Origin of the sequence: Enterobacter cloacae complex sp. S1 (assembly GCF_014930525.1) — a bacterium.
In the GTDB taxonomy this organism is placed as follows: Bacteria; Pseudomonadota; Gammaproteobacteria; order Enterobacterales; family Enterobacteriaceae; genus Enterobacter; species Enterobacter hormaechei_C.
In genome coordinates, this window is record NZ_JADBRE010000026.1 from 35,355 (window position 1) to 92,619 (window position 57,265).

The window sequence follows — 57,265 nt, forward strand, 5'->3', positions numbered from 1 at the left end:
GGTGAACACGCGCGGCCCGCCATGGATGAACACGTAGCGCGGCAGCAGCGTACCGTCGACTTCCAGCGGTTCAAGCGGGTCAGGTAAATCGTGCGCCAGACATTGAGCGCGAAGCGTCAGCAGGTCTGCCTTCGAGTTATAAGGCAAAACGTACATAATAGGGCGCGACGTATCGAGCCCTAATTCCAGCGCAGGTTCTGCTGGGATAGACTTACTTTTTACCAGGACGCTTAATGGTAAATTAAGTAATTTGTAGTAAATTCGTGGCCAGCCGGACATAAACGATGTAAAGCCTCTGGTTAATAATGCAATTGCGGCGCAAGGATAACAGAAAGCGCGCAAAATTTCTGTTGTTACCCGTCATACTTCAGGTTGCAGCAAAACGCGCTGCGGCTTTAGTTACAGACGCTATTTATCATAAAAGGTTCTTTTAATGGCCAATAATACCACTGGGTTAACTCGAATCATTAAAGCTGCCGGTTATTCATGGAAAGGTTTCCGCGCGGCATGGGTTAATGAAGCCGCTTTCCGCCAGGAAGCGGTTGCCGCAATCGTTGCCGTTGTCATCGCCTGCTTCCTTGATGTTGATGCTATCACCCGCGTACTGCTCATCGGATCTGTCCTTCTGGTGATGATAGTGGAAATTCTGAATAGCGCTATTGAGGCCGTTGTTGACCGAATCGGGTCGGAATTCCATGAACTGTCTGGCCGGGCGAAAGACATGGGTTCCGCTGCCGTACTGCTGGCGATTATCACTGCGGCGATCACCTGGGTCACGCTGCTTTGGTCGCATTTCCGATGAGCCTCGAGGAATAATTAAGTCCCTGGTTTTTTGTGCAGTTTTTGGTTCCAAAATCGCCTTTGACTGTATATACTCACAGCATAACTGTATATACACCCAGGGGGCGGTATGAAAGCGTTAACGACCAGGCAGCAAGAGGTGTTTGATCTCATTCGGGATCATATCGGCCAGACGGGTATGCCACCCACGCGTGCAGAAATTGCGCAGCGTCTGGGCTTCCGTTCTCCTAATGCTGCCGAAGAGCACCTTAAAGCGCTGGCGCGTAAGGGCGTGATTGAGATTGTTTCCGGCGCCTCACGCGGCATTCGTCTGCTTGTGGAAGAAGAGAGCGGTATTCCACTGGTGGGCCGCGTTGCCGCAGGTGAACCTCTGCTGGCGCAGCAGCACATCGAAGGGCACTATCAGGTTGACCCAGGCATGTTCAAGCCGAGCGCCGATTTCCTGCTGCGCGTTAGCGGAATGTCCATGAAAGATATCGGTATTCTGGATGGCGATCTGCTGGCGGTACACAAAACGCAGGATGTGCGTAACGGGCAAGTCGTGGTGGCGCGCATTGATGATGAAGTGACGGTTAAGCGCCTTAAGAAACAAGGCAATACCGTGCAGCTTCTGCCTGAAAACAATGAATTCTCCCCGATTGTGGTGGATCTCCGCGAGCAGAGCTTCTCTATTGAAGGACTGGCGGTCGGCGTTATCCGCAACGGTGAATGGCTGTAATCTCTTCCTGACAGGCTGTAGTTCCTCTACAGCCTTGCCTGTTTTCTGATTCCGGTAATTTCCATGGCATTGCTAACTTCTGCCGATAAGGCGTTGTGGCGTCTTGCGCTACCAATGATTTTTTCCAATATTACCGTTCCTCTGCTGGGGCTGGTGGATACGGCGGTTATCGGGCATCTCGATTCGCCGATTTATCTTGGCGGCGTCGCGATCGGCGCAACGGCGACCAGCTTCCTCTTTATGCTGCTGCTTTTTCTGCGCATGAGTACGACAGGCCTGACGGCCCAGGCGTATGGTGCAAAAGATCCTCTGCGTCTGGCGCGTGCGCTGGTTCAGCCGCTCATTCTGGCATTCGGTGCCGGCGCGTTAATCGTTCTGTTGCGTACGCCGCTGATTGATCTTGCGCTCCATATTGTAGGCGGCAGCGATGCCGTACTGGAACAGGCCCGGCGGTTCCTCGAAATTCGCTGGCTCAGCGCGCCCGCTTCACTGGCAAACCTGGTCCTGCTGGGCTGGCTGCTGGGCGTGCAGTACGCCCGCGCGCCGGTGATCCTACTGGTGGTGGGCAACCTGCTTAACATTGTGCTCGATCTCTGGCTGGTGATGGGGCTGCACATGAACGTCCGGGGCGCGGCGCTGGCCACGGCGATTGCCGAGTACGGTACGCTGCTGATCGGTTTGGGGATGGTCTGGCGCGTGCTGGCGATGCGCGGTATCACCCTGGTTCTGCTGAAATCGGCCTGGCGCGGCAACATTCGTAAGCTGCTGGCGCTTAATCGCGACATCATGCTCCGTTCGCTTCTGCTGCAACTCTGCTTTGGTGCATTAACCGTTTTTGGTGCGCGTCTTGGGCCTGAGATCGTTGCCGTCAACGCAGTGCTTATGACATTACTGACCTTTACCGCTTACGCGCTGGATGGTTTTGCTTACGCCGTGGAGGCGCATTCAGGGCAGGCCTATGGCGCGCGTGAAAGCGGCCAGTTACGTGAAGTCTGGCGTGCTGCCTGTCGTCAGGCGGGCCTGGTGGCGCTGGTCTTTGCTATGGTATACGCCTGTTTTGGTGGGCATATTGTCGCGTTACTCACCTCGTTGCCCGCGCTACGTGAGCTGGCCGATCGCTACATCCTCTGGCAGGTAGTATTACCGGTGGTGGGCGTGTGGTGCTATTTGCTGGACGGCATGTTTATTGGTGCGACGCGAGGGGCGGAGATGCGCAACAGCATGGCCGTCGCGGCGGCGGGGTTCGGCCTGACGCTGCTAACCCTGCCGTATCTCGGCAATCATGGTCTGTGGCTGGCGCTGGCGGTGTTTCTCTCACTGCGTGGCCTTTCGCTGGCCGTTATCTGGCATCGTCACTGGCGAAACAATACCTGGTTTCCAGCCCCGCACGATATATCGTAACGGTTAAAGATTCCGAATATAAAAACAACTGCCGAATCCTTAACTACAATAATAATCACGTCCAGCAGAAAAGAACGAAGCGGACGATACTCATAGACGCTTAACACGAGGACACGATTATGAATAAAGACGAAATCGGCGGCAACTGGAAGCAATTCAAAGGTAAAGCGAAAGAACAGTGGGGTAAGCTGACAGATGACGATATGACCGTCATTGAAGGTAAGCGCGATCAGCTGGTAGGTAAAATCCAGGAGCGCTACGGTTACGAAAAAGATCAGGCGGAAAATGAAGTCAAAGACTGGGAAACCCGTAACGACTACCGCTGGTAACCGGCACTATCCCCAAGGGCGGCCCTGAGCCGCCTTTTTCTTTGGCTTTAACGCGGCTTTTTCTTCACCAGGATAGAGTGATCGTGCTGACAGGCATCCTGATGGCGGCATGACTCCACCTCCACGCAGGCAGAACATAAGCCGTGGGCTTCAATCACGTTATGGCGCAGCGCAAAGCCCATTCTGGCTGCCAGCGTATGCATAATATCTTCCACACCTTCCGCACACTCTTCCTTCACCACACCACAGCGATCGCAGATAAACATGGCGGACGTGTGAGTTGGCTGGTCAAAAAGATGGCACAGCACATAGCTGTTTGTTGATTCCACTTTATGCACAAACCCTTGCTCCAGCAGAAAATCCAGCGCCCGATAAACGGTCGGCGGTTTTGCCTGCGGCTCGCTTTCACGCAGCAGATCGAGCAGATCGTAGGCGCTGATGGCGCCCTGTTGCAGGCTCATCAGACGCAGTACCTCAAGGCGCTGCGGGGTCAGGCGCACATTGCGTTGCGCGCACAGCTTTTCAGCTTGCGCTAACAGCTCTTTTGTGGACTTGTCCATCGGGCACCTCGGATATGGTAAGGGGTGAAAACATTCACTTTATCATGTTCTGCTAAAAACACCGAGATCCGCCAGGCTGTGCTATACCTGACGCATCGCAAATCAGGAGATCGCAAAATGAAAAGACCTGACTGTATTCGGCACTGGCGGGACGTGGAAGGCGCTGATGACGCAACGTATCCTGACAGTAACGAACGTTTTTCTGTTGGCGCGCCGCTGGCCCGCAGGCTGGGTCTCGGCCGCATTGGTATTCACCATGAACGGCTGCCACCCGGACGCCGTACGTCTTATCCGCATGCGGAAAGCGACGAAGAGGAGTTTGTTTACGTTCTGGAGGGTTACCCTGAGGCCTGGATCAATGGCTATTTATGGAAGCTCGAACCCGGAGACAGCGTGGGATTTCCAGCCGGGACGGGCGTGTGTCACACCTTTATCAACAATACCGATGAAGAGGTGCGCTTACTGGTGGTGGGTGAGGCCAATAAAAAACATAACTGCATCTACTATCCGCTCAATCCGGTGTATGCCGCGACGCGCGAAGACCGCTGGGTCGACCATCCGCCTCAGTTTTTTGGGCCGCACGATGGAAAACCTGGGCGAAAATAATTTCCTCTTCTATAAATATTGATGGTCGTCACATATTACAACAGGCCGGGATGGAATTTAACTTAAGGAAATAGCGGGTCTTTTTGCACTTATTCACAGCAATAGTTCGTTCCTGTTTGGGTGATAACAGACAGGGTTAACTAATAACAAACTATTTACGAGCACACTGTGAAAAAAAATTTTAAATTTTCGATGGTTAGCATCGCTGTCTCCTTTTTTATGGCAAATCAGGCGGGAGCAGCCAATACCTGGACGGAAGCGCGTAGCGACGCAATGGGCGGAACGGGTGTCGCGGCAGGGAGCTATGGCAGCGGGGCGTTAATCAACCCCGCGTTACTGGCAAAATCTAAGCCCGAGGATGATGTGACGGTTATTTTGCCGTCCGTTGGCGTACAGGTGACCGATGAAGACAATCTTCAGGACGAGATTGATACCATTAATGACAAAATCAATCATTACAAGGATGTGGTTGATAGTCTGACCCCCATTGAAGTTATCACCAATCCATTAGGTTCGATCAATCAGTTCCAGGGCGCAGCGAAAGATCTCGCTGATGAACTGGACTACCTGAAAGGCAAGACCGCACACGCCACCGCAGGGGCGGGGATTGCCGTCAGTATCCCTAACGATGTTCTTTCCGTGGCCTTTATGGCAAAAGGCTATGCCCATGGCCGGGTCAGCTCTTCAATCGATCAGCAGGACATTGATTATCTGCGCGGTATACAACGAAGCGATGCGGTGGCTGCCGGTGTGGCGCTGGATGCCGCGCTAAACGGTACCGATCAGATCACCAAAAACCTTAACTCTACGGCGTCTGGTCGGGCGGCGATTGTATCCGACTACGGTATTGCGGTGGCCCGTCAGTTCGATCTTGGCGGCGTTCCGGTTTCCGTTGGCGTCACGCCGAAGCTGCAAAAAACCTGGCTCTATAACTACACCACCTCAATCTACGATTACGACAGTAATAAGTGGAACGACAGCCGCTACCGTACCGACGACACTGGCTTCAACGTCGATGCCGGTATTGCTGCTGATTTTGGTGAAAACTGGACGGTCGGCGTGAGCGGGCAAAACCTGATGTCGCGCGATATCGATACCAAAGATATCCGCATTCGCAATGGGCGCACGGGAGAGGTGGTGAGTTATAAAGACACCTATCAGATCCGTCCGCTGGTCACTGCCGGGGCCGCCTGGCACAACGATCTGGTCACGTTGACCGCAGACGGCGATCTGACCGAAACCAAGGGCTTTAAAAGCGAAGACACCTCCCAGTACGTTGGCGTTGGTGCCGAAGTCACGCCACTGAGCTGGCTGGCAGTACGCGCCGGTTATCGTGCGGATATGAAAGGGAACGACAGCAACGTCTTTACCGGCGGTGTCGGTTTCGCGCCGTTCAACTCCGTCCACGTTGACCTGATGGGGCTTTATGGTGAAGACGAGACCTGGGGCGCAGGGGCACAGTTGAGCATGACGTTCTAAAGTACACCGGAGGCGCTGCGCCTCCGGCTTTTCTTTGTGCTATAGTAGCGCCCCTTTTCCACCAGATGCTTAAAACTTCGCCATGTCGTCAGAATTCCAGACCGCTTTCCCTGCACACCGTTTCTCCATTGCGCCAATGCTCGACTGGACGGACAGACACTGCCGCTATTTCCTGCGCCAGCTCTCCCGCCATACGCTGCTGTACACCGAAATGGTCACTACCGGCGCAATTATTCACGGCAAGGGCGATTATCTGGCGTACAGCGAAGAGGAGCATCCGGTTGCGCTGCAACTGGGTGGTAGCGATCCGGCTGCGCTGGCGCATTGCGCGAAGCTGGCTGAAGAACGCGGCTATGACGAGATTAACCTCAACGTCGGTTGCCCGTCCGACCGTGTGCAAAACGGTATGTTCGGCGCGTGTCTGATGGGTAATGCACATCTGGTGGCGGACTGTATCAAAGCGATGCGCGAGGTCGTCTCTATCCCGGTCACGGTCAAAACCCGTATCGGCATAGACGACCAGGACAGCTACGAGTTCCTGTGTGATTTCATCAACACCGTATCAGGGAAGGGTGAATGCGAGATGTTTATCATCCACGCCCGTAAAGCCTGGCTCTCTGGCCTCAGCCCGAAAGAAAACCGCGAGATCCCACCGCTGGACTACCCGCGCGTGTACCAGCTAAAACGCGACTTCCCGCACCTGACCATGTCGATCAACGGCGGTATTACGTCGCTGGACGAGGCCAAAGCGCATCTCGAACATATGGATGGCGTGATGGTCGGACGCGAGGCGTATCAGAATCCGGGCATTCTGGCGACGGTTGACCGGGAAATCTTTGGCGTTGACGGTGCTGACACCGATCCCGTGGCAGTAGTGCGCGCCATGTATCCGTACATTGAGCGCGAGCTGAGTCATGGTACGTATCTGGGCCACATTACCCGCCATATGCTTGGCCTGTTCCAGGGCATTCCTGGCGCGCGCCAGTGGCGTCGTTATCTCAGCGAGAACGCGCATAAGGCCGGTGCGGATATTGAGGTCCTGGAACACGCGCTGCGTCTGGTTGCGGATAAACGTTAAATTTCGCTAAAAGATGGTCAAATACGCCACGCCCTGCAAGACATTGCGGGGCGTTTTGCTTTCAGAACAATGACTTATTTTTGGCATGTTTCTTGTAACGATCGCAGTATCATTCGGGAACTCGTGGGAAAGCACCATGCTGGAACTACTTTTTGTGATTGGCTTCTTTATCATGCTGATGGTCACGGGCGTATCGCTGCTCGGTATCCTGGCCGCGCTCGTAGTGGCCACGGTGGTGATGTTTGTTGGCGGTTTATTTGCCCTGACGATTAAACTCTTGCCGTGGTTACTTCTGGCGATTGCGGTGGTATGGGCGATACGGGCGATTAAATCACCAAAACTGCCCACTTATCAGCGTAATAACCGCTTCCGTTACTAAGGTATTGAGGGGTACGTCACATACCTGCAACTTTTCCGGCAGCAATCCTTAGAACAGAATAGGATTTACTTATCGAATCTGTCACTATGGCTGCCGCTAAAGAATTCATCGAGCTGTACCCTACATACAGCCGAACTAAAAAAAGAAAGGGCTTCCCACGGGAAGCCCAATTTCTTTTTATGGCTCAGGGAATTAACAGACTTGATCCCTGCGTTGCCCGGCTCTCCAGCACCTCATGCGCGCGCTGCGCATCGGTCAGCGGATATTTCTGCGCCTCTGCCACATCCACTTTAATTACCCCACTGGCGATCAGCGAGAACAGCTCGTTGCTGGCTTCCTCAAGTTCTTCCCGGTTGGTGATGTAACCTTGCAGGGAAGGGCGAGTGACGTACAGTGACCCTTTCTGATTCAGAATGCCCAGGTTGACGCCGGTGACTGCCCCGGAGGCGTTACCGAAGCTCACCATCAGCCCGCGACGTTGCAGGCAGTCCAGCGAAGATTCCCAGGTGTCTTTCCCCACCGAGTCATACACCACGCGGACCTTTTTGCCGCCAGTGATCTCTTTCAGCCGCTCAACGATGCTCTCTTCCCGGTAGTTGATCACCTGCCATGCGCCCGCGTCCAGCGCGCGCTGCGCTTTTTGCGCGCTGCCTGTGGTGCCGATCAGCTTCGCGCCCAGGGCTTTCGCCCACTGGCAGGCAATCAGCCCCACGCCACCTGCGGCTGCGTGAAACAGGAATTGCTCGTCAGGCTTAATTTCGTAGGTTTTGCGCAGCAGATAATAGACCGTCAGCCCTTTCAGGAATGAGGCGGCAGCCTGCTCGAAGCCGATCGCATTTGGCAGAAGCGCCGCTTTCTCGGCCGGAACGTTATGGATGGAGCTGTAAGCGCCCAGCGCCGACTGCGCGTACACCACGCGATCGCCTTCCTTAATGTGCTTAACCGCGCTGCCCACTTTGCTGACGATACCGGCCGCCTCGGTGCCCAGTCCGCTCGGCATCGACGGAGGCGGATAGAGGCCGCCGCGAATATAGGTATCGATGTAGTTAATGCCGATCGCTTTGTTTTCCACCTGGATTTCGTTCTCGCCAGGCGCAGCGGGGGTAAATTCCACCGCTTTGAGTACGTCAGGGCCACCATGCTTGTGAAATTCAATACGTGTTGCCATGCTTCCTCCAGAATGTGGTAATCTTTCGACCCACTCTTTATCTCGGTAACTCCATTCACTATGGCAGGAAACAAACCCTTCAACAAACAGACTGAACCTCGTGAGCGTGATTATCAGGTCGCCGGGTTAAAAGTCCCGCCGCACTCGATTGAAGCGGAACAGTCGGTGTTGGGCGGTTTAATGCTGGATAACGAACGCTGGGACGACGTCGCCGAGCGCGTTGTCGCGGAAGACTTCTATACCCGCCCGCACCGCCACATCTTTACGGAAATGGCGCGTTTGCAGGAGTCGGGCAGCCCTATCGACCTGATTACGCTCGCAGAATCGCTGGAGCGTCTGGGACAGCTCGACAGCGTCGGCGGATTTGCCTATTTGGCAGAACTGTCAAAAAACACGCCAAGTGCCGCGAACATCAGCGCTTACGCTGATATCGTTCGTGAACGTGCCGTTGTCCGCGAGATGATCTCGGTGGCGAATGAGATCGCCGAGGCTGGTTTCGATCCCCAGGGGCGCACCAGCGAAGATCTGCTCGACCTGGCGGAATCCCGCGTCTTTAAAATCGCCGAAAGCCGTGCGAACAAAGACGAAGGCCCAAAAAATATCGCCGACGTGCTCGACGCCACGGTTGCGCGTATTGAGCAGCTTTTCCAGCAGCCGCACGATGGCGTGACGGGGGTGAACACCGGTTATGACGATCTCAACAAGAAAACGGCAGGTCTTCAGCCATCGGATTTGATTATCGTCGCGGCGCGTCCGTCGATGGGTAAAACGACATTTGCGATGAACCTCGTCGAAAACGCGGCGATGTTGCAGGATAAGCCGGTGCTTATCTTCAGTCTTGAGATGCCCTCTGAACAGATCATGATGCGTTCTCTGGCGTCCCTGTCGCGTGTGGATCAGACCCGCATCCGTACCGGTCAGCTGGACGATGAGGACTGGGCGCGGATCTCCGGTACCATGGGGATTTTGCTGGAAAAACGGAACATCTATATCGATGACTCCTCCGGCCTGACGCCGACGGAAGTGCGTTCCCGCGCGCGCCGTATCGCCCGTGAACACGGTGGCATCGGCCTTATCATGATCGACTACCTTCAGCTGATGCGCGTTCCGTCGCTTTCCGACAATCGTACGCTGGAGATTGCCGAGATTTCCCGCTCGCTCAAGGCGTTAGCCAAAGAGCTGCACGTGCCGGTGGTGGCGCTATCGCAGCTTAACCGCTCTCTGGAACAACGTGCAGACAAGCGCCCGGTCAACTCCGACCTGCGTGAATCCGGCTCCATCGAGCAGGATGCCGACTTAATCATGTTCATCTACCGTGATGAGGTTTATCACGAGAACAGCGATCTGAAAGGGATCGCCGAAATTATTATTGGTAAGCAACGTAACGGCCCCATCGGTACGGTACGTCTGACCTTTAACGGCCAGTGGTCGCGTTTCGACAACTATGCCGGTCCTCAATATGATGATGAGTAATTTCTAAGGAATTCAAATGCAAGCGGCAACTGTTGTTATTAACCGCCGCGCTCTGCGACACAACCTGCAACGTCTGCGAGAACTGGCGCCCGCCAGTCAGCTCGTTGCAGTCGTGAAAGCGAACGCTTACGGACACGGTCTTCTTGAGACCGCGCGAACGCTCCCCGATGCCGACGCTTTTGGCGTCGCCCGTCTCGAAGAAGCTCTCCGCCTGCGCGCAGGTGGAATTACGCAACCGATACTGCTCCTGGAAGGCTTTTTTGAAGCCTCGGACCTGCCGACCATTGCCGATCAGCACCTGCACACGGCGGTGCATAACGAAGAACAGCTGGCCGCGCTGGAAACGGCTGAACTGAGCGAGCCGGTCACCGTCTGGATGAAGCTCGACACGGGCATGCACCGTCTGGGCGTGCGGCCGGAAAGCGCGGAGGCGTTTTATCAGCGTCTGTGTCAGTGCAAAAATGTGCGTCAGCCGGTGAACATCGTCAGCCACTTTGCCCGCGCCGATGAGCCTGAATGCGGCGCAACGGAACAGCAGCTTGATATCTTCAACACCTTCTGCGAAGGCAAACCGGGGATGCGCTCCATTGCGGCGTCCGGCGGGATCCTGCTATGGCCGCAGTCGCACTTCGACTGGGCGCGTCCGGGCATCATTCTTTATGGCGTTTCGCCGCTGGAGAACAAACCCTGGGGGCCGGACTTTGGCTTTAAGCCGGTTATGTCGCTGGTTTCAAAGCTGATTGCCGTGCGTGAGCACAAAGCGGGAGAGCCGGTGGGTTACGGCGGCACCTGGACCAGCGAGCACGACACGCGTCTTGGCGTGGTGGCGATGGGCTACGGCGACGGCTATCCCCGCGCCGCGCCAACGGGGACGCCGGCGCTGGTCAATGGACGCGAAGTCAAGATTGTCGGTCGCGTGGCGATGGACATGATTTGTGTTGATCTTGGGCCCGACGCGCAGGATAAAGCGGGGGACGATGCGGTGATGTGGGGTGAAGGCCTGCCGGTAGAGCGTATTGCTGAAATAACAAAAGTGAGTGCTTACGAACTTATCACGCGCCTTACTTCAAGGGTCGCAATGAAATACGTCGACTAAGCATGAGCGGGATGCGATGCATCCCGCTTCTGTTAACATCCCCTCGATCTTCTTCCGCTTCCGGTTTATTGTTGAATGCCCTGCCTCATAATAATCCGGAGAACATCGCGTGTTTCAGAAAGTAGACGCCTACGCCGGCGACCCTATCCTCTCCTTGATGGAGCGTTTCAAAGAAGATCCTCGCAGCGACAAAGTGAACCTCAGCATTGGTCTTTACTACAACGAAGACGGCATCATTCCTCAGTTGAAAGCCGTTGCCGAAGCTGAAGCGCGTCTGAACGCAACCCCGCACGGTGCTTCGCTTTATCTGCCGATGGAAGGATTAAACACCTACCGCAACACTATCGCGCCGCTGCTGTTTGGTGCGGACCACGCGGTGCTCGCGCAAAAGCGCGTGGCGACTATCCAGACGCTGGGTGGCTCGGGTGCGCTAAAGGTAGGCGCAGATTTCCTGAAAAAGTACTTCCCGGATTCCGGCGTGTGGGTCAGCGACCCGACGTGGGAAAACCATGTTGCGATCTTCGAGGGCGCGGGCTTTAAGGTGGCGACCTATCCGTGGTTCGACAGCGAAACCAACGGCGTGCGCGTTGATGCGCTGCTGGAAAAACTGAACACCCTGCCGGAGCGCAGTATCGTATTGCTGCATCCGTGCTGCCATAACCCGACCGGTGCGGACCTCACCAATGCCCAGTGGGATGCGGTGATCGAGATACTGAAGGCGCGTAACCTGATCCCGTTCCTCGACATCGCCTATCAGGGCTTTGGCGCGGGCATGGAGGAAGACGCCTATGCCATTCGCGCGATTGCCAGCGCGGGGCTTCCCGCTCTGGTCAGCAACTCGTTCTCAAAAATCTTCTCCCTGTACGGCGAGCGCGTTGGCGGCCTGTCCGTGGTGTGTGAAGACGCCGAAGCCGCGGGACGCGTACTCGGTCAGCTGAAAGCGACGGTCCGCCGGATCTACTCCAGCCCGCCGAACTTTGGTGCGCAGGTGGTGGCGACAGTTCTCGGTGACGAAACGCTGAAAGCGTCCTGGCTTGCTGAAGTGGAAGCGATGCGTAAGCGCATCCTGTCGATGCGTCAGGAGCTGGTTAACGTCCTGAAAGAGGCCGTGCCTGGGCATAACTTTGATTATCTTCTCAAGCAACGCGGGATGTTCAGCTACACCGGACTGAGCGCAGCGCAGGTCGATCGCCTGCGCGAAGAGTTCGGTGTCTACCTGATCGCCAGCGGCCGTATGTGCGTGGCGGGTCTGAATGCCAGCAACGTCCAGCGCGTGGCGCAGGCGTTTGCATCCGTAATGTAAGCATTCACTTACTTGCATACTGTATGTAGGCCGGGCAAGGCGTAGCCGCCACCCGGCTTTTTTGTTCGCGCCGGTGCCAGTCATTGCCCGGTGGCGCTTCGCTTCCCGGACCTACACGTTTCTTCTGCGCTTTGTGATCGTCTTCTTTTTATTCAGCTCCATAAGTAAAAACTCCTTTCCTTCCCCTACCGCTGGGGTTATGGTCGGATAGTTTTTTGACCATCCGCTCAAAATAAAAAGATAACAAACTGAATATTCAGGGGAAAATATGCGCAAGATCACACTGGCGCTCAGCGCCGCCTGCTTATTGTTCTCGCTTAATAGCGCCGTTGTTGCACGGGCTTCTGCACCCACGCCGCTTTACACCGGCACTACCGCCGCCATTCTTGCCGAACAGGCCCCCATTCACTGGGTTTCAGTGGCACAAATCGAAAATAGCCTGACGGGTCGCCCGCCGATAGCCGTGGGCTTCGATATTGACGATACCGTTCTCTTCTCCAGCCCCGGTTTCTGGCGCGGCAAAAAAACGTACTCCCCGGACAGCGAAGCCTATCTGAAAAACCCGGAATTCTGGGAAAAGATGAACAACGGCTGGGATGAGTTCAGTATCCCGAAAGAGGTTGCCCGCGCGCTGATCGCCATGCACGTAAAGCGCGGCGACAGCATTTACTTCGTGACCGGACGTAGCCAGACCAAAACCGAAACCGTCTCGAAAACGCTACAGGATGATTTCCTGATCCCGGCGGCCAGCATGAACCCGGTCATTTTTGCCGGGGACCAGGAAGGGCAAAACACCAAAACCCAGTGGCTGGAAAAGAAAAATATCAAAGTGTTCTACGGGGATTCAGATAACGACATCACCGCGGCGCAAGACGTGGGAGCCAGAGGCATCAGGGTGTTACGCGCCTCGAACTCCACCTACCGACCGCTGCCGATGGCCGGAAAATTTGGTGAAGAGGTGATCGTTAACTCTGAATACTGACGCATTAACGGCGGGGTGAATGCTTTTTTAATCAAATCTCGCTGCGCGGGTTTTACCTTTCGCTTTCTTGCTGCACACTTAGAAAGATTCACCTTTCATAATGGAGCAGCACATGTGGTATCAACAGACCCTGACCTTAAGCGCAAAACCACGCGGATTTCACCTTGTGACGGACGAAGTCATCGGGCAAATCCGCGACCTGTCGCGCGTCAAAACGGGTTTGCTGCATCTGCTGCTTCAGCACACATCTGCTTCTCTCACGCTCAATGAAAATTGCGATCCCACCGTCCGGTCTGACATGGAGCGGCATTTTCTGAAAACCGTCCCGGATAACGCCCCGTATGAGCATGATTACGAGGGGGCGGACGATATGCCTTCGCACATCAAATCCTCTTTGCTGGGCGTCTCGCTGATGCTGCCGGTCCACAACGGACGGCTACTGCTGGGAACGTGGCAGGGGATCTGGCTGGGAGAACATCGCATTCACGGTGGTTCGCGTAAAATTATCGCAACGCTACAAGGGGAATAAAGATGACAATTTCGGAGATACTTCAGTACTGCATGAGCAAGCCGGGTGCGGAACAAAGCGTTCACAGCGACTGGAAAGCCACGCAGATCAAAGTGGGGGATGTGCTGTTCGCGATGGTGAAAGAGGTGGATGCGCGGCCTGCGGCATCACTGAAAACCAGTCCGGAACTGGCCGACTTACTGCGCCAGCAGCACGATGATGTCAGGCCAAGTAAGCATCTGAATAAAGCGCACTGGAGTACGGTGTTTCTCGACGGCTCGCTGCCAGATTCGCAAATTTACTACCTGGTGGATGCGTCGTATCTACAGGCGGTTGAACTGCTGCCGGAAACGATCCGACAGCAGCTCTCCGTGTGACGATTACAGCAACGGTTTGAGGAAGCGCGCGGTGTGCGAGGCTTCGCACTCTGCAACGGTCTCTGGCGTACCGGAGACGAGGATTTCACCACCGCCGCTGCCGCCTTCCGGGCCGAGATCGACAATCCAGTCAGCGGTTTTAATCACGTCCAGGTTGTGCTCAATCACCACGATGGTGTTGCCCTGATCGCGCAGCTGGTGCAGCACGTCCAGCAGCTGCTGGATATCCGCAAAGTGCAGGCCGGTGGTCGGCTCATCCAGAATATACAGCGTCTGACCGGTACCGCGTTTGGACAGCTCACGCGCCAGCTTCACGCGCTGCGCTTCACCGCCGGACAGCGTTGTCGCTGACTGCCCCAGACGAATATAGGTCAGACCCACATCCATGAGGGTTTGCAGCTTACGCGCCAGCGCAGGGACGGCGTCAAAGAACTCGCGCGCCTCTTCGATGGTCATATCCAGCACTTCGTGGATGGTCTTGCCTTTGTACTTAATCTCCAGCGTTTCGCGGTTATAACGCTTACCTTTACACTGGTCGCACGGCACGTAGATATCCGGCAGGAAGTGCATCTCAACCTTGATTACGCCGTCGCCCTGGCACGCTTCACAGCGGCCGCCGCGCACGTTAAAGCTGAAACGGCCTGGCGTATAGCCGCGTGAACGCGCTTCCGGCACGCCGGCAAAGAGTTCACGTACGGGCGTAAAGACGCCGGTATAGGTCGCCGGGTTGGAACGCGGCGTACGGCCAATCGGGCTCTGATCGATGTCGATAACCTTGTCGAAATGCTCCAGCCCCTGAATGTCGCGGTACGGCGCAGGCTCGGCCAGCGTCGCGCCGTTCAGCGCCGTCTGCGCAATCGGGAACAGCGTATCGTTGATCAGCGTCGATTTACCGGAACCGGACACGCCGGTGATGCAGGTAAACAGCCCGACAGGCAGTGTCAGGGTCACGTCCTTCAGGTTGTTGCCGCGCGCGCCGGTCAGCTTCAGCACTTTTTCCGGGTTCGCCGCCACGCGCTGTTTCGGCACTTCAATTTTGCGCTTGCCGCTCATGTACTGGCCGGTCAGCGATTCAGGCACCGCCATGATGTCTTTCAGCGTCCCTTCCGCGACCACCTGGCCGCCGTGTACGCCTGCGCCCGGGCCGATGTCGATCACGTGGTCCGCGGCGCGGATCGCATCTTCGTCGTGCTCGACCACGATTACCGTGTTGCCGAGGTTACGCAGGTGAACCAGCGTGCCGAGCAGGCGTTCGTTGTCGCGCTGGTGCAGGCCGATAGACGGCTCATCCAGCACGTACATCACGCCGACTAAGCCCGCGCCAATCTGGCTCGCCAGACGGATACGCTGGGCTTCACCGCCGGACAGCGTTTCAGCCGAGCGGGAAAGCGTCAGGTAGTTCAGACCGACGTTCACGAGGAACTTGAGGCGATCGCCGATCTCTTTCAGCACTTTTTCAGCGATTTTCGCGCGCTGACCGGAGAGCTTCAGGTTGTTGAAGAAGTCCATCGCGTGGCCGATGCTCATGTCTGAGATGGTCGGCAGTGCCGTGTTTTCGACAAACACGTGACGCGCTTCGCGACGCAGACGTGTACCCTCGCAGGTGGCGCAGGAGCGGTTGCTGATGAACTTCGCCAGCTCCTCACGCACCGCGCTGGATTCGGTCTCTTTGTAGCGGCGCTCCATGTTGTGCAACACCCCTTCGAACGGGTGGCGACGCACGGAAGTGTCACCGCGATCGTTCATGTACTTGAACTCAATATTCTCTTTGCCGGAACCGAACAGGATCACTTTATGTACGTTCGCGCTCAGGCTGGCCCACGGGGCTTCAACGTCGAACTTATAGTGCTCAGCCAGCGATTTCAGCATCTGGAAGTAGTAAAAATTACGCTTATCCCAGCCGCGAATAGCGCCACCCGCCAGCGACAGTTCCGGGTTTTGGATCACACGGTCCGGGTCGAAATACTGCTGAACGCCCAGGCCGTCACAGGTCGGGCACGCGCCCGCCGGGTTGTTGAACGAGAACAGGCGCGGCTCCAGCTCGCGCATGCTGTAGCCGCAAATCGGACAGGCGAAGTTGGCGGAGAAGAGCAGCTCTTCCGCTTTTGCATCGTCCATGTCTGACACCACCGCCGTGCCGCCCGACAGTTCCAGCGCCGTTTCAAAGGATTCCGCCAGACGCGTCGCCAGATCTTCACGTACCTTAAAGCGGTCAATCACCACTTCGATGGTGTGTTTCTTTTGCAGCTCCAGCTTTGGCGGATCCGACAGGTCACACACTTCACCGTCGATACGGGCGCGGATATAGCCCTGGCTTGCCAGGTTCTCCAGCGTTTTGGTGTGCTCGCCCTTACGCTCTTTAATGATCGGCGCCAGCAGCATCAGGCGTTTGCCTTCCGGCTGCGACAGCACGTTATCCACCATCTGGCTCACGGTCTGGGCCGCCAGCGGGACATCATGATCCGGGCAGCGCGGCTCGCCCACGCGCGCATACAGCAGACGCAGGTAGTCATGGATTTCGGTAATGGTACCGACCGTGGAGCGCGGGTTATGCGATGTGGATTTCTGCTCAATGGAGATGGCAGGGGACAACCCTTCAATGTGGTCGACATCCGGTTTTTCCATCAGCGACAGGAACTGACGCGCGTACGCCGAGAGCGATTCAACGTAACGACGCTGTCCTTCGGCATACAAAGTGTCGAAAGCCAGTGAGGATTTGCCAGACCCCGAAAGCCCGGTCACGACGATGAGTTTGTCGCGAGGGATTATGAGGTTGATATTCTTGAGATTATGGGTGCGGGCGCCCCGAACTTCGATCTTATCCATTCACCTTTCCCGGTTGGAACACGGATTGCCTGATTTGTTTGAAGGACAAACGGCTGTCAGAAACGGCTAATTATGACACAAAATGACCTGTTTGAATATACAGTATTGGAATGCATTTTCTGATTCACTGTGTAACAATGTCGAGTTCGCGGGAGAACTCTGGAACGTGCTACGCAACTATCAAAGTGCAGCATGGAAATGGTACACTCGCGCGTTTACACTATTAAGAAACGTATTCAGGAGACACGAACATGGCCAGCAGAGGCGTAAACAAGGTGATTCTCGTCGGTAATCTGGGCCAGGACCCGGAAGTACGCTACATGCCGAGTGGTGGCGCAGTTGCCAACATTACGCTGGCTACTTCCGAATCCTGGCGTGATAAAGCGACCGGAGAAATGAAAGAGCAGACCGAATGGCACCGCGTTGTGCTGTTTGGCAAACTGGCCGAAGTGGCCGGTGAGTATCTGCGTAAAGGTTCTCAGGTCTATATCGAAGGCCAGCTGCGTACCCGCAAATGGACCGACCAATCCGGCGCTGAGAAGTACACCACGGAAGTGGTGGTGAACGTGGGCGGCACCATGCAGATGCTGGGTGGCCGTCAGGGCGGCGGCGCACCAGCAGGTGGCGGCCAGCAGCAGGGCGGTTGGGGCCAGCCTCAGCAGCCGCAGGGCGGCAATCAGTTCAGCGGCGGCGCGCAGTCTCGTCCGCAGCAGCAGTCTGCTCCGGCACCGTCTAACGAACCGCCAATGGATTTCGACGACGATATCCCGTTCTGATATCCAGACGCGTGAAAAACAAAAAACCCAGACAATGTCTGGGTTTTTTTATAACAGGCTATCAGGTAATCACCATCGGCCAGTCTGGCGGAGTGTGGCTCATGGCTTCAACCATCACCACTTTAATGTTTTCCCAGACGGCGGCTATATCCACCAGCGTAATGCCAAGCAAACCTGTCGCGAACCAGCATGCGGCGCCCAACCCTAACAGGGTGCTAATCACAGCAAGACCTGCGTAGTCGGACTTTCGAAACTGAATGTTTAACGTGCTGGCCAGGAACATCAAAACCGCGCTCAACAACGGCCAGCGCAGGAGCACCATGCTGGTGGTAATGGTTGCCATAAAACCCATCCTCGACAAAACAGACGAACTGGAATGAAACAATGTTTCTCGTTACATAAGATGTGTGAACTATATCACATTTGCTGTTTTATTCGCCAGTATCCGTGTGGGGTAAAAGTGGGTTTATTACCAGGGAAAATATATCGTCGTCGCTCATATCCGCGTCTGGTCGGAATTTTTATTTTTAATTCATTCAGATAGCAAAACCTTTGCAAAACACCATCGGCTGTATAGCGTTTACAGCAGTATATCTATGGATTATGCTTGTGTGGAACAATAAATGTACCCGCAAAAATAATTCATCGCATTGAATTAATTGACTTTTTTAGATTTTGTATTCTTTGTTTTACACTCAGCATGCTCTTTGATTTCGTGGTCTTATTCTTTTATTCAGATATGAATTATTGCGGTTGCTCTCTCGATTAATGACCTGCGAAAAGATAATGAAAGAAAAAAGACGCGAGATTATTAACGACAGCATGCAGGCGCTGCATGCCCTGGCGAAGCTGATGCCGCAACTCAACGCGCAGTGTTCGCCGGTTGAAATGCTGGAAATTATCAACAGCGCACTGGGGGCAAATCTCTCATGGATCAGTGTCGAATCCGCAGACGGGCCGCGGGTGGTTTGTGCCGGCGACGTGACGTGTCACGCCTTCAACGTGGCTGATTTTCTTGCCAGCACCCTGTTGCAGCGGCATCACCGCGCCTGGCGGGTGATCTACTGGAAAGAGCATATTGGCCGGGCGGTATTTTCCCCTCAGCACCCAGGCTATGCGCGGCTGCAAAGCGGCGTGCTGTGTAAATTCTCAGCGCATGGCAGACAGTGCAGTGGTTATTTCTTTTTGGCTTTTAATGAAAAACTGACCTCGTTGCCGATACTGAAAAATATCGTGGTGGTATTGGTTGAGAAGCTAAAAGATTATTTTGATGACATCATCGTGCGGGAAAAAACGGCGCAGGAAATGCAGCGCGTCGTCACGCAATATAAAACCTTATTTGAACGTGCTCCGGTATTAATGAACGCCTTTGACAGGCATAACCGGTGTGTATTGTGGAATGCCGAATGCGAAAAAGTCTTTGGCTGGAGTATGACTGAAATCGGCGAGCATCCCGATCCGCTGGCCCTGTTTTACCCGGATCCTGAGGAGCGACAGCGCGTGCAGGAGTCGGTTCGTTTCGCACCGCTTAAGGATATGTACGAATGGCACCCGGTGCGTAAAGACGGGACGCAGTTAACCATTCTCTGGTCAAACATCCTTTTGCCGGATAACTCCATTCTCAACATTGGCCTGGATATCACCGAACGTAAAAAAGCAGAACAGCAGCTGACCGTCAAAGCCACCACTGACGATCTGACGGGCTGTCTGAATCGCTCGACAATCTTACAGCGGCTCAAAATGGCGCTGGCAGCCAGTTCGCCGCAGGATGTAAGTAGCCACTTCTGTCTCCTGATGTTCGATCTCGATTATTTCAAGCAGATCAACGATCGGTGGGGACATCAGGTTGGCGATGCGGCATTGATCCACTTTTGCGACCGTATTCGCGAGGTGAGCCCGGCCGGGTCGGCGCTGGGACGGGTGGGTGGCGAAGAGTTTGTTCTTCTGCTGGCGCACACGGATGGTATGGCCGCTACGTTGCTCTCTTCCCGGCTGCGTGCCGCGCTGATCTCAAAACCGCTGCGTGTGGGCGATAAAACGCTGGTACTCTCTTTCAGCGCCGGGGTGGTTGAAGTCTGTCAGGGGCAACGGGATACTTCTGCCATACTGATGCGTGCCGATAAGGCATTATATGACGCCAAGCGTACGGGAAGAGGAAAAACGGTCCTGGCGTCTGATTATTTATAAATCAGCATAAGAACAAAGAGCAGGCTATTTCAGCCAGCGAATTTTCCACACCTGTCGCGGGTAATTATTTTCCTTATCAGAAACGAAATGAATACTTTTAGTTTGGCTTACGGGAAAATATTATCGGCATCACGAATTTTAGGATTTTTAATACCAAAAGTCAGTTGCTAACTTCCCATGATTCATGCAACGTAATCACCTGTTTATCAAAGCAGCCGGTCTTCATTGCTACAGGCGTACAACATGCAGGGATACAGAGCGGGAAATGAATCGTAGCGCGCTGCGCAACATGCTCAAAGTGGTCGGGATTATCATGGTAGTTATGCTGCCGGTGATGCTTGCGCTATGGTTTGCCCAGCTTAGAGCCGTGTCGGAAATCAGCGCCCAGCTGCGCACGTTTGCTGAACTTGCTTTAAACAAAACTGAACGGGTTATTCAACAGGTTGATCTGGCCCGGGAAGACGCGGAAAAATATCAGGGAAAAGTGTGTACGCCGGAGCATCGTCAATATATGTTGAACGTTTCCCGCGGTCGTCTTTTTGTTGCCGATTTAATTTATGCTGAAGGCCAGTCGTTTCTCTGCTCGACCCTTTTTACGCCGGATCATCCTTACACCATTCCCGCTGCCAATTACACACGTAAACCCGACGTTGCTATCTATTATTTTCGCGATACGCCATTTTTTAATGGTTATAAAATGATATATATGCAGCGCGGAAATTATGTCGCAGTGGTCAACCCGCTTTCGTACAGTGAGGTGATGTCAGACGATCGTTCCCTGTCGTGGGGGGTGTATGACACCGTCAGCAATGCATTCTTTTCTGTAAGCCAGAAAGCCAATATTTCTTTATTGCATTCGATGCTTCGACATCAGGAAACGACTTTTCAGAAAGGTGACCGTTTTTATACGATCGTGAAATCCGGGCAGCGGCCGATTGCGGCCATCGTTTCAACCTCCAGCGCCCGTTTTTATAAAACGCTTTATCATCAGGCTACCCTGACGCTACCGCTGGGGATAATTTGCAGCATTATTATTCTGCTGGTGTGGTCGCGTACACACCGTGAATTCAATTCGCCTGGCCGACTTCTGCACCGGGCGCTGAATAAACGCCAGCTGTGCGTCCATTATCAGCCCATTATTGATATTAAAAATAACCAGTGCGTGGGGGCAGAGGCGTTGTTGCGCTGGCCTGGATTCAACGGTCAGGTTATGAGCCCGGCGGAATTTATTCCCCTGGCAGAAAAAGAGGGGATGATTGAGCGCATTACGGATTACGTTGTGGAGGAGGTGTTCAGCGATCTGGGCCATTTTCTTGCCGCTCATCCCGATCTGTATGTCTCGATTAACCTGTCGGCGTCGGATTTTCACTCTTCGCGTCTTATCGCCCTGATCTCCGACAAAGCCCGCTTTTACTCGGTTCGCGCGCAGCAAATCAAAATTGAGGTGACGGAGCGGGGGTTTATTGACGTGCCGAAAACCACGCCGGTCATTCAGGCGTTTCGCCAGGCGGGGTATGAAGTGGCGATTGATGATTTCGGAACCGGCTACTCTAACCTGCATAACCTCTATTCGCTGAACGTCGATATCCTGAAAATCGACAAATCCTTTATCGATACCTTAACCACCAACAGCACCAGCCACCTGATTGCCGAGCACATCATTGAGATGGCGCAAAGCCTGCGGCTGAAAACCATTGCGGAAGGGGTCGAGACGGGGGAGCAGGTGAGCTGGTTGCTGAAGCGTGGCGTGCAGTATTGTCAGGGATGGCACTTCGCGAAAGCGATGCCGCCCCAGGCATTTATGGCCTGGCAGCAGCAACCCTTGCGTTAACACGCATTAATTAAGCTGATGGCGGTAGTCGCTCGGCGTACGGTCAAACTCGCGGCGGAAGACGCGGGAAAAGGTCTGCTGCGACACATAGCCCAGATCCATTGCGATATCAAAAATGGGCCGCTGCGTGGAGCGTAACGCCTGCGCCGCCAGCAGGAGCCTGCGCTGGCGAATGTAATCACCCAGCGTTTGATGCATTACGGTGCGGAACATTCTCTGTAAATACCATTTCGAATAGCCCGACTTCTTAGCGACCACATCAATGTTCAACGGCTGGTCGATATGTTCATCAATCCATTCAATAAGTGTCTGAATAATTTGCTGATGCGACATAAGGTTACCCCTCTGTGGAGACATCTGTCCTGGTTGATTCGTCGTTTTCTCTGCGGGGGAGTATAATTCCTCAAGTTAACTTGAGGTAAAGAGGTTTTATGGAAAAGAGATTACCGCGCATCAAAGCGCTGTTAACCCCCGGTGAAGTGGCTAAGCGAAGCGGTGTGGCGGTGTCGGCACTCCACTTCTATGAAAGCAAAGGGTTAATAAAAAGTATCCGTAACGCCGGAAACCAGCGGCGCTACACCCGCGATGTGCTCCGCTACGTGGCGATCATCAAAATTGCGCAACGTATCGGCATTCCTCTGGCCACCATCGGTGACGCGTTCGGCGTATTGCCGGAAGGGCACTCGCTGAGCGCGAAGGAGTGGAAGCAGCTGTCGTCCCAGTGGCGAGAAGAGCTGGATCGTCGTATTCACACGCTGGTGGCCCTGCGCGATGAGCTGGACGGCTGCATTGGTTGCGGGTGTTTATCACGCAGCGATTGTCCGCTGCGTAACCCGGGTGACAGGCTGGGCGAGCAGGGAACGGGGGCGCGGTTGCTGGAGGAGGATTGAGAGGTGTTTGCCGGGTGGCGCTTCGCTTACCCGGCCTACGCTCTCGGTTTTGCAGGTCGGGTAAGGCGCAGCCGCCACCCGGCAACAAGCATAAAGAACTAAAGCGCCACTAAGGGCGCTTTAGTTTTTTCCGGTCTTTGTCTTTCTCTCTATCCCGCTGGCTCACGGGAGGGTTTCCCCCGACATCAGTACCCCTCGTGTCGAGCTTGTGGAGGAGGTTCCGGTTTGTACTGACACTTTAATTCTATGCCCGGCCGCCGTTTTTGCCACCGGAGACGGTGAGATTTTAGCCAAATTTTTTTCGTGAAGTTGTTCAGTTTTCTATAGTTAAAAAGTATGAATCACCGGAGAACATCATGCTAACGGTCCACCACCTTAATCAGTCTCGTTCACATCGCGTCCTCTGGGCGCTGGAAGAGCTGGGTCTGACGTATGAGATTGTGCGCTACCAGCGCGAGAAATCCATGCTTGCACCGGATTCGCTCAAAAAAGTGCATCCGCTGGGGAAATCCCCGGTACTGGAAGATAACGGACTGGTGCTGGCCGAATCAGGCGCGATTCTGGAATATCTTCAGGAAACGTACGATTCGACGTCACGATTCAAACCGTTAGATCCCGCCCATAAAGTGCAGTATCGCTTCTGGCTGCATTACGCCGAAGGGTCTTTGATGCCGCTACTGTTAATGAAGCTGGTGTTTAACAGCCTCGGCAAACCACCCGTCCCGTTTGGCCTGCGCACGCTGGGTAAGGCGCTGGGGCAGGGGGTGCAAAAAGCGTATCTTAACCGCCAGCTGGAAACGCATGCGCGCTTTATTAACGATCATCTTGCCGAAAACAGCTGGTTTGCCGGCGACACGCTGACCATGGCTGATATCCAGATGAGTTTTCCCCTCTTCGCCTTGCTGGCGAGAGGCGGCATCGACAATCTCGACCACATAGCGGCGTGGAAACAGAGAGTGGAAGCACGTCCGGGCTGGCAGACAACGCTTGCGAAAGGCGGCCCGCTGACGATCCCCGGCGAGGGATGAAATGTAACGAAATTGCGCATGGACGATAACGTTTGCGCATCCTCTGCTTAATTGTTCATCGTCATGAGGTAATTTTAGCGAAAAACGAGAAAGTTCAGTTGAAAAGGGCGGGTATTAGGCTAGATAATCGTTTGCCTACATTTGACCACCCGTTTTGTAAGCGCGGAGCTAAACGTTTGCTTTTTTTGTGACGCCCCTTTCGTCGCAAACGCAGCACAAGGATTTGACGTTTCGCTGGCAGTGGAGTCTCCACCACGCTTACGGACTTTCAATAAAAATTTTCAGGGGATGTTTTCTATGTCTACGCCATCTGCGCGTACCGGCGGTTCACTTGACGCCATGTTTAAAATTTCTGCTCGCGGCAGCACCGTGCGCCAGGAAGTTGTTGCCGGTCTGACCACGTTTCTGGCGATGGTGTACTCCGTCATCGTGGTGCCAGGCATGCTCGGCAAAGCGGGCTTCCCGCCAGCGGCGGTCTTCGTTGCCACCTGCCTGGTTGCGGGTGTGGGTTCGATTGTGATGGGCCTGTGGGCGAACCTGCCGCTGGCGATCGGGTGCGCCATCTCCCTGACCGCGTTTACCGCCTTCAGCCTGGTGCTGGGCCAGCATATCAGCGTCCCGGTAGCGCTCGGCGCCGTGTTCCTGATGGGCGTGCTGTTCACCGTAATTTCAGCAACCGGCATTCGTAGCTGGATTTTGCGCAACCTGCCGCAGGGCGTGGCGCACGGCACCGGCATTGGTATTGGCCTGTTCCTGCTGCTGATCGCTGCCAACGGCGTGGGTCTGGTCATCAAGAACCCGCTGGACGGCCTGCCGGTTGCGCTGGGTAACTTCGCGAGCTTCCCGGTGATCATGTCGCTGGTGGGTCTGGCGGTGATCATTGGCCTGGAAAAACTGAAAGTGCCGGGCGGCATTCTGCTGACCATTATCGGCGTGTCCATCGTCGGCCTGATCTTCGACCCGACCGTTCATTTCTCCGGGATTTTCGCCATGCCGTCGCTGAGCGATGACAAAGGCAACTCCCTGATTGGCAGCCTGGATATTGTGGGCGCGCTGAACCCGGTGATCCTGCCAAGCGTGCTGGCGCTGGTAATGACCGCGGTGTTTGACGCCACGGGCACCATCCGCGCGGTGGCCGGTCAGGCTAACCTGCTGGATAAAGACGGACAGATTATTGACGGCGGCAAAGCGCTGACCACCGACTCCCTGAGCAGCGTTTTCTCTGGCCTGGTGGGTGCGGCGCCTGCGGCGGTGTACATTGAGTCCGCAGCGGGTACGGCGGCAGGCGGTAAAACCGGCCTGACGGCCATCACCGTTGGCGTGCTGTTCCTGCTGATCCTGTTCCTCTCTCCGCTCTCTTATCTGGTACCGGCTTACGCGACCGCACCTGCGCTGATGTACGTCGGCCTGCTGATGCTGAGCAACGTGGCGAAAATCGATTTCGCGGATTTTGTTGATGCTATGTCCGGCCTGATCACTGCGGTATTCATCGTGCTGACCTGTAACATCGTGACCGGCATTATGATCGGTTTCGCCTCGCTGGTGATTGGGCGTCTGGTCTCCGGTGAGTGGCGTAAGCTGAACATCGGTACCGTGGTCATCGCCGTTGCGCTGGTGGCGTTTTACGCGGGCGGCTGGGCCATCTGAATTGACTTTTTATGCGAAAATGGGTGGCTCAGGCCGCCCGTTTTTATTTTCAGGACTCATCCTGTTGCCTTTTACGTTACTCTGGAGAGGATAGAATAAGAGGCACGACGCCTCAGGTTTGGCATATAAGAAACACAGCAAACAGGGAACGCATGGAAATTTTCTTCACAATACTCATCATGACCCTTGTGGTCTCATTATCCGGGGTGGTTACACGCGTACTGCCCTTCCAGGTCCCCCTGCCTTTAATGCAAATAGCTATCGGTGCGCTGCTGGCGTGGCCGACGTTCGGTCTGCACGTGGAGTTCGATCCGGAACTGTTCCTCGTGCTGTTTATCCCGCCGCTGCTGTTTGCCGATGGCTGGAAAACGCCGACGCGCGAATTTCTGGAGCACGGGCGAGAGATCTTCGGCCTGGCGCTGGCGCTGGTGGTGGTCACCGTGGTCGGGATTGGTTTTCTGATCTACTGGGCCGTACCGGGGATCCCGCTCATACCCGCCTTTGCGCTGGCCGCCGTGCTGTCGCCTACCGACGCCGTGGCGCTGTCCGGCATTGTGGGCGAAGGGCGCATTCCAAAGAAAATCATGGGCATTTTGCAGGGCGAGGCGCTGATGAACGACGCCTCTGGCCTGGTCGCCCTGAAGTTTGCCGTGGCGGTTGCCATGGGCACCATGGTCTTTACCGTCGGCGGCGCGACCCTGGAATTCTTCAAGGTGGCGATTGGCGGCATCCTCGCGGGCTTCGTAGTGAGCTGGCTGTACGGACGCTCGCTGCGCTTCCTTAGCCGCTGGGGTGGTGATGAACCGGCGACGCAGATCGTCCTGCTGTTCCTGCTGCCGTTCGCCTCTTACCTGATTGCCGAACACATCGGCGTGTCGGGCATTCTGGCGGCGGTAGCCGCGGGGATGACCATCACCCGCTCCGGCGTTATGCGTCGCGCGCCGCTGGCGATGCGGCTGCGCGCGAACAGTACCTGGGCTATGCTCGAGTTTGTGTTTAACGGCATGGTGTTCCTGCTGTTGGGCCTGCAACTGCCGGGCATTATGGAATCCTCGCTGATTGCGGCCGAAGCGGATCCAAACGTTGAAGTCTGGATGCTGTTTACCGATATCGTGCTCATCTACCTTGCGCTGATGCTGGTGCGTTTCGGCTGGCTGTGGACGATGAAGAAATTCAGTGTTCGCTTCCTGACCAAAAAGCCGATGGAGTTTGGCTCGTGGACCACGCGCGAGCTGCTGATTGCCTCTTTCGCGGGCGTGCGCGGGGCGATCACCCTTGCTGGTGTGCTCTCCATTCCTCTGCTGCTGCCGACGGGTGACGTCTTCCCGGCGCGCTACGAGCTGGTGTTCCTGGCGGCGGGCGTGATCCTCTTCTCCCTGTTTGTCGGCGTGATTATGCTGCCGATTCTGCTGCAACATATTGACGCGGGGGACTCCTCGCAACAGCACAAAGAAGAGCGGATTGCCCGTGCGGCGACGGCGGAAGTGGCGATTGTCGCCATCGAGAAGATGGAGGAGCGTCTGGCCGCCGATGCCGAAGAGAACATTGATAACCAGCTGCTGAAGGAAGTCAGTTCACGCGTGATCGGTAATTTGCGTCGCCGTGCTGACGGACGTAACGACGTGGAAAGTTCGTTGCAGGAAGAGAACCTCGAACGCCGTTTCCGCCTGGCGGCGCTGCGCTCCGAGCGTGCCGAGCTGTATCACCTGCGCGCGACGCGGCAGATCAGCAATGAGACGCTGCAAAAGCTGCTGCACGATCTGGATCTGCTGGAAGCGTTGTTGATAGAGAATCAGTAGCGCTGGTTTTGCCCGGTGGCGCTGCGCTTACCGGGCCTACGTGCTCGATCGGTTCCCTCTCCCTGTGGGAGAGGGTTAGGGTGAGGGTACCCAAAACCCCTCACAGCATTGCAACCACGCCTGCGCGCTGTGCGACAGATAGACCCCTTCACGCCAGATCATCCCCAGCTGCCAGTGCAGGTCGCTCTCCAGCGGGATCCAGCGCAGCGTATTTTTATCCAGCCGCTCGCAGATCGGCTGCGGCAGAATGGCAATCCCCACGCCCGCCTGTACCATCGCCGCCAGAAAATCCCACTGGCCGCTGCGCACCGCAATGCGCGGCTTCACGTTATGCTGGTTAAACAGCGCCATCAGCTGGCGGCTTAAGGCGAAATCTTCGTTGTAAATAAGCAGAGGGTGCTCGCCGAGCAGCTCGGGCTTTACCGAGTCTATCTTCAGCCATTCACCGGAGCGGGGAACCAGCACGCACAGCGGGTGGCTAAAGAGCGGCAGCGTCGCCAGGCCGCTCTCCTCCTCAACGGGAAGGGCGGTCATCGCCACGTCCAAATCGCCGTTGGTGACCGCCTGCTGGACGGTTAAGCCGCCAAATTCTGAAATTTTCAGCTCAACGCCGGGATAGCGCTGGCGAAACAGGCTTATCGGCCCGGCCATCATCATGCCGACCATCGGCGGAATACCGAGCCGCAGCAACCCTTTTGTCAGATGGTTGATGTCCCCAAGCTCGGCTTCCAGCTGGCGGAACTCCGCCAGAATTGCCAGCCCGCGCTCGAACACCACGCGACCGGTATCGGTCAGCAGCAGCTTGCGCCCGTCGCGGATCAGCAGGGTACAGTTCAGCTCATCTTCGAGGTTTTTCAGCATCTTGCTGATGGTTGGCTGGGTAACGAATAACTTCTCCGCTGCGCGGGTAAAACTTTGCTGACGAACCACCTCGACAAAATAGCGCAGCGTTCTTATGTCCATGATTATTCCTCGAAACTATACCTTCGATGATTTTAATTCATTTCAGTCGATACCGTACGCTCACTATACTGGCGCCTCGTCTCATTTCTGAGGAAAACCCCCATGGCCGTGGCGTTAAGCCGTGTTACGCCTGCCGTTGTGCAACGACTCCAGGTACCGGTTCAGGTACTGCTTTACGCGGGACTGTTTGTTTTCGCGGAATATCTTGTCGACTGGCTGCATCTGCCTTTACCCGCCAACCTGGTGGGGATGGTGCTGTTGCTGACGCTGATCCTCTGTCGCGCGTTGCCCCTTAGCTGGGTGCGGGCCGGCGCACGCTGGCTGCTGGCGGAGATGCTGCTGTTCTTTGTGCCGGCCGTGGTGGCGGTGGTGAACTATGCCCAGCTGCTGATGGTCGACGGCTGGCGCATCTTTGCGGTTATCGCCCTGAGCACGCTGATGGTGCTGGGTGCCACCGCCTGGGTGGTGGATAAAGTGTATCGCTTTGAAATCAGCAGGCAGACGCATGACTAACTTTCAGATAAGCGTGCTGTGCCTGATTGCGACAGTCGTCATCTACTTTGCCAACAAGCGCCTGTATCGCCGCTTTCGCGCGCTGCCGCTGATGCCGCTGGTCTTTACGCCGATCCTGCTGGTGCTGATGCTGGTCTTCGGCCATATCTCCTGGCAGAACTACATTGGCGAATCCCACTGGCTGCTGTGGCTGCTCGGCCCGGCGACCATCGCCTTCGCCGTACCCGTTTATGACAACCTCGCCATTATCAGACGCCACTGGATGTCGCTCGGCGCGGGCGTCGTCACCGCGACGGTGGTGGCGGTGTGCAGCTCGGTCTGGCTGGCGCGGCTGTTTACCCTGTCGGATGAAATCCAGCGCAGCCTGGCGGTGCGTTCGGTGACCACGCCGTTTGCGCTGGCAGCCGCCAAACCGCTCGGTGGCCAGCCGGATCTGGTGGCGCTGTTTGTGGTGGTGACGGGCGTCTTCGGCATGGCAGTGGGGGATGTGCTGTTTCTGCGGCTTTCCATTCGCGAAGGGATGGCGAAAGGCGCGGGGTTTGGCGCGGCGTCGCACGGGGCGGGGACGGCACGTTCGTATGAGCTGGGACAGCAGGAGGGCGTGGTCGCGAGCCTGGTGATGATGCTTTCGGGCGTCACGATGGTGCTGATTGCGCCGCTGGTGGCGTGGGTGATGTTTTAAGCTCCCCGGCCAGAGCGACCGGGGAGAAAAGGCTTAGTGCGCGCGGCCCTGCTCAACGCCCAGGCCGGTTTGCGAGCGGATAAACTGGGCGCGGAATTTTTCACGCTCCAGGTTACCCTCCGGTGAATTATCGGTGGCAGAGAAAATCCAGATCCCGATAAACGCCACGGCAATGGAGAACAGCGCCGGGTATTCATACGGGAAGATAGCGCTTTCGTGACCGAGGATCTGCACCCAGATGGTCGGGCCGAGGATCATCAGAATCACCGCCGTCAGCAGGCCCAGCCAGCCGCCAATCATCGCCCCACGGGTGGTCAGTTTTGACCAGTACATGGAGAGCAGAATGATCGGGAAGTTACAGCTTGCCGCAATCGAGAAGGCCAGCCCGACCATAAAGGCGATGTTCTGTTTCTCGAACAAAATCCCCAGCAGGATGGCGACAACGCCCAGCACCAGCACGGTGATTTTGGAGACCTTCAGCTCATCGCGCTCGCTTGCGCCTTTGCGGAAGACGTTGGCGTAGAGGTCATGCGAAACCGCCGACGCGCCGGCCAGCGTCAGCCCTGCAACCACCGCGAGGATGGTGGCAAAGGCCACGGCAGAGATAAAGCCGAGGAACAGGTTGCCGCCCACCGCGTCGGCCAGATGCACCGCCGCCATGTTGTTACCGCCGATAAGCGCGCCCGCCGCGTCTTTAAACGCCGGGTTTGCCCCCACCAGCATGATTGCGCCGAAGCCGATGATAAAGGTCAGAATGTAGAAGTAGCCCATAAACCCGGTAGCGTAGAACACGCTTTTACGCGCTTCACGCGCATCTGACACCGTGAAGAAACGCATCAGGATATGCGGCAGGCCAGCGGTACCGAACATCAGGCCGAGACCGAGCGAGAGCGCGGATATCGGATCTTTCACCAGCCCGCCCGGGCTCATGATCGCTTCCCCTTTCGGGTGGACCGCCATCGCTTCGGTAAACAGATTATTGAAGCTGAACCCGACGTGCTTCATCACCATAAAGGCCATAAAGCTGGCGCCGAACAGCAGCAGTACCGCTTTGATGATCTGTACCCAGGTGGTGGCCAGCATGCCGCCGAACAGGACATACATCACCATCAGCACGCCGACGAGCACCACCGCGACGTGGTAGTTCAGGCCGAACAGCAGCTCGATCAGTTTGCCTGCGCCGACCATCTGGGCGATCAGATAGAGCGCCACTACCACCAGCGAACCGCAGGCGGAGAGGGAGCGAATCGGCCCCTGCTTCAGGCGATAGGAGGCGACGTCAGCAAAGGTATAGCGCCCCAGGTTACGCAGGCGCTCGGCAATCAGGAACAGAATGATTGGCCAGCCGACGAGGAACCCGAGGGAGTAGATCAGGCCATCATACCCTGAGGTATACACCAGCGCGGAGATCCCAAGGAACGAGGCGGCGGACATAAAGTCCCCCGCGATCGCCAGCCCGTTCTGGAAGCCGGTAATATTGCCGCCCGCGGTGTAGTAATCGTTACGGGAGCGTACGCGTTTCGACGCCCAGTAAGTGATGTACAGCGTCAGCACCACGAAAATCAGGAACATGATAATCGCCTGCCAGTTGGTTGGCTGGCGCTGAACCTCGCCGGTAATGGCATCTGCTGCATGGGCAGCAAAGGGAAGTGTGGCGGCTAGCGCCGTCAGGACTCGCTTCATGATGCTTTTACCTCGCGCAGAACTTCTCTGTTAAGACGATCGAATTCACCGTTGGCGCGCCAGACGTACACACCCGTCAGCACAAACGAAATGATGATAACGCCAATCCCAATCGGAATACCGCGCGTGACGCTGGTACCCTCATGCAGCGGGGTGCCCAGCCAGTGCGGCGCAAAGGCGATCAGCAGAATAAAGCCGACGTAGATAATCAGCATGATGATGGAAAGGATGAAGGCAAACCGTTGCCGTTTTTCGACGAGCTCCCTGTAGTGCGCACTATTCTCTATCTGCTGACAAATATCGTTATTCATCACAGAGTCTCCAGAAGTAAGGTTGGTTTGTTTTTATCCCCTCTCCCCTGTGGGGAGAGGGTGAGGGGAGGAAGGTGCGGTCTGATGCCCTCACCCCGGCCCTCTCCCACGGGGAGAGGGAGAAAACACTAGGAAGGCATCGCGATGGCCTGCTTCTCTTCGAGCAGTTTGTCCACCACGCCAGGATCGGCCAGCGTTGAGGTATCACCGAGGTTACTGGTGTCGCCCGCCGCGATTTTGCGCAGGATACGGCGCATAATCTTGCCGGAACGGGTTTTCGGCAGCGAGTCGGTCCAGTGCAGCACGTCCGGCGTGGCAAGCGGGCCGATCTCTTTACGCACCCAGTTGCGCACCTCGGTATACAGCTCTGGCGACGGCTCTTCGCCGTGGTTCAGGGTGACGTAGGCGTAGATCGCCTGGCCTTTGATGTTGTGAGGAATGCCGACAACCGCCGCTTCGGCAATTTTCGGATGCGACACCAGCGCAGACTCAATCTCCGCCGTGCCCAGACGGTGGCCGGAGACGTTCAGCACGTCGTCCACGCGTCCGGTGATCCAGTAATAACCGTCTTCATCCCGGCGCGCGCCGTCGCCGCTGAAGTACATGTTTTTGAAGGTCGAGAAGTAGGTCTGCTCGAAGCGCTCATGGTCGCCGAACAGGGTACGCGCCTGGCCAGGCCAGGAATCGACGATCACCAGGTTGCCCTCGGTAGCGCCTTCCTGCGGATTGCCTTCGTTGTCCACCAGCGCAGGCTGCACGCCGAAGAACGGACGGGTGGCCGAACCGGCTTTCAGCTGCGTGGCACCCGGCATCGGGGTGATCATGAAGCCGCCGGTTTCGGTCTGCCACCAGGTATCCATCACCGGGCACTTTTCGTTGCCGATCTTCTTCCAGTACCACTCCCAGGCTTCGGGGTTGATCGGCTCGCCCACGGAGCCGAGGATACGCAGGGAAGAGCGGTCGGTCCCTTCGATGGCTTTATCGCCTTCCGCCATCAGCGCGCGGATCGCCGTTGGCGCGGTGTAGAGAATGTTGACCTGATGCTTATCAACCACCTGGCACATACGCGCCGGGGTCGGCCAGTTCGGTACGCCTTCAAACATCAGCGTCGTTGCGCCGCAGGCCAGCGGGCCGTACAGCAGGTAGCTGTGACCGGTCACCCAGCCCACGTCGGCGGTACACCAGTAGATGTCGCCCGGATGGTAGTCGAAAACGTATTTAAAGGTGGTGGCCGCGTAAACCAGATAGCCGCCGGTGGTATGCAGCACGCCTTTCGGCTTACCGGTGGAGCCGGAGGTATACAGGATAAACAGCGGATCTTCCGCGTTCATCTCTTCAGGCTGATGCTGGTCGCTCGCGTTTTCAATCAGATCGCTCCACCACAGGTCGCGCCCCTCGTGCCAGTCGATTTTGCCGCCCGTGCGTTTGAAGACAATGACGTTACTGATGGATTTCACGTTCGGGTTTTTCAGCGCTTCATCAACGTTTTTCTTCAGCGGAATACCGCGCCCGGCGCGCACGCCCTCGTCAGCGGTGATCACCAGCTTCGAATTCGAGTCGACAATACGCCCGGCAACCGCCTCCGGCGAGAAACCGCCGAAGATAACGGAGTGGATCGCACCGATGCGCGCGCAGGCCAGCATAGCCACGGCGGCTTCCGGCACCATTGGCATATAGATCGCCACCACATCGCCTTTTTTAATGCCCTGGGCCAGCAGCACGTTGGCAAAGCGGCACACGTCGCGATGCAGTTCTTTATACGAGATGTGTTTACTCTGAGAGGCATCGTCGCCTTCCCAGATGATGGCCGTTTCGTTGCCGCGTTCAGCAAGATGGCGGTCCAGGCAGTTCGCCGCCAGGTTCAGCGTGCCGTCTTCATACCATTTAATGGAGACGTTGCCCGGCGCGAAAGAGGTGTTCTTTACCTTCTGATAAGGTTTGATCCAGTCGAGGATGTGGCCCTGCTCACCCCAGAACGCGTCAGGGCTGGAAACGGACTGCTGGTATTTCTGCTGGTACTGCTCCGGGCTTATCAGGCAACGGTCCGCAATGTTTGCGGGAATGTCGTGTTTGTGTATTTGGCTCATGGCTTTTTTTCTCCTTGTAAGATGTTAATAATATGTCGCAAAAACGTTAATAGTAGGGGCTTTACAAGCTTTGTTTAGTATTTGGGCGACAGATCACGCAATGTCTGAAGAGTATGAAAATTGAGCGAATGAAACTTTGAAGGGAAATAATTCATCTGAAGAGTTATTCACTTTTTTGAAGTGAAAATATTTTGTATAACAAACGGTTATTTATGCGAATTGCTATAAATTACCGTCAATGACACTTTTTGCAGTGAAATGCCTTGTTCTTTAAGGCTTGCGCAGCATGCCGTGCAAATGATACTCATACGGCGCGTTAAAAAATCCCATAAACCAACGCAACACAATTCATACCCTTTCAGTATGTCTCCATATTCATGCAGTTTTGATGGTACGGAGATTTCATTGAGGAAGTCAGTTTCTATGAAAAATTTGAAAGTCAGCCTGGCCTGGCAGATCCTGCTGGCCCTTGTGCTGGGCATCTTGCTGGGCAGTTACCTCCATTATCATAGCGACAGCCGCGAGTGGCTGATTGCGAACCTTCTCTCACCTGCGGGCGATATCTTTATTCATCTGATCAAGATGATTGTTGTACCGATTGTGATCTCGACGCTGGTGGTCGGTATCGCGGGTGTCGGTGATGCGAAACAGTTAGGCCGCATTGGCGTTAAAACTATTCTCTATTTCGAAGTGATCACCACGGTTGCCATCGTTCTTGGCATCACCCTGGCGAATGTGTTCCAGCCTGGTGCCGGGATCGATATGTCGCAGCTGGCGACGGTGGATATTTCGAAATACCAAAGCACAACCGCCGATGTGCAGAGCCATTCGCATGGGCTGATGGGGACTATTCTCTCGCTGGTGCCGACCAACATTATCGCGTCCATGGCGAAGGGCGAGATGCTGCCGATCATCTTCTTCTCGGTACTCTTTGGTCTGGGGCTTTCTTCCCTGCCCGCGACGCACCGTGAACCGCTGGTGACCGTGTTCCGCTCTATCTCCGAAACCATGTTCAAAGTCACCCACATGGTGATGCGCTATGCACCGGTCGGGGTATTCGCGCTGATTGCGGTGACCGTAGCTAACTTCGGCTTTGCCTCACTGTGGCCGCTGGCGAAGCTGGTGATTCTGGTGCACTTCGCGATTCTGTTCTTCGCGCTGGTGGTGCTGGGCATTGTGGCGCGCCTGTGCGGCCTGAGCATCTGGATCCTGATCCGCATCCTGAAGGATGAGCTGATTCTGGCCTACTCCACGGCAAGCTCCGAGAGCGTGCTGCCGCGTATCATTGAGAAGATGGAGGCCTACGGTGCGCCGGCGTCCATTACCAGCTTCGTGGTGCCAACGGGCTACTCCTTTAACCTGGATGGTTCGACGCTGTATCAGAGTATTGCGGCGATCTTTATTGCGCAGCTGTACGGGATTGACCTGTCGCTGTGGCAGGAAATCGTGCTGGTGCTGACGCTGATGGTGACTTCAAAAGGCATCGCAGGCGTGCCGGGCGTCTCCTTCGTGGTGCTGCTGGCGACGCTGGGCAGCGTCGGTATTCCGCTGGAAGGCCTGGCGTTTATTGCCGGTGTGGACCGTATCCTCGACATGGCGCGTACTGCGCTGAACGTGGTAGGTAATGCGCTGGCGGTGCTGGTAATCTCCAAGTGGGAACACAAGTTCGACCGTAAAAAAGCGCTGGCGTATGAACGCGAGGTGCTGGGTCGTTTTGATAAAACGGCTGACCAGTAACATTCTAAGCCCGGTGGCGCTGCGCTTACCGGGCCTACGGGTTTTGTAGGCCGGGTAAGGCGAAGCCGCCACCCGGCACGTTACTCCCCGCTCAACGCATCAAACTCTTCACATCCGGTATCAAACCCTTCGGTACAGCTCAGGTTTAACCAGTAAAGCGCTTTCTGTTTATTCGGTGTGATAAAGCCTTTCTCACCCTGCCTGAACAGCATTCCTGCCCAGTACTCCGCATAGCCCGTCCGGGACAGAGCCGAACTCCGCTTGAACCACGACGCGGCCTGCACGTCATCCTGAGGGACTTCAACGCCGTTGGCATAGATCAGCCCCAGCAGCTGTTGCGCGTCTACCGCCGAGTCGCTATCGATGTCTTCGGTCGCCGATTGCAGCAGTGCGATGGCCTGCGGGTAGTCGGTTTTGCCCGCCTGCGTGTTCACCAGCACCCGCGCCAGCATGATCGCGCCGCGTTTGCTGCCCGCAATGTTTGCCTGCTGGGCCAGGGCTTTAGCCTGCGCATAGTCACCCTGCGAAAAGTGGATTTGCGACAGCAGCGCCATGGCGTCGACATCACCGCCTTTTGCCGCTTTTTCCGCCCACAGCGCCGCCTGCGCGCTGTCGCCGGAACTGAACCAGGTATCGGCAAGATAATACTGCGCGCGCGCATCGCCCGCTTCAGCCTGCTTTTTATACTGGCTGCCTATCTCATCGGCATGGGCAAACGCGGTTAAAAATAACAACATCAGAAAAAGGGTTTTCATGGATTCTTATCATCTGGGTACACGCCGCGCAGTATAATCGCGGCGACAGAAGAAAAAAACGGGTGCGTTAAGACCTCAGCATCCCACAAGCCGGGCGGAACACGCGTTCCGCCCGAAGAGGTTAGCCTGCGTTACAGGCTAATTTCGCCGCCACCTCCTGATGTTCACTCTTTATTGAAAACTCGCAGAGCCTGCCGCGAGTAATAAAGGTAAAGATCACTATCGTCAGGCAAATAATAAAGACGATGCCTAACGCAGTTTTTAATGGCGTCATGCCTTTTACTCCTTGTGTAAAAAAGAATAAGAGGCTACTCTCAACCTGTTGGTAGTTGAGGGAGTAGCCTCGGGTAAATGAAAATTTCCCGGGGCTTCCTACTTTCTGTCCCTCAACAATGCTCAAGACAGAAAGTCTTAAGCACCCGCCGCACATCTTATCCCTCTGAATTAAAATGCAAAGATGTAATTCTTTTTCGCACGAATTACATTATTTCTGCGAGCCGCTTTCCAGAATAACAATTGATATTTTTAATGTGTTAAGCGGAAATAAAAAGGGAGTGAATATCTCACTCCCTTTATTCATCGATTAATTAACGGCATCAACCCATTGCGCTTTCACGCAGTCGGGCTTTCAGCTTGTTATATTCGTCGATCACATACTGTTCCGCAGCGTGTTGATCCGCTATTGGCTCCACGTTTACGGCGCAGTATTTATACTCCGGCGTTTTGGTTATCGGGCTTAAGTTCTCCGTCACCAGCTCGTTACAGGCGCCAATCCACCACTGGTAGGTCATATAGACTGCCCCTTTGTTCGGACGGTCGCTGACCTGCGCGCGGGTAATGATGCGGCCTTTACGCGAGTTCACCCACACCAGCGCTTCATCTTCAATACCGAGCCGTTCGGCATCGGCGGTGTTGATCTGCGCGTAGCCCGGTTCATCCGCCAGCGCCGCCAGCGCGGCGCAGTTACCGGTCATGGAACGGCAGGAGTAGTGGCCCACTTCACGCACTGTGGAGAGCACCATCGGATACTCGTCGGTGAGCTTATCGATCGGCGCGACCCAGTCGCAGGTGAAGAACTGCGCCAGCCCGTTCGGGGTGTCGAACTTCTCTTTAAAGAGGTACGACGTCCCCTGATCGGATTCTGACTCATCCCGGCACGGCCACTGGATGTAGCCCAGCTCACCCATTTTTTCATAGGTTGCCCCATAAAAGTCCGGGCACAGATGCCGCAACTCGTCCCAGATCTCCTGGGTGTTGTTGTAGTGCATCGGGTAGCCCATGCGGGTGGCGATTTCGCTGATGATTTGCCAGTCCGTTTTCAGATCCCACTTCGGCTCGACGGCCTTGAAGAAGCGCTGGAAGCCGCGGTCTGCCGCCGTATAGACACCTTCATGCTCGCCCCAGGAGGTCGACGGCAGAATCACATCCGCCGCCGCCGCGGTTTTGGTCATAAAGATATCCTGGACAATCACCAGCTCCAGATCCTCAAAGCCTTTGCGCACTGCGGACAGTTCGGCGTCGGTCTGGAGCGGATCTTCACCCATGATGTAGGCCGCACGCACTTCACCGTGCGCCGCGCGGTGCGGCAGTTCGCTGATGCGATACCCGGTGTGTGCCGGCAGGCTCTCCACGCCCCAGGCCTTCGCGAATTTCTCGCGGTTTTCCGGGAATTTGACGTACTGGTAGCCCGGATAGGTGTCCGGCAGCGCGCCCATATCACACGCACCCTGCACGTTATTCTGACCACGCACCGGGTTCACGCCCACATGCGCTTTACCCAGATTGCCGGTCAGCATGGCGAGGCTGGTGAGCGAGCGCACGGTTTCCACGCCCTGGTAGAACTGGGTCACGCCCATGCCCCACAGAATGGCGGCGGTTTTCGCCCCGGCGTACATCCGCGCCGCCTGGCGGATCTCCTGCGCGCTGACGCCGGTTATCGCCTCTACTGACTCCGGCGTATAGCCTTCGACAATCTTGCGATACTCTTCAAACCCTTCCGTACGGCTCGCGACAAACGCCTGGTCGTAGAGGTTCTCCTCAATAATGACATGCCCCATCGCATTTAACAGCGCGATGTTCGAGCCGTTTTTCAGTGCGATGTGCATATCCGCAATGCGCGCGGTTTCAATTTTACGCGGATCGCAGACGATGATTTTCGCCCCATTCTGTTTGGCGCGAATAACGTGATTCGCGACGATAGGGTGAGAATCCGCCGGGTTATAGCCGAAGATGAACACCAGATCGGTGTTATCTATCTCATTGATGGCATTACTCATTGCGCCGTTACCGACCGACTGGTGCAGACCTGCAACCGATGGGCCGTGTCAGACGCGAGCGCAGCAGTCGACGTTATTGGTACCAATAACGGCGCGCGCGAATTTTTGCATCACATAGTTGGTTTCATTCCCGGTTCCGCGTGAGGAGCCGGTGGTCTGAATCGCATCCGGGCCATACTTGGCCTTGATGGCGCTGAGGCGCGTGGCGACGTAATCCAGCGCTTCATTCCAGGAGACGGCTTCCAGCTTGCCGCCGCGCTCGCGGCGGATCATAGGGGTTTTCAGGCGCGGCGTGAGGATTTGGGTATCGTTAATAAAATCCCAGCCGTAGTACCCTTTCAGGCACAGCGTGCCCTGATTGGTTTTACCCTGCGCCGCTTCCGCCCGGACGATTTTGCCGTTATCGACCACCAGGTGGATCTTGCAACCTGAGGCACAATAAGGGCAAACCGTGACGACTTTTTTCATCACTTTGCTCCAGTTAAACAGTTCTTACCTGCCCAATATGCAGCTTCTATGCCATGTTTTTACTATGGGTATTTCCTGACTTTACGACTCTTTGCGGGGCAAAACCCTGACGAAAAACAGCCAATCGTCAAAATTGACGTGTCGAAAGGGCAGGGGATGTGACATGGATTGAATTTCCGTCACGTAAAAAACAATTCGGCTGGAGCCGGCGGCAGAATGGTTCAGACTTAACATAATTCCCTGACGGAAGCATGCGATGAAACCGGCGATTCTGGTGGTTGATGATGATGTCGCAGTCTGCGAACTGCTACAGGATGTGCTCAGCGAGCACGTCTTTACCGTGCTGACGTGTCACACCGGTCAGGACGCGGTGAACCGTGTCCAGCAGTATCCCGGCATTGCGCTGGTTCTGCTGGACATGATGCTGCCGGATATCAACGGATTACAGGTTTTGCTGCAACTGCAAAAGCAGCGACCATCGCTACCGGTGGTGATGCTGACGGGGCTGGGAAGTGAATCAGATGTGGTCGTCGGGCTGGAAATGGGCGCTGATGATTACATCGGAAAACCGTTCAATCCGCGCGTGGTGGTCGCCCGCGTTAAGGCGGTACTGCGTCGAACCGGCGCGCTGGACGCGGAGCCTGCCGCGCCGCGCGTTGAAGGTATTACCTTTAACGGCTGGACGCTGGACACCACCCGCTGCGAGCTGAGCGATCCGCAGCGTAATACCGTGCCATTAACCCAGGGCGAATACGGCCTGCTGCTGGCATTAACGCAAAACGCCCGCCGGGTACTGAGCCGTGAACAGCTGCTGGAGCTGACCCACAGCGAAAGCGCCGAGGTCTTTGACCGCACTATCGACGTGTTGATCATGCGGCTACGGCGAAAAATTGAGGTCAATCCGCACCAGCCTTTGCTGATCAAAACCATTCGCGGTCTGGGCTATGTTTTTGCCACGGACGTTTCCCATCATGAGAAAGCCGCCTGACCGTTCTCCTGAATAAACGCCTGAAGCTCGGCCAGCGTTTTCGCGCCGTCAATCGCATTGGCCGCCAGCAGGCTGGCCCGCGCGCAGGCGTGCGCCAGATAAATACTCTCCGTCAACGGCAGGGATTCATGGCAGCCGTATAAAAAGCCCGCGCAAAACGCGTCGCCCGCACCGACGCTGCCGATAATCTCGTCCTGCGTCAGCTTCCACGACGGAACCCATTGCCCTTTTTCACCCGGCGCTTCACCCCATGCCCCTTCCGGACAGTGGATCACCACCCGCTGCCGCACGCCTGCCGCCAGCAGCTGTGCGGCAGCGTCGGCGATATGGGCCATGTTCAGCGCACCATGGCCGTCGCGGATCTCAAACCCGCTAAACTCACCGGCTTCCAGCTCGTTAATCACCAGATAATCAAGATGGCGCAGGGCAGGGAGCACCAGCGGCTGATAGCGCGGATCGCCCTTGCGGGACACCAGATCGAGCGAGGTTTCATACCCCTGATCGCGCATCTGTGCCAGTAACCGCGCGCTGCGGGTGCCAAACTCCTCGTCCGGCATGTCCAGGCTGTCGAGCAGCAGCAGATAGCCGAGATGGAAGATCTTCAGCGATCCGTCTAAACGATCGAAGGCGGGAAGATCCAGCAGGCGGTTGGCGCCCGGCGAGTGGAAAAAGGTGCGCTGTCCGCTGGGGTCGGTCATTACCTGCGACATCGACGTTGGGGCGAACGTCGTGCGCTGCACGCGCTGGCGATTGACGTGATACTGGTCGAGCATCGCCAGAATATAGTCTCCGTCGCTGTCTTCCCCAATCAGCCCCACCGCCTGTAACGGCAGGCCGACGTGCATTTTCGCCAGCGTCAGCAGAACGTTGAGCGGCGCACCGCCGGTTGAGCGCTCACTGTGGGTGATTTCCGCCAGCCAGCCGCGCTCCGGCCACTGTACGATCTGGTGGACGTGATCCACCAGCATGTTGCCTGCGGCGATAATCCCTTTGCGTTCCATTATGCCTGCCCCGCGCTGCCGAAGATGCGCATCTGCTCCGCGACCGTATCGGTAATGGCCTCTTCAATGCCCAGCAGCAGTTCGGCAAACTCATCGTACAGCGGCTGGCGGTTCGCCATGCGCTGCTCAACGGCGGCGAGCGCGGCCTGCGACATGCCGGTATAAAAATTGATTTTATGAATGCCCAGCTCGATAGCGCGGCGGAAGTCGGCATCGCTAATTCCCGAGCCGCCGTGTAAAACCAGCGGCAGCCCCGTTTGCTGGCGAATGGCGTCCAGACGCGTGAAATCAAGCTTCGGCTCGCCCTTGTATTTGCCGTGCGCGTTGCCAATGGCGACCGCCAGCGCGTCGATACCGGTTAAATCGACAAATTCGCGCGCCAGCTGCGGGTCGGTAAAGAACGCTTCATCCGCATGCCCATACAGCGCGCCGCCTTCATCTCCGCCGACTGCGCCCAGCTCCGCCTCCACCGAGACGCCCACCGCGTGGCACATCTTCACCACTTCCCGGGTCTGGCGGATATTTTCCTCATAGCTCAGCGTCGAGCCGTCGAACATCACCGAGCTGAACCCTAAGCGCAGGGCGCGCACGACGGCCTCAAAATGCAGCCCGTGGTCGAGGTTAAGCACCACGGGAATATCGTGACGGGCGGCTTCGAACTTCACCGCTTCAACAAGCGACTCCAGAGACACGTACTTAAAATGCACTTCGGCGATGTTGATGATAAACGGCGAGCGTTCCTGCTTCGCGGCGGCAAACAGCGCGCGCAGAAAATGGGAGTCGAGAACGTTGAACGCGCCCAGGGCGTAGCGGTGTTCTCTGGCGTGTGCCAGACCGTCGGCAAGAGAAATCAATGGCATCATTCACTCCTTATATCCGAAACAGGTTGTACTCGTTGCACAGCACCAGCACCGCCGGTTCGTCTTCTTCGATGGTGTTGTAGCGATCGATGGGCTGTAAAAAGTGGTTGTCGTGTTCATCGTCATTGACCGACGACACTTCGCCCACCAGCACGTCGCCAAAGCCGCGTTCACCCCAGAAACTGTGGTACAGGCCGGGCGTCAGGCAGATGCTCTCCCCTGGCGTGAGGCGCAGCTGGCTGCCGGGCGCGTGCGTCTGCCGACAGCCGTCTATCGTGACGATCACGTCGGTGTTTTCGGTCTCCTCATGCGCCCCCGCATTCCATAACTCAATAATCAGATTCCCGCCGCCGCGGTTGATGATGTCCTCCCGCTTGCGCCAGTGGAAATGCATCGGCGTCACCTGGCCGTCGCGGACGTGCATGATTTTTTCGGCATAGCACTTTTCATAAGGCACGCCGTTGGGCGAGCCGTTGCGCAGGGTGAACAGCGTTAACCCCTGTGCGGCAAAGTGGTTGCCGCCAAACGCCGTCACGTCCCAGCCGAGCCTGAGGTCGAACACCTCCTGCCAGGCGGCCTGGTCAAGCTGCTGCCATTTTGTTGGCGGAAAGCTGGCAAACGGCGGGAGATGCACGTCGTGCATGGAGAAGAACTGCCGCGTGTGGCCGAGGATTTCATTGATGTCGGAGCGTTTCATGGGGACTCCTTGAGTTTTTTGCCGCCCCCTCACCCCGGCCCTCTCCCTCAAGGGAGAGGGGGAGTAAGTTCCCTCTCCCCGTGGGAGAGGGTTAGGGTGAGGGCATCAGGCCGCACCGGGGTTACTTAACCGTCCACCCCTTATACGTGCCGACGTTCTTTTTATCGATCATCGTCACCGGGATCAGCACAGGCTCTTTCGGCGCAGGTTTGCCCTGAAGAATGTCATAGCCGATCTCCACCGCCTTCGCCGCCATCACCTGCGGATCCTGCGCCGGCGTCGCCACAAACAGGGAGTTTTCGCGCTTCAGAGCTTCTTCACCGTCCGGGCTGCCATCCACGCCAACGATAAAGAACTCATTACGTTGAGCCTGTTTCGCCGCCAGATCGGCGCCGATCGCCGTCGGATCGTTAATTGCGAATACGCCGTCGATCTTCGGATTGGCCGCCAGCAGGGAGGTCATGACCTCCAGTCCGCCTTCGCGGCTGCCTTTGGCGTTCTGATTATCCGAGAGCACTTTGATATCCGGGTGGCGCCTGAACTCGGTCTGGCAGCCCTCCACGCGGTTTTGTACCGCAGAAACCGGCGGCCCGTTGATGATCACCACGTTGCCTTTACCTTTCAGGCGGTCGGTTATGTACTTACAGGCCATCTCCCCCGCCTGGGTGTTATCGGAGGTGATGGTCGCATCGGCCCCTTCCGCCGCCACGTCAACCGCCACGACCACGATCCCCGCCTCTTTGGCGCGTTTTACCGCCGGGCCGATCCCTTTGGAATCCGCAGCGTTGAGGATGATCATGTCCACTTTCGCGGCAATGAAGTTGTCGATCTGCGACACCTGCTGGCCCAGATCGTACCCGCTGGAGACCAGCGTCACCTTGACGTTATCCCCCGCCAGCTTGCGCGCTTCCAGCTCGGCGCCTTTGGTGATCTGCACGAAGAACGGGTTAGCCAGGTCGCCCACCGTCACGCCGATGGACTTCAGATCTTTTGCCTGCGCAAACGGGGTTGCGGCCAGCAGCGCGCCAGCACAGAGCGCGGTCACTAAGGGCTTCAATCTCATGCTGTATTCCTCTCGTAGGGTATTGTTGTTATGCACTTTGATGGTGTCGGGTACGGTATTTGTCGATCAGCACCGCTATGATGATCACCGCCCCTTTGATCACCAGCTGCCAGAAGTAGGAGACGCCCATCAGCGTCATGCCGTTGTTGAGGGTGGCGATGATCAATGCACCGACCAGCGTGCCGGTGATCGTGCCGATCCCGCCGACAAAGCTGGTCCCGCCGAGGATCACCGCCGCAATCGCATCCAGCTCGTACCCCGTGCCGAGGTTGCCGTTGGCGCTGTAGAGGCGCGAGGCGCTCATCACGCCGCCTAACCCCGAAAGCAGGCCGCTCATGCCGTAGACAAACAGCAGCACCAGCCAGACCTTGATGCCGGTTAAGCGTGCCGCCTGCATATTGCCGCCGACCGCATAGATGTGAACGCCGAGGGTTGTGCGACGCAGGATGAACCAGCACACCACAATCACCGCCAGGGCGATCACCACCAGCCACGGAATCGGGCCGAGGTAGTTGTTGCCGATCCACTCGAAGTTAATGTTGGAGTTAATGACCGTCGTGCCGTCCGCCAGCAGATACGCCGCGCCGCGCAGTGCCGTATAGGTGCCGAGGGTGACGATAAACGGCGGCAGCCCGGCAAAGGCCACCAGCGCGCCGTTGAACAGCCCCAGCACCATACCGAGCATCAGCGCCGCCGGAATGGAGAGCATCGCAAATTCCGGGATAAGCGAGACCACCATCGCCGCTACCGCCGTAGTGCCCAGAATCGAGCCCACAGAGAGGTCAATCCCGCCGGTCAGGATGATGAAGGTCATCCCCGCCGCCAGCACGATGTTGATCGACGCCTGCCGGGTAATATTCAGCAGGTTGCTCTCGGTGAAAAAGTTCGGGGCGATAAAGCCAAATACCGCCACAATCAGGATTAAAATCGGCAAAATGCCGATCGTTTGCATCAGATCGCTCATCAGCATTTTTTTGGCGGAGGCGGATTTCGCCACCTGTTGCGGATGGGTTGGAGTTGTCATGATTGCACCGCCTGATGAAGAGTGTCGTTCACGCCGGTTGCCAGCGTCATAATGTTTTCCTGAGAGATGTCGCGTCCGTGGAGTTCACCCGCGATGCTGCCCTCGCGCATCACGTACACCCGGTCGCTCATGCCCACCACTTCCGGTAGCTCGCTGGAGATCATCAGAATCGCCACCCCTTTGCGCGCCATCTGGTTCATGATGCGGTAGATCTCGCTTTTCGCGCCGACGTCCACGCCGCGCGTAGGTTCGTCCAGAATCAGAATGCGCGGGCCAATCGCCACCCAGCGGGAGATCAGCAGCTTTTGCTGGTTGCCGCCGGAGAGCCCGCCCGCGCGCACCTGAGAATGCGGCACGCGGATATTGAGCAGGGCGATGGCGTCATCGGAAATAGACTGCGCTTTTTTGCGGTTCAGCCAGCCGAAGGTGGCGTCGCGCTCCAGCGTCGCCATGGTGATGTTCTCCTGCGCCGCCAGCTCCAGAAACAGCCCCTGCTCCTTGCGGTTCTCGGTAAGAAAACCGATGCCGTTTTCAATGGCCGCGCGCGGGGAGTGGATCACCACCGGTTCGCCGTCGACCTCGATCATGCCGCCGGTGGCTTTGCGCACGCCGAAGATCAGCTGCGCCAGCTCGGAGCGACCGGCCCCGACCAGCCCCGCCAGCCCGACGATTTCACCGGAGCGAACCTGCAAACTGCACGGCAGCACTTTTTTGCCATCTGTCAGGTGGTGCACGTTCAGACGCGGGCTGCCGAGCGGAATATCGCGCTCTTTGTTAAACAGATCGCTGAGCGGACGGCCGACCATCATGCGCACCAGCTCTGATGCATTCAGCTTGTCGCGCGTCAGGCTGCCCACGTACTGCCCGTCGCGCAGGACGCTGACGCGGTCAGAGAGTTCATACACTTCCGCCATGCGGTGGCTGATGTAGATAATCGCCATCCCTTCATCGCGCAGGCGCAAAATCAGTTCGAACAGACGGTGGGTTTCGCGCGAGGAGAGGGCGGCGGTGGGTTCATCCATCACCAGAATACGGCTGTTGCGGTGCAGCGCGCGGGCGATCTCAACCTGCTGTTGCTCGGCGATGGTCAGCTTCATGACCAGGTCGGTGGCGCTGAACTGCGCGCCGAGGCGGTCAATGACCGCCTGCGCCTGCGTGGCCATCTCTTTGCGCTGGACCAGCCCGCCGCGCGACAGCTCGCTGCCGAGAAAAATGTTTTCCGCCACGGTCAGGTTAGGAGCAAGCTGCATCTCCTGATAAATCAGGGTAATGCCTGCGGCCAGCGCATCCTTCGGACCTTTGATGTGAAACGGCGTACCGTCGATGAGGATGTCGCCGCTGCTGGCGGTATAAGCGCCTGCGAGGATCTTCATCAGCGTGCTTTTTCCGGCGCCGTTTTCCCCCATCAGCGCGTGGATCTCTCCGGGGAAAACCGTCAAATCCACACCCTTGAGCGCGTGGAAATTGCCAAACGTCTTGGCAATATTGCGCATCTCTAAAACCGGGGTTCTGCTCATGGCGGATCTCCTGTGAATGTCGATATCTGCACTTCATCACAGGTGCGTAAATGCAAAATGTCAGAAGCTGTTCATATTTGTCATAGTTATGAATAGCTAATCGCCATCACATTTTCCTTTTCCCTCTCCCTGTGGGAGAGGGCCAGGGTGAGGGCACCAAACCGCAGAGGAGCCCAAACCCATGTCTTCACGCCCCCCGTTCTTCACCAGCGCCCGCGGTCGCCTGCTGATATTTAACCTGCTGGTGGTGGCGGTAACGCTGATGGTAAGCGGCGTGGCGGTGCTCGGCTTTCGTCATGCCAGCCAGATCCAGGAGCAGGTGCAGCAGCAAACGCTGGATGATATGACTGGCAGCATGAACCTCGCGCGTGATACCGCGAATGTGGCGACGGCGGCGGTGCGGCTGTCGCAGGTAGTCGGTGCGCTGGAGTACAAAGGCGAAGCTGAACGGCTTAAACAGACGCAGATGGCGCTGCGCCACTCGCTGGAGCAGCTTGCCGATGCGCCGCTGGCGCAGCAGGAGCCGGCGCTGGTGGCGCGTATTATTCGCAGGAGCAATGAGTTACAGCAGAGCGTGACGGGAATGCTGGAGCGCGGGCAAAAACGGCATCTGGAGCGTAACGCGCTGCTCAGCGCGCTGTATCAAAGCCAAAGCTATCTGCGTCATTTGCAGGATATCAACCGCCGTTACGCGAGCAATGTGCCAGACGCCCGGCAGCTTGCAGAGATGGACAGGCTGATCGTTGCCGCCATTGATACCCCTTCACCGCGCGCCACGGTGCAGCAGCTGGATGCAGTAACCGCGATGTTACCCGCGAGCGCCCTGCAACCGGTGGTCAACCTGGTGCTCCCGGATTTTAATGATGAGCTGCGCAAGCTCGCGCCACTGTCGAAGCAGCTGGAAGAGAGCGATCTGTCCATCAGCTGGTACATGTTCCACATCAAGGCGCTGGTGGCGATATTAAACCGCGACATCAATCAGTACGTTGAACAGGTGGCGCAGGCCTCCCGGCTGCGTACCGCCCAAAGCCACCAGGAGCTGCGCTCCATCAGCGTGTTTATCAGCGTCTTCGCGGTGCTGGCGCTGATCATCACCGGCTGCGCCTGCTGGTATATTTACCGCAATCTGGGCTCCAACCTGACGGCTATCTCAAGGGCAATGTCGCGCCTCGCTCACGGCGAGCAGGATGTGTCGGTGCCCGCGCTACAGCGGCGTGATGAGCTGGGGGAACTGGCGCGCGCGTTTAACGTTTTTGCCCGCAATACCGCTTCGCTGGAGCACACCACGCGGCTGCTGAAGGAGAAGACCTCGCAGATGGAGGTTGATCGCATCGAACGTCAGGGGCTGGAGGAGGCGCTGCTGCACAGCCAGAAAATGAAGGCGGTCGGGCAACTGACGGGCGGGCTGGCGCATGATTTTAATAACCTGCTGGCGGTGATTATCGGCAGTCTGGAGCTGACCGATTCAGCGTCACCGGACGCGCCGCGCATCACTCGTGCGCTCAAAGCCGCGGAACGCGGGGCCATGCTCACCCAGCGTCTGCTGGCCTTCTCGCGCAAGCAATCCCTGCAACCCCATGCGGTAGAGATGAAGCCGCTGCTGGAGAACCTGAGCGAGCTGATGCGGCACTCGCTTCCCGCCACGCTGACGCTGGATATTGAAGCGCAAACCCCGGCCTGGCCCGCATGGATTGACGTCAGCCAGCTGGAAAACGCCATTATCAACCTGGTGATGAACGCCCGTGATGCAATGGAGGGGCAAAATGGTGTGATCAAAATCCGCACCTGGAACCAGCGTGTGACCCGCAGCGACGGGCGCAGGCAGGATATGGTCGCGCTGGAGGTGATTGACCACGGCTGCGGGATGTCGCAGGAGGTGAAATCGCAGGTCTTTGAACCGTTCTTCACCACCAAACAGACCGGCAGCGGCAGCGGGTTAGGGCTGTCGATGGTGTACGGCTTTGTGCGTCAGTCCGGGGGGCGCGTTGAGATCGAAAGCGCGCCGGGGCAGGGAACCACCGTGCGGCTCCAGCTGCCGCGTTCGACGCTGCCCGCGTTCTCCGATGATGCCGCGCTGGCGACCACGGCCCCGGCAGAGAGTGAGCTGCTTGTGCTGGTCCTGGAAGATGAGGCGGGCGTGCGGCAGACCCTGTGCGAGCAACTGCACCAGCTTGGCTACCTGACGCTTGAAGCCGAAAACGGCGAGCAGGCGCTGAACATGCTGGACGCATCACCGGATATCGGCATGTTTATCAGCGACCTGATGTTGCCGGGCGGCCTGAGTGGTGCGGAGGTGATCGGCCATGTACGCAGCCACTATCCGCAGTTGCCGGTTCTGCTGATCAGCGGGCAGGATTTGCGCCCGGCGCATAACCCGCAGCTGCCGGACGTTCAGTTACTGCGAAAACCGTTCACCCGCGCACAGCTGGCGCAGGCGCTGCGCAAGGTGATGGTAATTTGAGATTGCCCATTCTTTTCAGAATTTAACACCTGTTTCAGCTATTTACAGTGCTGTTTCGCCATGTAACCATCCTCGCTTAACCTCATTTTAAAAAAGGTCTTTGTTATGGATAACTGGCTGGCGCTCTTCGACGGACAGACCCGTTACACCCTGGACATTACGGACTCCCGCGTCACGCCCGACGTGCTGCGTTTTAAGGGCCGCGAGGCGCTCAGCGAGCCCTTCCGCTGGACCATCGACTTCACCACCCCGCAGAATAATCTCGCCCCCGAAGAGGTACTGATGAAGTACGCCACCCTGCGCATGCGCAGCGGGGAGGCAGTGCACGGCATCATCACCCGTCTGGAGTGGCTTTCCACCACCGCCGACCAGTCGCATTACCAGGTGGAGCTGAGCTCCCGTCTGGCGCTGCTCAGCCGCACCCGCCAGTGCCGCATTTTCCAGAACCAGTCCGTGCCGGAGGTGGTGGAACAGGTGCTGCGCAGACACGGGCTGGAGGGGCCGGACTTTGAGTTTCGTCTGGAGCGCAGCTATCCGGCGCGTGAACTTATCACCCAGTGGCAGGAGACGGATTTGCAGTTTATCCAGCGCATTCTGTCAGAGGTGGGGATTTACTGGCGTACGGAGATGGATGATGTGCGCGGTCTGGATACGTACATTTTTCCCGACAGCCAGCTTAACTACCGGTTTGATGTGCGCCTGCCGTACCGCGAGCCGTCGGGTCTCTTATGACGGGGCGGCAGAATCGGTCTGGGATGTGCGGACCTGGCACAGGATTGTCACCGGCACCGTCGCCACACGGGATTACAACTACCGGACAGCCACCACGCCGATGGATGCGACGGTCAGCGTACGCAGTAATGCGGTGACGACGGGTGAGCACTACCGCTACGCCGCGCCGTACCGCACGGCAGGGGACGACAGCGACCCGGAGCCGGAAACCGAATCCGGCGCATTTTATGCCCGGCTTCATCACGAGCGGGAACTCAATAAATCAGCCCGCATTCACCTGTTCAGCAATGCCTCACTCCTCGCGCCCGGTCAGGTGCTGGAGCCGCAGGGCGATGTCATTGATGCCCTGAAAGAGGGGGCCATCCTCACGCTGGTGACTTTCCGGGGCGCCCGTGATTCCCGCCTGCACGTGTCGGTGTGGGGCATGCCCTACACAGAGCGTTACTGTTTCCGCCCGAGGGAAGTTTCGCGCCCGGAAATCCACGGTACCCTGCCCGCCCGCATTGAGAGCCGGGAAAAGAACGATATCTACGCCCACCTGGACGACCAGGGACGCTACCGCGTCAGGATGGACTTTGACCGGGACGATGCTGAACAGGGCTTCGCATACCTGTGGCTGCGGATGGCGAAACCGTATGCCGGAGAGACGTACGGCTGGCATACGCCACTGACCGACGGGACCGAAGTGGCGATTGCGTACAGCAACGGCGACATCGACCTGCCGTACATCGCGTATGCGCTGCACGACCCGGAACACCCGGACCCCGTGACCCGCGACAACCACACCCGCAACGTGCTGCGCACTCCGGCGAACAACAAGCTGCGGATGGAGGATAAGCGCGGGGAGGAGCATGTCAAACTCGCCACGGAATACGGCAAAACGCAGCTGAACAGCGGGCATCTGGTGGACGCGCAGGAGCAGCCCCGGGGCAAAGGATTTGAACTCCGGACCGATGAACACGGCGTCATTCGCGTCGCAAAGGGGCTGTTTGTCACCGCGGACGGACAGCAGAAGGCCGCAGGCGGGGTGCTGGACATGAACACGGCACTCAGGGAAATCGACGTCTGCCAGAAACAGCTTCAGCAGCTGGAGGTGGCGGCAGAGCAGGCGCAGGCGCTGAAGGCGGATGTGGACAGCCAGATACAGATGTTTGAGCAGCGCCTGAAGCCCCTTAACGAAACCCTGCTGTTCTCTGCCCCGGAAGGCGTTGCCGTGAGCAGCGGGGAGCACATGCAGATGACGGCCATAAAAAACGTCGCCGTTAACGCCGGAGGGGATATCAGTGCCGGTGTCATGGGCAACATGACGGCGCTGGCGGGGGAAAAGCTCGGGCTGTTTGCCAGAACGGACCAGCTGAGCCTTAAGGCCAGTGAAGGCCCGGTGGAGATGCAGGCGCAGAACGGGAAAATGCAGCTGTTCGCGGAGAAAAAGCTCACCCTGTCGTCCGCGAGTGACATCACGTTTGCGGGCAAGAAGCGCATCACGCTCATCGGGGGCGGGAGCTACCTGCGGCTGGAGGCGGGGAGAATTGAGTACGGCACGACGGCGATGTATATACGGAAGGTTAAACGGACAATGGCGGCAACCCCAGCCACAATGCCGCTATCCATACCGCTTCTCCCGGGTCAGTATCCACCACTTAATGGCAAGATATGTATTGAGTGTCTCCTCAATGCCATTAAAGCCAACGACACTATCGTGCAGGGAGCGTAGTCAATGGATGTCACAAAAATGATGCATATGCTACCTGAATCAACTCACACCCATCTCTTTCTGTTGCTGGAAGGCGGTGCGCAAACATCGGACGCTTTTCAGGCTTTTTATAACGAACATGCGTCCTCTCTGTATTCACTTAATCTCCATCCGCAACTTGCAGAATTCAGAAACTATGGCCCCTGGTTATTTGCTTTAGAAAATAAGGAGGCGCTACAGCGTTATATTTATTCTATGCCAGGTTTAGTGGCTGTTATCGCCTCTTCACGTTCAGGATGCGCTTTAGCCGTTCAGCTTTCCGCGGCATGCACAATTATTTCGCCTGATGGATCAGCGGCTTTAGTGCGTTTTTATACCCGTGATGCCATGAATCTGCTGACGAGCTGTAACGATCGGGAATGGCACAGTATGTTATTCAGAGGGGTTTCACATTGGTGGACATCTGGAGAAAATGGATGGCATCCAGTAGATATTCCCCCTTCACGGGTAATAAATGCGAGAGACAGCACCATACGACTGAATAAAGAAGAATGGCAGTACATCGCGGATGAACCGGTTGTGACTAGTGTGTTAACCGCATGGCAAAAGTTGCCCTCCAGCAAGCATTTTTCTCCTTGCGCACAACGCGATATGGTCAAAAAAGCACTGAGCAAAGCCTGCGAAGCGAAAATGAAAGCGGGCACAGAACAAAAACTGTATGCCCTTTTTTATCTTACTGGTGGTAAAAAGCTCGTGGAGTCTGGAGTTATACAATCTGCATTAGAAGATGTGGCTCAGGGAAAAGTCTCGCTGGAGCAAGTCTTAAAAAATAACATTCAACATCAGGGATGAAAATAAACCATGGGATTTTTCAGTGCGTATAAAAGAATAGACGGTGCGGTTAACCGGGGTTATGCCCGCTGGGGAAAATGGATCTGGGGTGCACTGTTACTGCCGGTGGTGATTTATCTTGGCTGGTCGGTGTGGGCTGCGGTCTGGGGACCACCATCGGGGCCGGTAACGCTGATTATTCACAGTGAAATTGACAGGCCTGTTCTTGGTTTTAGTGTAAATGGCGTGGCGGGGGCGAATGCATCAGCTTTTGGCGGAGGTGGGGCAACCTGCTGCGGCAGTATTAGCGGTGATACTGCCGAAATAATATGGACTCTAAGTACGACGCGAGATCAATACAACGCCGGACTTCGTAAAGAAACTCGTCGCACAGAAATGCCTATGCCAGTACGGAAGCAGGGCGAAAATGATTTACACGTTCATTTCCTCCCGGGCGATAAAGTCCTTTTGGGATGGAGTGATAACGCATGGTCGCCTTATGAAAAACGGCCAGAAGCGGCACACTTAAATACAAAGGACAATAACTAATGGATATAGAAAGCCTCATTTCTGCGGCAAACCGGGCACAGCAGGCTGAAGATTACGGCATATACAATTGTTCACGTATCTGGCATGTGGGTTTCTTTTTCGATGGTATTCACAGGAATATTGAACAGGATGCGCCAGAGCAACGACTCAGTAATATTGCTCGTCTGTTCAGAGCTTTTCCTGATGAGCTACAAAATTCGAGTAAAGACTGTTTTTCAAAATTCTACATATCAGGCCTTGGCACACCCTTTAGCGAGGATCTTTCTACCAAACTCACTGCATTAATAGATGGTGCCAGAAGTAATGTGCAGGATGATCTCAAATCTCAGCCCGCTGAAATGGCGAAGGAAGCAGGCGGAGAATTACTGAAAGGCGGAAACTGGTATGAAATCCTGAAAAACGAAGGTGCAAAGCTGCTTAAACCCGCAGAGTGGAGAAAACTGGGGAAAAATATAGCCACGAATACACTTAAAAAAGCCAGCATTGAAGCTACACCCTGGATTCGTGATAACCCTGCTGTTGCAGATATGCTGGTAACAGGCGTTGATACACGTATCGCCTCGGCGAAAATGCGCTTTAAGCGATTTTATGAGAGGACAAATTCAGCCAGCCCGGTCCCTGTTAAACTCATTTCTATCTCCCTTTTCGGTTTTGACCTCGGCGCTACCTTGGCTCGTAAATTCCTCGACAGCCTGCTGAAAGATATCTGTAAGAAAGAGGGGGATAAATACACCTACCGGGGCATACCCGTCGATATCGTCTTTACCGGCCTGTTTGACTGCTCGCGACGCACATCGGCCAGCAACAATAACGGTGTGGATTACTTTATCTCTGCGTTTGGCGGGCCGATAAAAGGGATTAGCGTGTTGCTGGGGGACAAGTCCATCGACCAGGATACCCCCTTGCCAAAGGTGGTGAAGAAAAGCCTGCACCTTGTTGCCGCCCATGAAACCCGCGTCTGGCGCTGCCTGTACCGCACCGGCAATAACCCGGCGCATAAGGAAGAACTCTATCCCGGGTGCGCGGAGGATATCGGCGGGGGTCTGAAACCGGACGAACAGAAGCCCAGCGCGGAACTCTGCCGCGTGGCGCTCCACAGGATGTACCGTGAGGCAACCATGGCGGGCGTGCCTTTCCCTGATTTTCAGTCGCTCGATAAAACAGATACGGATGTGGCTGCTTATTTCATCGTCCAGGACAACGTTAAAAACCAGTCCGTCCTTCAGTGGGCAGAAGCGTACCGGAGTACACTGCCCTTTTCCTCATTAAGCACCGCATGCCAGAACCGGCATCTGGACAGCTATATCGACTGGCTGGGGCGTCAGTATTATCAGTACCGCACGGAATGTATGAAATATGAAAAACAGCGCGGCGAGACGCTGGCCTCTGCTGGCGCATCGGCAGGGTTTGCAGGCATCACGCAGGAGGCGAAAGAAACCGCCGCACAGTACGCAAATGAACTGTCAGTATTACAACAAAACTGGGGCTGGCTTGATGACGTGAAGGATGCGGCCATAAGAATGCGAAACAGTATGGAACAGGACCCCATGGACAGACGCAGGGAAATCGTACCGAACGTGTACGGGCCTGCGCTGTGGCGTGCGAAGCGATTTCTTGACTATTCCCATGCAGCACACCTCGGTAAGCCGCAGCCATTTCCCATAGATACGGTTCCGCCAGAAATGTATGCGTGGTTTGTACACGACCTGCAAACGGTTGAAAAAGGAACGGGTATCTCGCAGGACTTTTTTGTGATTCGCTCAATGGAAATGCCTGAAGCCTGATGAGGCGTTTGGGACAGTATTTGAGATTCCTCCGCTACTCCAGCGAACAGCCATTCATTACTTTAAGGCCAGTCCACCTGCGAGTCTGGCCTTATGAAACGTTACTCTACCGCTCTGTTATTGGGTCTGCTGACTTTAACCAGCCAACTGGCGCATGCCGATGTGATTGATGATGCCATTGGCAATATTCAGCAGGCGATCAACGATGCCTATAACCCCGGCAGCAGCCGTAATGATGATGACTACGATCGTTACGATCGCAGCCGTCAAACCGACAGTCGACAGTACGACGATCGTCGTCGGCAGTTAGAAGATCGACGCCAGCGTTTAGACGAGCGTCAGCGCCAGCTGGATGACGATCGTCGTCGCTTAGAAGAGGATGAGCGCCGGTTAGAGGACGATTACGATCGGTAGTAAACCCCGGTATTGCAACGCACAGGCCGGGTAAGGCGCAGCCGCCACCCGGCAAAACCTAATCCAGTACCAGCATCATCCCGTCATACCCCGCTTCAATGCCGGACGGCAGCGGGTTATCCATCATCCACACGTCAAACTGATGGCTGATATGCGTCAGGATCACCTGCGGACAGCCAATCACCTCGTTCAGCGCAATCACCGTATTCAAGTCACAATGGTTGCGCGGCGTCTCCGGGCGCGGTTCATGGCTACAGTCGATAATCATCGCCTGCGGCTGATTGTTTAGCAGAAACGTCACCGTTTTATCCGGTAGCCCGGCGGTATCAGAAAGCCACGCCACGCGGCTGTGGGCGGACTCCAGCAGATAGCCAAACGTGAGTTTTGAATGGTTGAGCGGCAGCGGCGTGACCCGCAAGCCCTGAAGTTCAAACATCACAAACGGCTCCACCGTGTGGCTGAAATCGAGAAGGCCCGGATGCCTGAACAGGTCGTCACAGCCTGCGTCGTCCGGCGGACCGTAAACCGGAATGGTCGCTCCCACGCCCCAGCGCAGAGGAAAAAGCCCCTGAACGTGATCCATATGATAATGGGTAAGCAAAATCTGCCTGAAACTCCCCGCGGGCCAGTCGTCCATCAGGTGTGGAATACCCGCGTCCAGCAAGGTGACCGATTCGTTGAATTTCACCGCCGCGCTACAGGGGCGACGGCGATAATTTTCCTGTAAACGCGCCCGTCGGCACGCCGCGCAGTCGCAGCCAAACACCGGCACCAGCTGCGCCCCTCCGGTTCCTGTCAGCGTGATCGTCAGACTCATAACGCACCTCTACAGCGGTTTGGTGAAGCGGAAATGGCTTTGCGTATATCCTTCACGAACATAAAAACGGTGCGCGTCCACGCGCTTCACGCTGGTGGAAAGCTCGGTCAGCTCGGCGCCTGCCTGTCGCGCGACGTCCTCTGCCCAGGCCAGCAGCTGGCTGCCCACTTTTAATCCGCGCGCCTGCGGCATCACCACCAGCTCCTGGATCTCGCCGATCCAGCGGGCGTGATGCAGGTGAAACTGCATATGCAGGCCGATCATACCGATGATCTGCCCGTCCAGCTCGGCCAGCTGGTAGCGCATATTGTGATCCTGCAAGTTGGCCAGATACCCGGCGTGAAACGCCTGATGATCGAACTCGGCCTGCTTAAGTTCACAGATCAGCGCGTAAACGATCGGCGCATCGTCGGCGGTGGCGGGGCGAAGCTGGCAGTCAGGCATGCTGTTTCTCCTTCTGGCGAATAAGCGATAGCAAGGTCTCGACTGACTGTAGCAAACTTCCGTCGTTATTGAGGAGATGGCAACCCGACGGGGTGTAGCGTGCCGCCCGTTCCAGCCGCTGGTCGATCTCGCGCGCGTTTTCGCGCCCCCGCTTTTGCAGCCGGCTACGGAGAACGTCCGGGGAAACCTGCAAACAGACCGGGAGCAGCGCCGCTTCGTACCGGGCGCGAGCCTGCGGGAGATGCGCCCGCGAGCCGTTAACCAGTACGTCGAACCCCGCATGCAGCCAGAGGTCAATCTCAATACCGACGCCATAGTAGTAACCGTTGGCATGCCAGCTCAGCGCCAGCAGGTTTTGTCCGGCGCGGGTAAAAAACTCCTGCTCGCTCAGGGCGATATGGTTCTCGCTTCCGGCGTTGGCATCGCGCGTGATATAGCGGTGCGCCACCAGCAGCTGTGAATGTTCCCGCTGCCGTAACGCCGACAGCAGGCTGTCCTTCCCGGAGCCGGACGGGCCCATTAACCAGATGAGTCTTCCCATCAGAATACCCTTTTTCCCTGACGCCAGACGTGGTCGATATGAATGTGCTCGCCCTTACGGTGGGCGAGCACCAGATCGGCCCGTTTCCCCTCGGCAATTTCACCGCGATCGTGAAGATTAAGCGCGCTGGCCGGGTTTTTCGTCACCAGGCGAATCGCCTGTGGCAGCGTGAAGCTGTTGTTCTCGTCGTCCGCGACGCGGAAGGCCGCGTCCAGCAGGCTGGCGGGGTAATAGTCAGAGGAGAGGATATCCAGCAGGCCGAGCGAGGCGAGCCTGCTTGCCGCCACGTTGCCGGAGTGCGATCCGCCGCGCACGATATTTGGCGCGCCCATCAGGACGTTCATGCCGTGCTTACGCGATGCCTCTGCCGCTTCAAACGTGGTGGGAAATTCAGCTATCACGCTGCCAAGCTGGTGGGATTCGCGCACGTGATCGTGCGTGGCGTCGTCATGGCTGGCCAGGGCAATATTCCGGTCCCGGCACATCGCGGCAATGGAGAGGCGATTCGGCTGCGACCACTGGGCCGCAAGCTGGAGCTGCTCTTCTTCGTAGCGCGCCATCTCCGCGTCGTTGAGCGAATATTTGCCCTGATAGTATTCGCGATACTTTTCAATGTTGGCGAACTGGCGCTGCCCCGGCGAGTGATCCATCAGGGAAACCAGCGAGACCGGCTCGCGGCCCACCAGCTTCTCAAACAGCGGCAGGGTGGTGTGGTGCGGCAGCTCGCAGCGCAGGTGCAGGCGGTGCTCGGCGCGGTTGAGGCCGCGCTTTTGCGTCTCCTCCACGGCGTTGATCATCTTCTCCAGGTTCTCCAGGCGATCGCCGCCGTCGCGCACGTCGCCAATCGCCACCGCGTCCAGCACCGTGGTGATGCCGCTGGCGACCATCAGCGCGTCGTGGCTGCTCATCGCTGAATGAGCAGGCCAGTCCACCTTTGGGCGCGGGGTGAAGAATTTATCGAGATTATCGGTATGCAGCTCAATCAGCCCCGGCAGCAGCCAGCCGCCTTCGCCGTCCATCGCTTCAGGAGTGCGGCTCCGGGTTTCGGCAAAGGCGCGGATGACACCGTCCCGCACCTCAACCGAGCCGTTCACGACCTCATTTTCCAGCACCAGCCTGACATTATTGATAA

General features: G+C 56.6%; 52 protein-coding genes and 2 pseudogenes (1 of these 54 running past the window's edge). 31 read left to right on the plus strand and 23 right to left on the minus strand.

The window, feature by feature from the left end; all coding sequences use genetic code 11:
• Positions 1-279: pseudogene (locus tag IM290_RS21665) on the minus strand (glycerol-3-phosphate 1-O-acyltransferase); the annotation flags it as partial.
• Positions 280-433: 154 nt separating this feature from the next.
• Between IM290_RS21665 and IM290_RS17130 the strand changes: the two are divergent.
• The 4 genes from IM290_RS17130 to IM290_RS17145 all read left to right on the plus strand — a co-directional run bounded on the left by IM290_RS17130 (position 434) and on the right by IM290_RS17145 (position 3,249).
• Positions 434-802 carry a diacylglycerol kinase gene (locus IM290_RS17130; RefSeq protein WP_017382619.1) on the plus strand — a complete coding sequence of 123 codons (369 nt, stop codon included), beginning with the start codon at positions 434-436 and terminating at the stop codon, positions 800-802.
• Positions 803-910: 108 nt separating this feature from the next.
• Positions 911-1,519, plus strand: a complete 609-nt coding sequence (gene lexA, locus IM290_RS17135; protein ID WP_003860318.1) for a transcriptional repressor LexA — start codon at positions 911-913, stop codon at positions 1,517-1,519.
• A gap of 63 nt (positions 1,520-1,582) precedes the next feature.
• Positions 1,583-2,920, plus strand: coding sequence for an MATE family efflux transporter DinF (gene dinF, locus IM290_RS17140; protein ID WP_193042110.1), 1,338 nt, complete (start codon positions 1,583-1,585; stop codon positions 2,918-2,920).
• A gap of 119 nt (positions 2,921-3,039) precedes the next feature.
• Positions 3,040-3,249 (plus strand): CsbD family protein, encoded by a 210-nt coding sequence (locus tag IM290_RS17145; protein WP_003860314.1) that lies wholly within the window; start codon positions 3,040-3,042, stop codon positions 3,247-3,249.
• A gap of 47 nt (positions 3,250-3,296) precedes the next feature.
• On the opposite strand, the gene zur is transcribed toward IM290_RS17145, so the two are convergent.
• Positions 3,297-3,809, minus strand: coding sequence for a zinc uptake transcriptional repressor Zur (gene zur / locus IM290_RS17150; RefSeq protein WP_006810484.1), 513 nt, complete (start codon positions 3,807-3,809; stop codon positions 3,297-3,299).
• Positions 3,810-3,926: 117 nt separating this feature from the next.
• Here zur and IM290_RS17155 point away from each other — a divergent pair, with 117 nt between their 5' ends.
• From IM290_RS17155 to pspG, 4 genes are all read left to right on the plus strand, one after another.
• Positions 3,927-4,415 (plus strand): cupin domain-containing protein, encoded by a 489-nt coding sequence (locus IM290_RS17155; RefSeq protein ID WP_047726101.1) that lies wholly within the window; start codon positions 3,927-3,929, stop codon positions 4,413-4,415.
• Positions 4,416-4,583: 168 nt separating this feature from the next.
• On the plus strand, positions 4,584-5,894 hold the full coding sequence (gene traF / locus IM290_RS17160; protein ID WP_047726099.1) for a conjugal transfer protein TraF: 1,311 nt from the start codon (positions 4,584-4,586) through the stop codon (positions 5,892-5,894).
• 82 nt (positions 5,895-5,976) lie between these two features.
• Positions 5,977-6,972 (plus strand): tRNA dihydrouridine(20/20a) synthase DusA, encoded by a 996-nt coding sequence (gene dusA / locus IM290_RS17165; RefSeq protein ID WP_193042109.1) that lies wholly within the window; start codon positions 5,977-5,979, stop codon positions 6,970-6,972.
• 136 nt (positions 6,973-7,108) lie between these two features.
• Positions 7,109-7,351, plus strand: a complete 243-nt coding sequence (gene pspG, locus IM290_RS17170) for an envelope stress response protein PspG (protein WP_017382623.1) — start codon at positions 7,109-7,111, stop codon at positions 7,349-7,351.
• A 184-nt stretch (positions 7,352-7,535) separates the two neighbouring features.
• On the opposite strand, the gene IM290_RS17175 is transcribed toward pspG, so the two are convergent.
• Entirely contained in the window at positions 7,536-8,519 is a 984-nt protein-coding gene (locus tag IM290_RS17175; protein ID WP_003860300.1) for a quinone oxidoreductase, read from the minus strand.
• 60 nt (positions 8,520-8,579) lie between these two features.
• On the opposite strand from IM290_RS17175, the gene dnaB reads away from it, so the two are divergent.
• The 6 genes from dnaB to IM290_RS17205 all read left to right on the plus strand — a co-directional run bounded on the left by dnaB (position 8,580) and on the right by IM290_RS17205 (position 14,258).
• On the plus strand, positions 8,580-9,992 hold the full coding sequence (gene dnaB, locus IM290_RS17180) for a replicative DNA helicase (RefSeq protein WP_003860298.1): 1,413 nt from the start codon (positions 8,580-8,582) through the stop codon (positions 9,990-9,992).
• A 16-nt stretch (positions 9,993-10,008) separates the two neighbouring features.
• Positions 10,009-11,088 (plus strand): alanine racemase, encoded by a 1,080-nt coding sequence (gene alr, locus IM290_RS17185; RefSeq protein ID WP_193042108.1) that lies wholly within the window; start codon positions 10,009-10,011, stop codon positions 11,086-11,088.
• A 109-nt stretch (positions 11,089-11,197) separates the two neighbouring features.
• Positions 11,198-12,391, plus strand: coding sequence for an aromatic amino acid transaminase (tyrB, locus tag IM290_RS17190; RefSeq protein ID WP_017382625.1), 1,194 nt, complete (start codon positions 11,198-11,200; stop codon positions 12,389-12,391).
• A gap of 268 nt (positions 12,392-12,659) precedes the next feature.
• Positions 12,660-13,373 (plus strand): acid phosphatase AphA, encoded by a 714-nt coding sequence (gene aphA / locus IM290_RS17195; RefSeq protein ID WP_017382626.1) that lies wholly within the window; start codon positions 12,660-12,662, stop codon positions 13,371-13,373.
• Between the two features lie 112 nt (positions 13,374-13,485).
• The gene (locus IM290_RS17200; protein ID WP_022650227.1) at positions 13,486-13,902 is read left to right on the plus strand and encodes a secondary thiamine-phosphate synthase enzyme YjbQ; all 417 of its coding nucleotides are present in this window, start codon (positions 13,486-13,488) and stop codon (positions 13,900-13,902) included.
• Positions 13,903-13,904: 2 nt separating this feature from the next.
• A complete protein-coding gene (locus tag IM290_RS17205; RefSeq protein ID WP_017382628.1) occupies positions 13,905-14,258 on the plus strand; it encodes an MmcQ/YjbR family DNA-binding protein in 354 nt (117 codons plus the stop codon).
• A 3-nt stretch (positions 14,259-14,261) separates the two neighbouring features.
• Here IM290_RS17205 and uvrA read toward each other — a convergent pair whose 3' ends face one another.
• Positions 14,262-17,084 (minus strand): excinuclease ABC subunit UvrA, encoded by a 2,823-nt coding sequence (uvrA, locus tag IM290_RS17210; RefSeq protein ID WP_003860287.1) that lies wholly within the window; start codon positions 17,082-17,084, stop codon positions 14,262-14,264.
• Positions 17,085-17,335: 251 nt separating this feature from the next.
• On the opposite strand from uvrA, the gene ssb1 reads away from it, so the two are divergent.
• Positions 17,336-17,860, plus strand: coding sequence for a single-stranded DNA-binding protein SSB1 (gene ssb1 / locus IM290_RS17215; protein ID WP_008503384.1), 525 nt, complete (start codon positions 17,336-17,338; stop codon positions 17,858-17,860).
• Positions 17,861-17,921: 61 nt separating this feature from the next.
• On the opposite strand, the gene IM290_RS17220 is transcribed toward ssb1, so the two are convergent.
• Positions 17,922-18,203, minus strand: a complete 282-nt coding sequence (locus IM290_RS17220) for a YjcB family protein (protein WP_003860282.1) — start codon at positions 18,201-18,203, stop codon at positions 17,922-17,924.
• Positions 18,204-18,646: 443 nt separating this feature from the next.
• Between IM290_RS17220 and IM290_RS17225 the strand changes: the two genes are divergently transcribed.
• Positions 18,647-20,047, plus strand: a complete 1,401-nt coding sequence (locus IM290_RS17225) for a sensor domain-containing diguanylate cyclase (RefSeq protein ID WP_193042107.1) — start codon at positions 18,647-18,649, stop codon at positions 20,045-20,047.
• A 265-nt stretch (positions 20,048-20,312) separates the two neighbouring features.
• On the plus strand, positions 20,313-21,878 hold the full coding sequence (locus IM290_RS17230) for an EAL domain-containing protein (protein ID WP_193042106.1): 1,566 nt from the start codon (positions 20,313-20,315) through the stop codon (positions 21,876-21,878).
• A gap of 6 nt (positions 21,879-21,884) precedes the next feature.
• Here the strand turns inward: IM290_RS17230 and soxS are convergent, their stop codons facing one another.
• Positions 21,885-22,211 (minus strand): superoxide response transcriptional regulator SoxS, encoded by a 327-nt coding sequence (gene soxS / locus IM290_RS17235; protein WP_003860277.1) that lies wholly within the window; start codon positions 22,209-22,211, stop codon positions 21,885-21,887.
• A 98-nt stretch (positions 22,212-22,309) separates the two neighbouring features.
• Between soxS and soxR the strand changes: the two genes are divergently transcribed.
• The 4 genes from soxR to IM290_RS17255 all read left to right on the plus strand — a co-directional run bounded on the left by soxR (position 22,310) and on the right by IM290_RS17255 (position 27,242).
• Positions 22,310-22,768, plus strand: a complete 459-nt coding sequence (soxR, locus tag IM290_RS17240; RefSeq protein ID WP_003860275.1) for a redox-sensitive transcriptional activator SoxR — start codon at positions 22,310-22,312, stop codon at positions 22,766-22,768.
• Positions 22,769-23,124: 356 nt separating this feature from the next.
• Complete coding sequence (locus IM290_RS17245; RefSeq protein WP_193042105.1) at positions 23,125-23,796, plus strand: glutathione S-transferase family protein; 672 nt, start codon at positions 23,125-23,127, stop codon at positions 23,794-23,796.
• A 297-nt stretch (positions 23,797-24,093) separates the two neighbouring features.
• Positions 24,094-25,443: a guanine/hypoxanthine transporter GhxP gene (gene ghxP, locus IM290_RS17250; protein ID WP_006810466.1), complete on the plus strand. Its 1,350-nt coding sequence runs from the start codon at positions 24,094-24,096 to the stop codon at positions 25,441-25,443.
• A 152-nt stretch (positions 25,444-25,595) separates the two neighbouring features.
• Positions 25,596-27,242 carry a Na+/H+ antiporter gene (locus tag IM290_RS17255; protein ID WP_003860270.1) on the plus strand — a complete coding sequence of 549 codons (1,647 nt, stop codon included), beginning with the start codon at positions 25,596-25,598 and terminating at the stop codon, positions 27,240-27,242.
• 75 nt (positions 27,243-27,317) lie between these two features.
• Here IM290_RS17255 and IM290_RS17260 read toward each other — a convergent pair whose 3' ends face one another.
• A complete protein-coding gene (locus tag IM290_RS17260) occupies positions 27,318-28,205 on the minus strand; it encodes a LysR family transcriptional regulator (RefSeq protein WP_045327695.1) in 888 nt (295 codons plus the stop codon).
• Positions 28,206-28,307: 102 nt separating this feature from the next.
• Between IM290_RS17260 and IM290_RS17265 the strand changes: the two genes are divergently transcribed.
• Positions 28,308-28,718, plus strand: coding sequence for a CidA/LrgA family protein (locus IM290_RS17265; RefSeq protein WP_032668810.1), 411 nt, complete (start codon positions 28,308-28,310; stop codon positions 28,716-28,718).
• Positions 28,711-29,400 carry an LrgB family protein gene (locus tag IM290_RS17270; protein WP_017382633.1) on the plus strand — a complete coding sequence of 230 codons (690 nt, stop codon included), beginning with the start codon at positions 28,711-28,713 and terminating at the stop codon, positions 29,398-29,400. The genes IM290_RS17265 and IM290_RS17270 overlap by 8 nt, the downstream gene beginning before the upstream one ends.
• Positions 29,401-29,433: 33 nt before the next feature.
• Here IM290_RS17270 and actP read toward each other — a convergent pair whose 3' ends face one another.
• The 3 genes from actP to acs form a co-directional block, all read right to left on the minus strand.
• Complete coding sequence (gene actP / locus IM290_RS17275; RefSeq protein ID WP_032672106.1) at positions 29,434-31,083, minus strand: cation/acetate symporter ActP; 1,650 nt, start codon at positions 31,081-31,083, stop codon at positions 29,434-29,436.
• The gene (locus IM290_RS17280; protein WP_017382635.1) at positions 31,080-31,394 is read right to left on the minus strand and encodes a DUF485 domain-containing protein; all 315 of its coding nucleotides are present in this window, start codon (positions 31,392-31,394) and stop codon (positions 31,080-31,082) included. The genes actP and IM290_RS17280 overlap by 4 nt, the downstream gene beginning before the upstream one ends.
• Before the next feature lie 128 nt (positions 31,395-31,522).
• A complete protein-coding gene (gene acs / locus IM290_RS17285; protein WP_193042104.1) occupies positions 31,523-33,481 on the minus strand; it encodes an acetate--CoA ligase in 1,959 nt (652 codons plus the stop codon).
• 423 nt (positions 33,482-33,904) lie between these two features.
• On the opposite strand from acs, the gene gltP reads away from it, so the two are divergent.
• Positions 33,905-35,218 carry a glutamate/aspartate:proton symporter GltP gene (gene gltP / locus IM290_RS17290; protein ID WP_047052227.1) on the plus strand — a complete coding sequence of 438 codons (1,314 nt, stop codon included), beginning with the start codon at positions 33,905-33,907 and terminating at the stop codon, positions 35,216-35,218.
• Between the two features lie 80 nt (positions 35,219-35,298).
• On the opposite strand, the gene IM290_RS17295 is transcribed toward gltP, so the two are convergent.
• From IM290_RS17295 to fdhF, 3 genes are all read right to left on the minus strand, one after another.
• A complete protein-coding gene (locus tag IM290_RS17295; RefSeq protein WP_015570200.1) occupies positions 35,299-35,973 on the minus strand; it encodes a tetratricopeptide repeat protein in 675 nt (224 codons plus the stop codon).
• 121 nt (positions 35,974-36,094) lie between these two features.
• Positions 36,095-36,247 carry a Hok/Gef family protein gene (locus tag IM290_RS17300; RefSeq protein ID WP_042719158.1) on the minus strand — a complete coding sequence of 51 codons (153 nt, stop codon included), beginning with the start codon at positions 36,245-36,247 and terminating at the stop codon, positions 36,095-36,097.
• A 322-nt stretch (positions 36,248-36,569) separates the two neighbouring features.
• Entirely contained in the window at positions 36,570-38,717 is a 2,148-nt protein-coding gene (gene fdhF / locus IM290_RS17305; protein WP_080024796.1) for a formate dehydrogenase subunit alpha, read from the minus strand.
• A gap of 256 nt (positions 38,718-38,973) precedes the next feature.
• Between fdhF and IM290_RS17310 the strand changes: the two genes are divergently transcribed.
• Entirely contained in the window at positions 38,974-39,705 is a 732-nt protein-coding gene (locus IM290_RS17310; protein WP_193042103.1) for a response regulator, read from the plus strand.
• Here the strand turns inward: IM290_RS17310 and IM290_RS17315 are convergent.
• The 6 genes from IM290_RS17315 to IM290_RS17340 all read right to left on the minus strand — a co-directional run bounded on the left by IM290_RS17315 (position 39,687) and on the right by IM290_RS17340 (position 45,867).
• Entirely contained in the window at positions 39,687-40,706 is a 1,020-nt protein-coding gene (locus IM290_RS17315) for a carbohydrate kinase family protein (protein ID WP_193042102.1), read from the minus strand. The genes IM290_RS17310 and IM290_RS17315 overlap by 19 nt on opposite strands.
• The gene (locus tag IM290_RS17320) at positions 40,706-41,566 is read right to left on the minus strand and encodes a ketose 1,6-bisphosphate aldolase (RefSeq protein ID WP_017382639.1); all 861 of its coding nucleotides are present in this window, start codon (positions 41,564-41,566) and stop codon (positions 40,706-40,708) included. The genes IM290_RS17315 and IM290_RS17320 overlap by 1 nt, the downstream gene beginning before the upstream one ends.
• Before the next feature lie 10 nt (positions 41,567-41,576).
• Complete coding sequence (locus IM290_RS17325) at positions 41,577-42,263, minus strand: D-lyxose/D-mannose family sugar isomerase (protein WP_017382640.1); 687 nt, start codon at positions 42,261-42,263, stop codon at positions 41,577-41,579.
• Between the two features lie 121 nt (positions 42,264-42,384).
• A complete protein-coding gene (locus IM290_RS17330) occupies positions 42,385-43,326 on the minus strand; it encodes an ABC transporter substrate-binding protein (RefSeq protein ID WP_003860240.1) in 942 nt (313 codons plus the stop codon).
• Between the two features lie 28 nt (positions 43,327-43,354).
• Positions 43,355-44,350 carry a ribose ABC transporter permease gene (locus tag IM290_RS17335; protein ID WP_003860239.1) on the minus strand — a complete coding sequence of 332 codons (996 nt, stop codon included), beginning with the start codon at positions 44,348-44,350 and terminating at the stop codon, positions 43,355-43,357.
• Positions 44,347-45,867 (minus strand): sugar ABC transporter ATP-binding protein, encoded by a 1,521-nt coding sequence (locus IM290_RS17340; protein WP_193042101.1) that lies wholly within the window; start codon positions 45,865-45,867, stop codon positions 44,347-44,349. Before IM290_RS17340 ends, IM290_RS17335 begins: the two co-directional genes overlap by 4 nt.
• Positions 45,868-46,048: 181 nt before the next feature.
• Between IM290_RS17340 and IM290_RS17345 the strand changes: the two genes are divergently transcribed.
• The 6 genes and pseudogenes from IM290_RS17345 (at position 46,049) to yjdP (ending at position 54,331) form a co-directional block, all read left to right on the plus strand.
• Positions 46,049-48,328, plus strand: coding sequence for a hybrid sensor histidine kinase/response regulator (locus tag IM290_RS17345; RefSeq protein ID WP_032652227.1), 2,280 nt, complete (start codon positions 46,049-46,051; stop codon positions 48,326-48,328).
• Between the two features lie 105 nt (positions 48,329-48,433).
• Positions 48,434-50,774 (plus strand): annotated as a pseudogene (locus tag IM290_RS17350) (type VI secretion system Vgr family protein).
• Positions 50,775-50,777: 3 nt separating this feature from the next.
• Complete coding sequence (locus tag IM290_RS17355) at positions 50,778-51,605, plus strand: DUF4123 domain-containing protein (RefSeq protein WP_193042100.1); 828 nt, start codon at positions 50,778-50,780, stop codon at positions 51,603-51,605.
• A 9-nt stretch (positions 51,606-51,614) separates the two neighbouring features.
• Positions 51,615-52,133, plus strand: coding sequence for a DUF3304 domain-containing protein (locus IM290_RS17360; protein ID WP_049132496.1), 519 nt, complete (start codon positions 51,615-51,617; stop codon positions 52,131-52,133).
• Complete coding sequence (locus IM290_RS17365; protein WP_193042099.1) at positions 52,133-53,917, plus strand: DUF2235 domain-containing protein; 1,785 nt, start codon at positions 52,133-52,135, stop codon at positions 53,915-53,917. The genes IM290_RS17360 and IM290_RS17365 overlap by 1 nt, the downstream gene beginning before the upstream one ends.
• 93 nt (positions 53,918-54,010) lie before the next feature.
• Entirely contained in the window at positions 54,011-54,331 is a 321-nt protein-coding gene (gene yjdP / locus IM290_RS17370; protein WP_193042098.1) for a DDRRRQL repeat protein YjdP, read from the plus strand.
• Between the two features lie 58 nt (positions 54,332-54,389).
• On the opposite strand, the gene phnP is transcribed toward yjdP, so the two are convergent.
• The 4 genes in view from phnP to phnM are tightly spaced (at most 9 nt apart) and all read right to left on the minus strand, a layout consistent with a single transcriptional unit that may run on beyond the window.
• Positions 54,390-55,148 (minus strand): phosphonate metabolism protein PhnP, encoded by a 759-nt coding sequence (gene phnP, locus IM290_RS17375; protein WP_128772141.1) that lies wholly within the window; start codon positions 55,146-55,148, stop codon positions 54,390-54,392.
• A gap of 9 nt (positions 55,149-55,157) precedes the next feature.
• A complete protein-coding gene (phnO, locus tag IM290_RS17380; RefSeq protein ID WP_015570217.1) occupies positions 55,158-55,592 on the minus strand; it encodes an aminoalkylphosphonate N-acetyltransferase in 435 nt (144 codons plus the stop codon).
• Positions 55,585-56,136, minus strand: a complete 552-nt coding sequence (gene phnN, locus IM290_RS17385) for a ribose 1,5-bisphosphokinase (RefSeq protein ID WP_032104477.1) — start codon at positions 56,134-56,136, stop codon at positions 55,585-55,587. The genes phnO and phnN overlap by 8 nt, the downstream gene beginning before the upstream one ends.
• A protein-coding gene (gene phnM, locus IM290_RS17390) for an alpha-D-ribose 1-methylphosphonate 5-triphosphate diphosphatase (RefSeq protein ID WP_015570219.1) crosses the window boundary here: on the minus strand, positions 56,133-57,265 show its 3' portion. Its footprint extends 4 nt past the window's final position; 1,133 of the gene's 1,137 nt are visible here — the last part of the coding sequence; the start codon falls outside the window, past its right edge — the gene reads right to left on this strand; the stop codon is at positions 56,133-56,135. The genes phnN and phnM overlap by 4 nt, the downstream gene beginning before the upstream one ends.

Coding starts and splice junctions, on each gene's coding strand:
- IM290_RS17130 (WP_017382619.1), top strand. CDS start 434: ATGGCCAATAATACCACTGGGTTAACTCGAATCATTAAAGCTGCCGGT.
- lexA (WP_003860318.1), top strand. CDS start 911: ATGAAAGCGTTAACGACCAGGCAGCAAGAGGTGTTTGATCTCATTCGG.
- dinF (WP_193042110.1), top strand. CDS start 1,583: ATGGCATTGCTAACTTCTGCCGATAAGGCGTTGTGGCGTCTTGCGCTA.
- IM290_RS17145 (WP_003860314.1), top strand. CDS start 3,040: ATGAATAAAGACGAAATCGGCGGCAACTGGAAGCAATTCAAAGGTAAA.
- zur (WP_006810484.1), bottom strand. CDS start 3,809: ATGGACAAGTCCACAAAAGAGCTGTTAGCGCAAGCTGAAAAGCTGTGC.
- IM290_RS17155 (WP_047726101.1), top strand. CDS start 3,927: ATGAAAAGACCTGACTGTATTCGGCACTGGCGGGACGTGGAAGGCGCT.
- dusA (WP_193042109.1), top strand. CDS start 5,977: ATGTCGTCAGAATTCCAGACCGCTTTCCCTGCACACCGTTTCTCCATT.
- pspG (WP_017382623.1), top strand. CDS start 7,109: ATGCTGGAACTACTTTTTGTGATTGGCTTCTTTATCATGCTGATGGTC.
- IM290_RS17175 (WP_003860300.1), bottom strand. CDS start 8,519: ATGGCAACACGTATTGAATTTCACAAGCATGGTGGCCCTGACGTACTC.
- dnaB (WP_003860298.1), top strand. CDS start 8,580: ATGGCAGGAAACAAACCCTTCAACAAACAGACTGAACCTCGTGAGCGT.
- alr (WP_193042108.1), top strand. CDS start 10,009: ATGCAAGCGGCAACTGTTGTTATTAACCGCCGCGCTCTGCGACACAAC.
- aphA (WP_017382626.1), top strand. CDS start 12,660: ATGCGCAAGATCACACTGGCGCTCAGCGCCGCCTGCTTATTGTTCTCG.
- IM290_RS17200 (WP_022650227.1), top strand. CDS start 13,486: ATGTGGTATCAACAGACCCTGACCTTAAGCGCAAAACCACGCGGATTT.
- IM290_RS17205 (WP_017382628.1), top strand. CDS start 13,905: ATGACAATTTCGGAGATACTTCAGTACTGCATGAGCAAGCCGGGTGCG.
- uvrA (WP_003860287.1), bottom strand. CDS start 17,084: ATGGATAAGATCGAAGTTCGGGGCGCCCGCACCCATAATCTCAAGAAT.
- ssb1 (WP_008503384.1), top strand. CDS start 17,336: ATGGCCAGCAGAGGCGTAAACAAGGTGATTCTCGTCGGTAATCTGGGC.
- IM290_RS17220 (WP_003860282.1), bottom strand. CDS start 18,203: ATGGCAACCATTACCACCAGCATGGTGCTCCTGCGCTGGCCGTTGTTG.
- IM290_RS17225 (WP_193042107.1), top strand. CDS start 18,647: ATGAAAGAAAAAAGACGCGAGATTATTAACGACAGCATGCAGGCGCTG.
- IM290_RS17230 (WP_193042106.1), top strand. CDS start 20,313: ATGAATCGTAGCGCGCTGCGCAACATGCTCAAAGTGGTCGGGATTATC.
- soxS (WP_003860277.1), bottom strand. CDS start 22,211: ATGTCGCATCAGCAAATTATTCAGACACTTATTGAATGGATTGATGAA.
- soxR (WP_003860275.1), top strand. CDS start 22,310: ATGGAAAAGAGATTACCGCGCATCAAAGCGCTGTTAACCCCCGGTGAA.
- IM290_RS17245 (WP_193042105.1), top strand. CDS start 23,125: ATGCTAACGGTCCACCACCTTAATCAGTCTCGTTCACATCGCGTCCTC.
- ghxP (WP_006810466.1), top strand. CDS start 24,094: ATGTCTACGCCATCTGCGCGTACCGGCGGTTCACTTGACGCCATGTTT.
- IM290_RS17255 (WP_003860270.1), top strand. CDS start 25,596: ATGGAAATTTTCTTCACAATACTCATCATGACCCTTGTGGTCTCATTA.
- IM290_RS17260 (WP_045327695.1), bottom strand. CDS start 28,205: ATGGACATAAGAACGCTGCGCTATTTTGTCGAGGTGGTTCGTCAGCAA.
- IM290_RS17265 (WP_032668810.1), top strand. CDS start 28,308: ATGGCCGTGGCGTTAAGCCGTGTTACGCCTGCCGTTGTGCAACGACTC.
- IM290_RS17270 (WP_017382633.1), top strand. CDS start 28,711: ATGACTAACTTTCAGATAAGCGTGCTGTGCCTGATTGCGACAGTCGTC.
- actP (WP_032672106.1), bottom strand. CDS start 31,083: ATGAAGCGAGTCCTGACGGCGCTAGCCGCCACACTTCCCTTTGCTGCC.
- IM290_RS17280 (WP_017382635.1), bottom strand. CDS start 31,394: ATGAATAACGATATTTGTCAGCAGATAGAGAATAGTGCGCACTACAGG.
- acs (WP_193042104.1), bottom strand. CDS start 33,481: ATGAGCCAAATACACAAACACGACATTCCCGCAAACATTGCGGACCGT.
- gltP (WP_047052227.1), top strand. CDS start 33,905: ATGAAAAATTTGAAAGTCAGCCTGGCCTGGCAGATCCTGCTGGCCCTT.
- IM290_RS17295 (WP_015570200.1), bottom strand. CDS start 35,973: ATGAAAACCCTTTTTCTGATGTTGTTATTTTTAACCGCGTTTGCCCAT.
- IM290_RS17300 (WP_042719158.1), bottom strand. CDS start 36,247: ATGACGCCATTAAAAACTGCGTTAGGCATCGTCTTTATTATTTGCCTG.
- IM290_RS17310 (WP_193042103.1), top strand. CDS start 38,974: ATGAAACCGGCGATTCTGGTGGTTGATGATGATGTCGCAGTCTGCGAA.
- IM290_RS17315 (WP_193042102.1), bottom strand. CDS start 40,706: ATGGAACGCAAAGGGATTATCGCCGCAGGCAACATGCTGGTGGATCAC.
- IM290_RS17320 (WP_017382639.1), bottom strand. CDS start 41,566: ATGCCATTGATTTCTCTTGCCGACGGTCTGGCACACGCCAGAGAACAC.
- IM290_RS17325 (WP_017382640.1), bottom strand. CDS start 42,263: ATGAAACGCTCCGACATCAATGAAATCCTCGGCCACACGCGGCAGTTC.
- IM290_RS17330 (WP_003860240.1), bottom strand. CDS start 43,326: ATGAGATTGAAGCCCTTAGTGACCGCGCTCTGTGCTGGCGCGCTGCTG.
- IM290_RS17335 (WP_003860239.1), bottom strand. CDS start 44,350: ATGACAACTCCAACCCATCCGCAACAGGTGGCGAAATCCGCCTCCGCC.
- IM290_RS17340 (WP_193042101.1), bottom strand. CDS start 45,867: ATGAGCAGAACCCCGGTTTTAGAGATGCGCAATATTGCCAAGACGTTT.
- IM290_RS17345 (WP_032652227.1), top strand. CDS start 46,049: ATGTCTTCACGCCCCCCGTTCTTCACCAGCGCCCGCGGTCGCCTGCTG.
- IM290_RS17355 (WP_193042100.1), top strand. CDS start 50,778: ATGGATGTCACAAAAATGATGCATATGCTACCTGAATCAACTCACACC.
- IM290_RS17360 (WP_049132496.1), top strand. CDS start 51,615: ATGGGATTTTTCAGTGCGTATAAAAGAATAGACGGTGCGGTTAACCGG.
- IM290_RS17365 (WP_193042099.1), top strand. CDS start 52,133: ATGGATATAGAAAGCCTCATTTCTGCGGCAAACCGGGCACAGCAGGCT.
- yjdP (WP_193042098.1), top strand. CDS start 54,011: ATGAAACGTTACTCTACCGCTCTGTTATTGGGTCTGCTGACTTTAACC.
- phnP (WP_128772141.1), bottom strand. CDS start 55,148: ATGAGTCTGACGATCACGCTGACAGGAACCGGAGGGGCGCAGCTGGTG.
- phnO (WP_015570217.1), bottom strand. CDS start 55,592: ATGCCTGACTGCCAGCTTCGCCCCGCCACCGCCGACGATGCGCCGATC.